This window comes from Pigmentiphaga sp. MLSB6-MA01 (assembly GCF_058793475.1).
This window is the reverse complement of sequence record NZ_JBXAFV010000017.1, coordinates 1-55,634: the sequence shown is the minus strand read 5'-3', so window position 1 is coordinate 55,634 and position 55,634 is coordinate 1. Positions and strand designations below refer to the sequence as shown.

At 66.8% G+C, this 55,634-nt stretch carries 53 protein-coding genes (1 of these 53 running past the window's edge); 32 read left to right on the top strand and 21 right to left on the bottom strand.

Annotated features, from left to right (window positions below):
* The 19 genes from AC1Q6E_RS23885 to AC1Q6E_RS23795 form a co-directional block, all read left to right on the top strand.
* A protein-coding gene (locus tag AC1Q6E_RS23885) for a LysR family transcriptional regulator (RefSeq protein WP_492573628.1) crosses the window boundary here: on the top strand, nucleotides 1-851 show its 3' portion. Its footprint begins 46 nt before the window's first position; the window shows 851 of its 897 coding nt (coding positions 47-897); its start codon lies beyond the left edge, outside the window; it ends in the stop codon at nucleotides 849-851.
* A 116-nt stretch (nucleotides 852-967) separates the two neighbouring features.
* Entirely contained in the window at nucleotides 968-2,422 is a 1,455-nt protein-coding gene (locus tag AC1Q6E_RS23880) for an aldehyde dehydrogenase family protein (protein ID WP_296557121.1), read from the top strand.
* Between the two features lie 36 nt (nucleotides 2,423-2,458).
* Entirely contained in the window at nucleotides 2,459-3,415 is a 957-nt protein-coding gene (locus AC1Q6E_RS23875) for a Bug family tripartite tricarboxylate transporter substrate binding protein (RefSeq protein ID WP_152796718.1), read from the top strand.
* Between the two features lie 27 nt (nucleotides 3,416-3,442).
* Entirely contained in the window at nucleotides 3,443-4,405 is a 963-nt protein-coding gene (locus AC1Q6E_RS23870) for a PhnD/SsuA/transferrin family substrate-binding protein (RefSeq protein ID WP_296557125.1), read from the top strand.
* A gap of 86 nt (nucleotides 4,406-4,491) precedes the next feature.
* Nucleotides 4,492-6,381: a glycoside hydrolase family 15 protein gene (locus tag AC1Q6E_RS23865; RefSeq protein WP_296557128.1), complete on the top strand. Its 1,890-nt coding sequence runs from the start codon at nucleotides 4,492-4,494 to the stop codon at nucleotides 6,379-6,381.
* A gap of 126 nt (nucleotides 6,382-6,507) precedes the next feature.
* Nucleotides 6,508-7,308 carry a citryl-CoA lyase gene (locus AC1Q6E_RS23860; protein WP_296557131.1) on the top strand — a complete coding sequence of 267 codons (801 nt, stop codon included), beginning with the start codon at nucleotides 6,508-6,510 and terminating at the stop codon, nucleotides 7,306-7,308.
* Between the two features lies 1 nt (nucleotide 7,309).
* Nucleotides 7,310-8,284, top strand: a complete 975-nt coding sequence (locus AC1Q6E_RS23855; RefSeq protein ID WP_296557134.1) for a Bug family tripartite tricarboxylate transporter substrate binding protein — start codon at nucleotides 7,310-7,312, stop codon at nucleotides 8,282-8,284.
* A 5-nt stretch (nucleotides 8,285-8,289) separates the two neighbouring features.
* The gene (locus AC1Q6E_RS23850) at nucleotides 8,290-9,432 is read left to right on the top strand and encodes an acyl-CoA dehydrogenase family protein (protein ID WP_152796708.1); all 1,143 of its coding nucleotides are present in this window, start codon (nucleotides 8,290-8,292) and stop codon (nucleotides 9,430-9,432) included.
* Between the two features lie 21 nt (nucleotides 9,433-9,453).
* Nucleotides 9,454-10,155 (top strand): dienelactone hydrolase family protein, encoded by a 702-nt coding sequence (locus tag AC1Q6E_RS23845; RefSeq protein WP_296557137.1) that lies wholly within the window; start codon nucleotides 9,454-9,456, stop codon nucleotides 10,153-10,155.
* A complete protein-coding gene (locus AC1Q6E_RS23840) occupies nucleotides 10,152-11,318 on the top strand; it encodes a CaiB/BaiF CoA transferase family protein (RefSeq protein WP_296557139.1) in 1,167 nt (388 codons plus the stop codon). Before AC1Q6E_RS23845 ends, AC1Q6E_RS23840 begins: the two co-directional genes overlap by 4 nt.
* An 86-nt stretch (nucleotides 11,319-11,404) precedes the next feature.
* Nucleotides 11,405-12,577 (top strand): acyl-CoA dehydrogenase family protein, encoded by a 1,173-nt coding sequence (locus AC1Q6E_RS23835; RefSeq protein WP_296557142.1) that lies wholly within the window; start codon nucleotides 11,405-11,407, stop codon nucleotides 12,575-12,577.
* A 49-nt stretch (nucleotides 12,578-12,626) separates the two neighbouring features.
* On the top strand, nucleotides 12,627-13,577 hold the full coding sequence (locus AC1Q6E_RS23830; RefSeq protein WP_152796701.1) for a LysR family transcriptional regulator: 951 nt from the start codon (nucleotides 12,627-12,629) through the stop codon (nucleotides 13,575-13,577).
* A gap of 128 nt (nucleotides 13,578-13,705) precedes the next feature.
* Complete coding sequence (locus AC1Q6E_RS23825) at nucleotides 13,706-14,314, top strand: amino acid synthesis family protein (RefSeq protein ID WP_152796700.1); 609 nt, start codon at nucleotides 13,706-13,708, stop codon at nucleotides 14,312-14,314.
* 66 nt (nucleotides 14,315-14,380) lie between these two features.
* A complete protein-coding gene (locus tag AC1Q6E_RS23820) occupies nucleotides 14,381-15,547 on the top strand; it encodes a branched-chain amino acid ABC transporter substrate-binding protein (RefSeq protein ID WP_152796698.1) in 1,167 nt (388 codons plus the stop codon).
* Nucleotides 15,548-15,585: 38 nt separating this feature from the next.
* Nucleotides 15,586-16,503 (top strand): branched-chain amino acid ABC transporter permease, encoded by a 918-nt coding sequence (locus AC1Q6E_RS23815; RefSeq protein WP_152796696.1) that lies wholly within the window; start codon nucleotides 15,586-15,588, stop codon nucleotides 16,501-16,503.
* Complete coding sequence (locus AC1Q6E_RS23810; protein ID WP_296557148.1) at nucleotides 16,500-17,723, top strand: branched-chain amino acid ABC transporter permease; 1,224 nt, start codon at nucleotides 16,500-16,502, stop codon at nucleotides 17,721-17,723. The genes AC1Q6E_RS23815 and AC1Q6E_RS23810 overlap by 4 nt, the downstream gene beginning before the upstream one ends.
* Nucleotides 17,720-18,499: an ABC transporter ATP-binding protein gene (locus AC1Q6E_RS23805; protein ID WP_492573627.1), complete on the top strand. Its 780-nt coding sequence runs from the start codon at nucleotides 17,720-17,722 to the stop codon at nucleotides 18,497-18,499. The genes AC1Q6E_RS23810 and AC1Q6E_RS23805 overlap by 4 nt, the downstream gene beginning before the upstream one ends.
* Nucleotides 18,496-19,227: an ABC transporter ATP-binding protein gene (locus AC1Q6E_RS23800; protein WP_152800319.1), complete on the top strand. Its 732-nt coding sequence runs from the start codon at nucleotides 18,496-18,498 to the stop codon at nucleotides 19,225-19,227. The genes AC1Q6E_RS23805 and AC1Q6E_RS23800 overlap by 4 nt, the downstream gene beginning before the upstream one ends.
* 144 nt (nucleotides 19,228-19,371) lie before the next feature.
* A complete protein-coding gene (locus tag AC1Q6E_RS23795; RefSeq protein ID WP_152800318.1) occupies nucleotides 19,372-20,298 on the top strand; it encodes a LysR family transcriptional regulator in 927 nt (308 codons plus the stop codon).
* Nucleotides 20,299-20,318: 20 nt separating this feature from the next.
* On the opposite strand, the gene AC1Q6E_RS23790 is transcribed toward AC1Q6E_RS23795, so the two are convergent.
* The 6 genes from AC1Q6E_RS23790 to AC1Q6E_RS23765 form a co-directional block, all read right to left on the bottom strand.
* Nucleotides 20,319-21,278, bottom strand: a complete 960-nt coding sequence (locus tag AC1Q6E_RS23790) for a LysR family transcriptional regulator (RefSeq protein WP_492573626.1) — start codon at nucleotides 21,276-21,278, stop codon at nucleotides 20,319-20,321.
* A gap of 18 nt (nucleotides 21,279-21,296) precedes the next feature.
* Nucleotides 21,297-22,751, bottom strand: a complete 1,455-nt coding sequence (locus AC1Q6E_RS23785; RefSeq protein WP_152800316.1) for an aldehyde dehydrogenase family protein — start codon at nucleotides 22,749-22,751, stop codon at nucleotides 21,297-21,299.
* Nucleotides 22,748-24,430, bottom strand: a complete 1,683-nt coding sequence (locus AC1Q6E_RS23780) for a GMC family oxidoreductase (RefSeq protein WP_492573625.1) — start codon at nucleotides 24,428-24,430, stop codon at nucleotides 22,748-22,750. Before AC1Q6E_RS23780 ends, AC1Q6E_RS23785 begins: the two co-directional genes overlap by 4 nt.
* Nucleotides 24,431-24,457: 27 nt before the next feature.
* The gene (locus tag AC1Q6E_RS23775) at nucleotides 24,458-25,441 is read right to left on the bottom strand and encodes a Bug family tripartite tricarboxylate transporter substrate binding protein (protein ID WP_152800314.1); all 984 of its coding nucleotides are present in this window, start codon (nucleotides 25,439-25,441) and stop codon (nucleotides 24,458-24,460) included.
* Between the two features lie 62 nt (nucleotides 25,442-25,503).
* On the bottom strand, nucleotides 25,504-26,367 hold the full coding sequence (locus AC1Q6E_RS23770; protein ID WP_492573624.1) for a fumarylacetoacetate hydrolase family protein: 864 nt from the start codon (nucleotides 26,365-26,367) through the stop codon (nucleotides 25,504-25,506).
* 44 nt (nucleotides 26,368-26,411) lie between these two features.
* Nucleotides 26,412-27,251, bottom strand: coding sequence for a hypothetical protein (locus AC1Q6E_RS23765; protein WP_152800312.1), 840 nt, complete (start codon nucleotides 27,249-27,251; stop codon nucleotides 26,412-26,414).
* A 234-nt stretch (nucleotides 27,252-27,485) separates the two neighbouring features.
* Here AC1Q6E_RS23765 and AC1Q6E_RS23760 point away from each other — a divergent pair, with 234 nt between their 5' ends.
* Both AC1Q6E_RS23760 and AC1Q6E_RS23755 read left to right on the top strand, forming a co-directional pair.
* Entirely contained in the window at nucleotides 27,486-28,304 is an 819-nt protein-coding gene (locus AC1Q6E_RS23760; protein WP_152800311.1) for an aldolase/citrate lyase family protein, read from the top strand.
* A gap of 12 nt (nucleotides 28,305-28,316) precedes the next feature.
* Entirely contained in the window at nucleotides 28,317-28,607 is a 291-nt protein-coding gene (locus tag AC1Q6E_RS23755) for a DUF1330 domain-containing protein (protein ID WP_152800310.1), read from the top strand.
* 7 nt (nucleotides 28,608-28,614) lie between these two features.
* On the opposite strand, the gene AC1Q6E_RS23750 is transcribed toward AC1Q6E_RS23755, so the two are convergent.
* Nucleotides 28,615-29,691, bottom strand: a complete 1,077-nt coding sequence (locus AC1Q6E_RS23750; protein ID WP_492573623.1) for a permease — start codon at nucleotides 29,689-29,691, stop codon at nucleotides 28,615-28,617.
* A gap of 78 nt (nucleotides 29,692-29,769) precedes the next feature.
* Complete coding sequence (locus tag AC1Q6E_RS23745; RefSeq protein ID WP_152794390.1) at nucleotides 29,770-29,982, bottom strand: hypothetical protein; 213 nt, start codon at nucleotides 29,980-29,982, stop codon at nucleotides 29,770-29,772.
* A gap of 280 nt (nucleotides 29,983-30,262) precedes the next feature.
* Between AC1Q6E_RS23745 and AC1Q6E_RS23740 the strand changes: the two genes are divergently transcribed.
* The 3 genes from AC1Q6E_RS23740 to AC1Q6E_RS23730 all read left to right on the top strand — a co-directional run bounded on the left by AC1Q6E_RS23740 (nucleotide 30,263) and on the right by AC1Q6E_RS23730 (nucleotide 34,034).
* A complete protein-coding gene (locus tag AC1Q6E_RS23740) occupies nucleotides 30,263-32,314 on the top strand; it encodes a bifunctional diguanylate cyclase/phosphodiesterase (protein WP_152794388.1) in 2,052 nt (683 codons plus the stop codon).
* Nucleotides 32,315-32,330: 16 nt separating this feature from the next.
* Nucleotides 32,331-32,666, top strand: coding sequence for a DMT family transporter (locus AC1Q6E_RS23735; protein WP_296557168.1), 336 nt, complete (start codon nucleotides 32,331-32,333; stop codon nucleotides 32,664-32,666).
* Between the two features lie 96 nt (nucleotides 32,667-32,762).
* Entirely contained in the window at nucleotides 32,763-34,034 is a 1,272-nt protein-coding gene (locus AC1Q6E_RS23730) for an MFS transporter (protein ID WP_296557170.1), read from the top strand.
* A 28-nt stretch (nucleotides 34,035-34,062) separates the two neighbouring features.
* Here AC1Q6E_RS23730 and AC1Q6E_RS23725 read toward each other — a convergent pair whose 3' ends face one another.
* From AC1Q6E_RS23725 to AC1Q6E_RS23705, 5 genes are read right to left on the bottom strand one after another with little or no spacing between them, the layout of a single operon-like run.
* Nucleotides 34,063-35,031, bottom strand: coding sequence for a tripartite tricarboxylate transporter substrate binding protein (locus AC1Q6E_RS23725; protein WP_152799164.1), 969 nt, complete (start codon nucleotides 35,029-35,031; stop codon nucleotides 34,063-34,065).
* Between the two features lie 32 nt (nucleotides 35,032-35,063).
* Complete coding sequence (locus tag AC1Q6E_RS23720) at nucleotides 35,064-35,909, bottom strand: alpha/beta fold hydrolase (RefSeq protein WP_492573622.1); 846 nt, start codon at nucleotides 35,907-35,909, stop codon at nucleotides 35,064-35,066.
* Nucleotides 35,910-35,913: 4 nt separating this feature from the next.
* Entirely contained in the window at nucleotides 35,914-36,942 is a 1,029-nt protein-coding gene (locus AC1Q6E_RS23715) for an LLM class flavin-dependent oxidoreductase (protein ID WP_296557175.1), read from the bottom strand.
* Nucleotides 36,943-36,990: 48 nt separating this feature from the next.
* Complete coding sequence (locus AC1Q6E_RS23710) at nucleotides 36,991-37,338, bottom strand: VOC family protein (protein WP_296557177.1); 348 nt, start codon at nucleotides 37,336-37,338, stop codon at nucleotides 36,991-36,993.
* 22 nt (nucleotides 37,339-37,360) lie between these two features.
* Entirely contained in the window at nucleotides 37,361-37,834 is a 474-nt protein-coding gene (locus AC1Q6E_RS23705; RefSeq protein WP_296557178.1) for a flavin reductase family protein, read from the bottom strand.
* A gap of 188 nt (nucleotides 37,835-38,022) precedes the next feature.
* Here AC1Q6E_RS23705 and AC1Q6E_RS23700 point away from each other — a divergent pair, with 188 nt between their 5' ends.
* Nucleotides 38,023-38,826 (top strand): IclR family transcriptional regulator, encoded by an 804-nt coding sequence (locus tag AC1Q6E_RS23700; RefSeq protein WP_296557179.1) that lies wholly within the window; start codon nucleotides 38,023-38,025, stop codon nucleotides 38,824-38,826.
* Between the two features lie 48 nt (nucleotides 38,827-38,874).
* Here AC1Q6E_RS23700 and AC1Q6E_RS23695 read toward each other — a convergent pair whose 3' ends face one another.
* The 8 genes from AC1Q6E_RS23695 to kdpF all read right to left on the bottom strand — a co-directional run bounded on the left by AC1Q6E_RS23695 (nucleotide 38,875) and on the right by kdpF (nucleotide 48,761).
* Nucleotides 38,875-39,198: a DUF4148 domain-containing protein gene (locus AC1Q6E_RS23695; RefSeq protein WP_152799152.1), complete on the bottom strand. Its 324-nt coding sequence runs from the start codon at nucleotides 39,196-39,198 to the stop codon at nucleotides 38,875-38,877.
* Between the two features lie 154 nt (nucleotides 39,199-39,352).
* Nucleotides 39,353-40,570: a GGDEF domain-containing protein gene (locus AC1Q6E_RS23690; protein ID WP_492573621.1), complete on the bottom strand. Its 1,218-nt coding sequence runs from the start codon at nucleotides 40,568-40,570 to the stop codon at nucleotides 39,353-39,355.
* A 143-nt stretch (nucleotides 40,571-40,713) separates the two neighbouring features.
* Nucleotides 40,714-41,406 (bottom strand): two-component system response regulator KdpE, encoded by a 693-nt coding sequence (gene kdpE, locus AC1Q6E_RS23685; protein WP_152799148.1) that lies wholly within the window; start codon nucleotides 41,404-41,406, stop codon nucleotides 40,714-40,716.
* Nucleotides 41,379-44,162: a DUF4118 domain-containing protein gene (locus tag AC1Q6E_RS23680; protein ID WP_492573620.1), complete on the bottom strand. Its 2,784-nt coding sequence runs from the start codon at nucleotides 44,160-44,162 to the stop codon at nucleotides 41,379-41,381. Before AC1Q6E_RS23680 ends, kdpE begins: the two co-directional genes overlap by 28 nt.
* A gap of 27 nt (nucleotides 44,163-44,189) precedes the next feature.
* Nucleotides 44,190-44,792: a potassium-transporting ATPase subunit KdpC gene (gene kdpC / locus AC1Q6E_RS23675; RefSeq protein WP_152799142.1), complete on the bottom strand. Its 603-nt coding sequence runs from the start codon at nucleotides 44,790-44,792 to the stop codon at nucleotides 44,190-44,192.
* Nucleotides 44,793-44,815: 23 nt separating this feature from the next.
* On the bottom strand, nucleotides 44,816-46,942 hold the full coding sequence (gene kdpB / locus AC1Q6E_RS23670; protein ID WP_152799139.1) for a potassium-transporting ATPase subunit KdpB: 2,127 nt from the start codon (nucleotides 46,940-46,942) through the stop codon (nucleotides 44,816-44,818).
* A gap of 20 nt (nucleotides 46,943-46,962) precedes the next feature.
* Nucleotides 46,963-48,672, bottom strand: a complete 1,710-nt coding sequence (gene kdpA, locus AC1Q6E_RS23665; RefSeq protein WP_492573619.1) for a potassium-transporting ATPase subunit KdpA — start codon at nucleotides 48,670-48,672, stop codon at nucleotides 46,963-46,965.
* Complete coding sequence (gene kdpF / locus AC1Q6E_RS23660) at nucleotides 48,672-48,761, bottom strand: K(+)-transporting ATPase subunit F (protein WP_132980717.1); 90 nt, start codon at nucleotides 48,759-48,761, stop codon at nucleotides 48,672-48,674. Before kdpF ends, kdpA begins: the two co-directional genes overlap by 1 nt.
* A 309-nt stretch (nucleotides 48,762-49,070) precedes the next feature.
* Here kdpF and AC1Q6E_RS23655 point away from each other — a divergent pair, with 309 nt between their 5' ends.
* The 7 genes from AC1Q6E_RS23655 (at nucleotide 49,071) to nadC (ending at nucleotide 55,478) form a co-directional block, all read left to right on the top strand.
* Nucleotides 49,071-49,775 (top strand): riboflavin synthase subunit alpha, encoded by a 705-nt coding sequence (locus tag AC1Q6E_RS23655; protein WP_296557186.1) that lies wholly within the window; start codon nucleotides 49,071-49,073, stop codon nucleotides 49,773-49,775.
* A 95-nt stretch (nucleotides 49,776-49,870) separates the two neighbouring features.
* Nucleotides 49,871-50,512 carry a TetR/AcrR family transcriptional regulator gene (locus tag AC1Q6E_RS23650; protein ID WP_152799134.1) on the top strand — a complete coding sequence of 214 codons (642 nt, stop codon included), beginning with the start codon at nucleotides 49,871-49,873 and terminating at the stop codon, nucleotides 50,510-50,512.
* A gap of 11 nt (nucleotides 50,513-50,523) precedes the next feature.
* Nucleotides 50,524-51,675, top strand: a complete 1,152-nt coding sequence (locus tag AC1Q6E_RS23645; RefSeq protein WP_152799131.1) for an acyl-CoA dehydrogenase family protein — start codon at nucleotides 50,524-50,526, stop codon at nucleotides 51,673-51,675.
* 23 nt (nucleotides 51,676-51,698) lie between these two features.
* Nucleotides 51,699-53,213, top strand: coding sequence for a 3-hydroxyacyl-CoA dehydrogenase (locus tag AC1Q6E_RS23640; protein ID WP_152799129.1), 1,515 nt, complete (start codon nucleotides 51,699-51,701; stop codon nucleotides 53,211-53,213).
* 94 nt (nucleotides 53,214-53,307) lie between these two features.
* Nucleotides 53,308-53,529 (top strand): hypothetical protein, encoded by a 222-nt coding sequence (locus AC1Q6E_RS23635; protein WP_152799126.1) that lies wholly within the window; start codon nucleotides 53,308-53,310, stop codon nucleotides 53,527-53,529.
* Between the two features lie 7 nt (nucleotides 53,530-53,536).
* Entirely contained in the window at nucleotides 53,537-54,466 is a 930-nt protein-coding gene (locus AC1Q6E_RS23630) for an NUDIX hydrolase (RefSeq protein WP_152799124.1), read from the top strand.
* 109 nt (nucleotides 54,467-54,575) lie between these two features.
* Nucleotides 54,576-55,478 carry a carboxylating nicotinate-nucleotide diphosphorylase gene (gene nadC / locus AC1Q6E_RS23625; protein WP_296557191.1) on the top strand — a complete coding sequence of 301 codons (903 nt, stop codon included), beginning with the start codon at nucleotides 54,576-54,578 and terminating at the stop codon, nucleotides 55,476-55,478.
* Nucleotides 55,479-55,634: the final 156 nt, after the last annotated feature.

Sequence of the window (55,634 nt, the reverse complement as noted above, 5' to 3'; positions counted from 1 at the left end):
CCGGCTCCCTGCGCCGGGCGTCCGAGCTCTTCTTCGTCGCCCCCAGCGCCATCAGCCGCCAGATCGTGAACCTGGAGCAGGAGCTGGGCGCGCCGCTGTTCGAGCGCTCGCCGCGCGGCATGCTGCCCACCGAGGCGGGGCGGATGCTGTTCGCGTTCGTCTGCGACAGCGACCACCGTATCGAGCGGATCCGCTCCGATCTCCACGATTTGACCGATCTGCGGCGCGGCACGGTCCGGCTGGCGGTGATCGAGGCCGTGACCGGGGATTTCCTGCCGGCGCTGATGACGCGCTTCAGCGCCTCGTACCCGGGCATCGATTTCCATGTGGAGGTCTGCGGCACGCACCAGATCGCCGACCGGGTGGTCGAGGAGTCGGCCGAGATCGGGCTGGCGTTCGACGTGTTGAGCCGGGAGGACCTGGTGCTCCAGGGCCGGCTGGCGCAGCCCTTGCAGGTGATCTGCCGTCCATCCCATCCGCTGGCGCGCCGCAAGTCGCTGCGCATGACGGATCTCGCCGGCGAGCGGATGGTGCTGCCCGATGAAACCTTTGGCACGCGCTATCTGATTGATCGCGCCGCCGCGCGCGCCGGGGTGATGCTGTCGGTTCACTGCGTGGCCAATTCGTTGCAACTGCTCAAGATGCTGGTGGCCGGCTCGGATGTGGTCTCGTGCATGCCGCCGCTCACGTTCGCGCACGAAGAGGCCGCCGGGCTGTTGGCGGCGGTGCCGGTTTCGGACAAGTCGTGCCGGCAGGCCAGCCTGGACATCATTACCGCGCGCCAGCATAAGCTCTCGGCCGCGGCGAGGGCTTTTCTCGATCCGCTCCTGGCGATGTGCAAGGCGCGTTGATCCGGTCGAGGGTGTTCTTTTTTTCAGAACGCTGCCATCACCTGTTCCTGGCTTCCGTGTGACAGTCCCCACGCGTTTAATGAACTCACTTTCATGGAACGCCTGGAGCCTGCCGCATGACTTTCGAGAAAATCCTGTCTCCCTATGACGGCAGCGTCGTGGGCGAAATGCCGGTTGCCGGCGCCGCCGACGTGGAGCAGGCCATCGGCCGGGCGCAGCGCGCCTTCGAGATCATGCGCAAGCTGCCTCGCTTCGCGCGCGCCGACATCCTGGCGAGGGCGGCCGAGTTGTTGAGGGAACGCCGCGATGAGTTCGTCCGCACCATCGCCGCCGAGGCCGGCAAGCCGCTCTACGACGCTCGCGGAGAGGTGTCGCGGGCGATTTTCAACCTGACCAATGCGGCGGCCGAGGCCCGGCTCCAGCATGGCGACGAGGTTCCGCTGGATGCCGATGCCGGCGTGTTCGAGTACCAGACCACGGGCGCGGATGGCCGTCCCGCGTCGCTCGCCAGCCTGGACCACGAAGCGCTGGCGTCGATGCGCCGCCGCGTGGGGATCGCGCGCCGTTTCCCGATCGGGACCATTCTCGCCATCGCGCCTTTCAATTTCCCGCTCAATCTGGTGATGCACAAGGTCGCCCCGGCGATCGCGGTGGGCAACAGCGTGGTGCTCAAGCCCGCGCCGCAGACGCCGCTGACCGCGCTGCTGCTGCAAAAGCTGTTGGCCGACGCGGGGCTGCCCGAAGGCGCGCTGGAGGTCGTGCACTGCCCGGTGGATCTGGCCGAGACCATGGTGCGCGACGAGCGCTTCGCGATGGTCACCTTCACGGGCAGCGCCAAGGTGGGCTGGCACATCAAGGCGATTGCCGGCCGCAAGAAGGTGGCGCTGGAACTGGGCGGCAACGGCGCGGTGATCGTGGCCGAGGATGCAGACCTGGACCTGGCCGCCGCGCGTTGCGTGCGGGGCGGGGTGGTGTACGGGGGCCAGTATTGCATAGGGGTGCAGCGCATCCTGGTGCAGGAGTCGGTGGCGGACGCCTTCATCGAGAAGCTGGTCGCGAAGGTCGAGGCCTGCCGCGTGGGCAATCCGATGGAAGAGGGCGTCGACGTCGGTCCGGTGATCGACGAGAACTCGGCCCGGCGCATCCAGTCGTGGGTGGACGAGGCCGTGGCGCAGGGCGCGCGCGTGCTGGCGGGCGGATCGCGCGAGCGCGCGGTGGTGATGCCGACGGTGTTGAGCGACACGCGGCCCGGCATGAAGGTGGAGGACGAGGAGATCTTCGGGCCCGTCGTCACCGTGAATCGCTACCAGGATTTCGACCAGGCGGTACAGCGTGCCGCCGATTCGAAGTACGGATTGCAGGGCGGCATCTTCACGCAGGATCTGCGCCGCGCCTTTCGCGCGCTGGAAGATTGGGAGGTCGGCGGCTTGATGATCAACGACGTGCCGATCTACCGCATCGACAACATGCCGTTCGGCGGGTGGAAGGAGTCGGGCACCGGCCGCGAAGGCACCCGCTATGCCATGGACGAGATGTCCGAGATCCGCCTGATGGTCATCAACTACGCCTGATTTTTCCCTTGCCGCACTGACGCCAGGAGCCTGTCCATGAAACGCTTGACCGTATTCTGCTGGATCGCCGCCTTTGCCGTGCTGTCGGGCGCCGCCCGCGCCGACACCTATCCTTCCAAGCCCATCAGGATGCTGGTGCCGTTCCCCGCGGGCGGTACGGTGGATTTCTTCGCCCGCACGGTGGGGCCGCGGCTGGCCGAGGCGCTGGGCCAGCCCGTGTTGATCGAGAACCGCTCGGGCGCGGGCGGCAACATCGCCGCCGAGGCCGTGGCCAGGTCGCCCGCCGACGGCTATACGCTGCTGATGGGGTCCGAGATCGTCTCGATCAACATCACGCTGTACGAGAAGCTGGGCTATGACCCGGTGAAGGACCTGGCGCCGGTGGTGCTGGTCGGCACCGTGCCGAACATCCTGCTGGTCAGTCCCTCGCTGCCGGTCAAGACCACGCAGGAACTGATCGCATATGCCAAGTCGGGCAAGAAGATGTCGTATGCGTCCACCGGCCTGGGTACCTCCAGCCAGTTGTCGTCCGAGCTGTTCAAGTCGGTGGCCGGCATCGACGTGCTGCATGTGCCGTACAAGGGCGGGGCGCCTGCCATCGTCGACCTGGCCGGCGGCCAGGTCGAGATGATGTTCGTGAACATGCCCACCGGGCTGCCCATGGTCAAGGGCGGCAAGGTGCGCATCCTCGCGGTCACCAGCGCGCAGCGCGCGCCGCAGGTGCCGGACGTTCCCACCATTGGCGAGACGCTGCCAGGCTTCGAAACCGCGGCCTGGTCCGCCATCTATGCGCCGGCAGGCACGCCCGGGACGGTGATCGACAAGCTGAACTCGGCCATGGTGAAGATCCTGCAGATGCCCGACGTGAAGGCGGCGCTGGCCGAGCAGGGCGCCGTCCCGGCCGGAGGCACGCCGCAAGCCCTGGGCGATTTCACGAAGTCCGAGATCGTCAAATGGGAAAAGATCATCAAGGCGTCCGGCGCCAAGATATAGTCCATCCATCCAGGCACGAGGCCCCGCATGTCCCAACCTTCCATCCGCATCGCCGTCGGCGACTATGACCGCACCCGCGCCCTGGTCGATGGCAGCGTCGGCGTCCAAGGCATCGAGACCCGCTTCGCGACCGGCGACCTCGAGGCCATCTTTTCGCAGGCTTTCCAGACCGCCGAATACGAGGTCACCGAGCTGTCATTCAGCAACTTCCTGATCGCCAGCGTGCGCGGCGGCTGCCCCTATCTGGCGCTGCCGATCTTCCCGTCGCGCTCGTTCCGCCACTCGGCCGTCTACGTGCGGGCCGGCAGCGGCATCGCCACGCCGGCCGACCTGGCCGGCAAGCGCATCGGCCTGCGCGAGTACTCCAACACCGTGGCGCTGGTCGCGCGCGGCATGCTGTCGGACGAGTACGGTTTCGATCCGGGCAGTTGCGAGTGGTTCGCCGGCGACGTGGATCATGTGGAGCGGGACGCGATAGACCCGCGCAACTGGCCCAAGGAAGTGAGCATCCGGGCCGTGCAGGGCCGCACGCTGTCCTCGATGATCGAAGCCGGCGAGCTCGATGCGCTGATCGCCTATACGCCTCCGGCCGCCTTCGGGCACGCCGGCGTGGGGCGGTTGTTTCCCGACTGGCGCGAGGTGGAAAAAGACTACTACGCGCGCACGCGGCGCTTTCCCATCATGCACGTGATCGCGCTGCGGCGCGACGTGGCCGAGGCCAACCCCAGCCTGCCCAAGGCGCTGCTGGCCGCGTTCGACCAGGCCAAGCAGGCGGCGCAGGACCGCCTGGCAATCCACCAGGCGCTGCCCATCATGCTGCCGTGGATGCAGGCCGAGGCCGAAGGCACGCAGGCGCTGATGGGGCGGGACTTCTGGCCCTACGGCTTCGAGGCCAACCGCGACATGATCGAGACGCAGATCCGCTGGTCGCACGAGCAGGGGCTGATCCCGCGCCGCCCAACTGCCGAGGAGCTGTTCCCGGGCTGCTGAGCCTGCGGCGGGTTTTCGAGAACGCCGGGAGGGTTCGTACTAGAATGGACTGACGTCCTCTTGACGAACGGCTGACGGCGATGGCCTTGAATCGTTCGACCTCGGAAGTGTCGGCAAATCCCGGCCGGCGGATCGCCGATTATGGCTTGATCGGCAACATGATCTCGGCCGCGCTGGTGGGCCGCGACGGCTCCATCGACTGGCTCTGCCTGCCGCGATTCGACTCGCCGGCATGTTTCGCGTCGCTTCTGGGAACCTCGGAAAACGGCCGCTGGCGCATCGCACCCGCGGGAACGCCGGTGCGAAGCAACCGGCGCTATCTTCCGGGAACGGCGGTCATCGAGACGACGTTCGAGACCGAAGACGGCGCGGTGGAGCTGATCGACTTCATGCCGCTTGCCGGCGACGAGGAGCGAAGCGATATCGTTCGCATCGTGCGCGGCAAGCGTGGGCGCGTGTCCGTGGAAATGGAACTGGTCCTGCGCTTCAACTATGGGCTGGTGGTGCCCTGGGTGCGGCGACGCGACTACGGCTTGAGCGCGGTGGCCGGTCCCGACGCGGTCGAGCTGCATACGCAGGTACCGCTGGAAGGACGGAACATGAAGACCGTCTCGCGGTTCGAAGTCGAAGAAGGGCAGAGCGTCCCGTTCACGCTGTCCTACCACCGGTCGCACCAGACGCCGCATTTCGTGCCCGACCGTGAAGAGGCGTTGAAATACACCGTGAGCTGGTGGCAGGAATGGTCGAAGCGTTGTGCCTTCGATCCGGCGCGCGAGGGTTGGCGGGACGCCGTGGTGCGTTCCCTCATCACGCTCAAGCTGCTGACGTTTCGACCCACCGGCGGGATCATCGCGGCACCGACCACGTCGCTGCCGGAGACACCCGGTGGCGGCAGAAATTGGGACTATCGCTACTGCTGGCTGCGCGACTCCGCGCTGACGCTCTATGCCCTCCTGAATGCGGGGTATCGCGAGGAAGCCGAAGCCTGGCGGCGGTGGCTGCTGCGCAGCATCGCCGGGCAGCCGGACCAGTTGCGGATCATGTACGGGCTTGCAGGCGAGCGGTGGCTGCCGGAATACGAGATCCCCTGGCTGGCCGGGTATGGTGGCAGCCGTCCCGTGCGCATCGGCAACGGCGCGGCCGAGCAGGTGCAGCTCGATATCTTCGGCGAAGTGCTGGACACGCTGCATACGGCGCGGGAGGGCGTCCTTGCCGCGGCGCCCGACGCCTGGCAACTGCAGAAGGTGATGCTCGAGCATCTGGTCGACATCTGGCGCAAGCCGGACCAGGGCATCTGGGAAATGCGGGGGCCGGCGCGGCATTTCACGCACTCGAAACTCATGTGCTGGGTGTCTTTCGATCGTGCCGTCAAGGCCGTGGAACGATACGGGCTGGACGGCCCCGTCGATCGATGGCGCAAGGAGCGGGACGCGATCCACGCCGAGATCTGTGCCAAGGGCTTCGACCCGCGGATCGGCAGCTTCGTCCAGTCCTACGGTTCGACGGTGCTCGATGCGAGCCTCCTGCTGTTCTCCCAGGTCGGCTTTCTTCCCGATGATCATCCGCATATCCTGGGGACAGTGGAAGCGGTCGAACGGGATCTGCTGCAGGATGGATTCGTGCTCCGCTATCACCCCGCGCGCACCGTCGATCCCTGCAAGCAGCCCGAAGGTACCTTCCTGGCCTGTTCGTTCTGGCTGGCCGATGCCTATGTCATGTCCAAGCGTATGGACAAGGCCCAGGCGCTGTTCGAGCGGCTGCTGTCGGTGCGCAACGATCTTGGCCTTCTGGCGGAGGAGTATGACCCGGCTTCAGGGGTGTTGCTCGGTAATTTCCCTCAGGCTTTTTCGCACGTCGGCCTCGTCAATACCGCTTTCAATCTGGTGCGGGCCGCCGGTCCGGCGCGGCAGCGGGCTGCACGTACCGGGCCGGGTTTTTCGCCGCCAACCCCTGGCTCTCCCGCGTACCACTATTAGTCTCTCGCATACAGGGAATGACCGCCTTCTATTGGACGCCGGCCAATAGGAGCGCCTATCTTTCGTCTCCAACAGGCGGCGCATGCCGCCCCCAAAAGAATCCACCGAAGTGGAGCAGGAGACGACATGAGCCGGAACCGGCGACCGATACGCAGCGGCATGGGCCGCAGCACCCCCGAACGTATTTTCGTCCAGGGCCTGGACCTGGCCCGAGACATCATCGGTACCCTCAACTTCGGCGACATGGCGTACCTGGAGCTGACCGGACGCCTGCCGGATTCGCGGCAGTCCCGGGTGTTCAACGCCATTCTCGTCACGCTGGTCGAGCACGGCATGACGCCCATGGCCATCGTCGCGCGGCTGACCTATCTGGGGGCCCCGGAGTCCTTGCAGTCCGCGGTGGCCGCGGGGCTGTGCGGGATGGGAACCACTTTTGCGGGTACGGCGGAAGGCGCGGCCCGGATGCTGGAGTCCGCGGTGGCTGCCACGCCGGAGGGGGCGCCGCGGGAGCTGGCACGCGAAGTGGTTGCGGATTTCCGGAGTCGCAAGCAATCCGTCCCGGGTATCGGCCACAACCTGCACAAACCCGTTGATCCGCGCACGGTCCGGTTGTTCGAGATCGCGGCCGAAGAGGGCCATGCCGGACGCTATGTCGATTTGATGCGCGCCATCGGCGAAGAAGCCGAAGCGGCCTACGGCAAGCGCCTGCCCGTCAATGCCACCGGCGCCATCGGCGCACTGTGCTGCGAGCTGGGGATCTCCTGGCGCGCGGCGCGCGGCATCGCGGTCATGGGCCGGGCAGTGGGCCTGGTCGGCCACCTGGTCGAGGAGCAGGCGTGCCCGGTCGCCACCGAGATCTGGCTGCGCACCGAGGAAGAAGCTGGCGAACATGACATGCCGCCCGCGGGCGGACGACAAGGAGGATGACATGCGGCGACTATCGATGCAGTTCTTGGCGGTTGCGGTGGCAGGACTGGCCTGGGGGACGTCCACGGCGCAAGAGCAGTGGCCCGACAAGCCCGTCCGCTTCATCGTGCCTTATCCGGCGGGAGGCGGTACGGACATCGTGGCGCGCGCCGTCGGCAAGAGGATGGCGGAGAACCTGGGCCAGCCCGTCATTATCGAGAACCGGCCGGGGGCCAGCACCATCATCGGGACCGAGGCGGTGGCCCGGGCCGGGGGGGACGGCTACACAATCGGCCTGGTGACGGATTCTCACGCATTGAATCCGATCTTCTTCGGGCAGAAGCTGTCCTACGACTCGGTCAAGGATTTCGCGCCGGTCAGCCAACTGGTCTTCGTGCCGTTCATCCTGGTGGCGAATCCCAAGGCGCGGGTCTCCACCGTGCAGGAGTTGATCGCCGCCGCCAAGGCCCGGCCGGGGAAGATCACCTATGCCTCCATCGGGAACGGCACGCCGCACTATCTGGCCATGGAGTGGGTAAAGGCGCTGGCGGACATCGATTTGACCCATGTTCCCTACAAGGGTGTCGCTCCGGCCTTGGCCGATGTGGTGGGCGGGCAGGTGGACGTGATGTTCACGGGCATGTCCTCGGGGATGCCGCACGTGCGTTCGGGCCGGCTCAAGGGGCTGGCCGTCTCGGGCAAGGAGCGGTCGGCGATCGCGTCGGACATTCCCACGGTGGCCGAGTCGGGCCTGAAGGAGTTCTCCTTCATGACGTGGTACGGAGTGGTGGCGCCGGCATCCACGCCGCCGGGGATCGTGGGGCGCCTGAGCAAAGAGATTCGCAAGGCGCTGGAGAGCCCCGAGGTCAAGGACCAGTTCGTGAAGCTGGGCGTGGAGGGGGCGCCGTCCACGCCGGAGGAGTTCGGTGCCTTCCTGCAAAGGGAATCGGCGCACTACCAGCACATCATCAAGTTGACCGGCGCAAAGGGCGAATAGTGGAATTGACTCAGGAACAACGGCTGATCCGGGACACCGTCCATGCACTGGCAAGCGAACGGTTCGCGCCGGGCGCGGCGGCGGCCGACCGGCAGTATCGGCCTCCGCTCGACAATCTGAAGGTGCTGGCCGGCCACGGTTATACCGGCATCTTCTTGCCCGAGTGCCATGGCGGGACAGGACTGGGGCTGCTCGAGACGGTGCTGGTGGTGGAGCAACTGGCGCGTTCTTGCGCCAATACGGCCATGCTGTATTCCTGTACCGACGGCGCGACGCCGCGGGCCATCCTGCACATCGGATCCGAACTGCTCAGGCAGCGCTATCTGCCTGCCTTCGCCAAGGCGGAGCGGTATGCGGCCTGGAGCATGTCGGAGGCGAATGCGGGCTCCGATGTTGGCAATGTCCAGACCCGCGCCGTCAGCGACGGCCAGCATTACGTGATCAATGGCAGCAAGCTCTGGTGCACCGCGGCCCAGGTGGCCGACGTGTTCCTCGTGCTGGTGCGGCTGAGTGACGAGCCCGGCATGAAGGGCGTGGGAGCGGTGCTGGTCGAGCGTGGCACGCCGGGATTCTTGGTGGGCAAGCATCTGGATCTGCTGGGCCTGCGTGGGACGGGCATGGCCGAACTGGTCTTCCAGGACTGCCGCGTGCCGGCCGAGAACCTGCTCCTGCCGGCGGGACGGATGAAGGACCTGTTGCAGGTGCTGGACGCCGATCGCATCACCGGCAACCCCCCCATCTGCCTGGGGTTGGCGCAGGCGGCGCTGGGCCATGCCGTCCAGCATCTGAAGGACCGTACCCAGTTCGGCCGCCCCCTCGCGCAGAACCAGGGATTGCAGTGGAAGCTGGCCGACATGGCGATGGATATCGAGGCGGCGCGCGCGCTGGTGTACGGGGCCGCGCAAGCCATCGACCAGGGGCGGCAGTCGGTGGCGCAGGTCTCCATCGCCAAGACCTTTGCGAATGAGATGGCGGTGCGTGTGACCAACCAGGCCATGCAGCTTGCCGGCGCATACGGGCTGTCCGAGGAATATCCCTTCGAGCGCTACTTCCGCGACGCGCGCGGCATGTCCATTGGCTACGGAACGACCGAGATACATAGAAATTCCATCGCGCGGGAGTTGCTCAAGGGCAGCTACCTCGTCTGACGCCTGATGCGCAGGAGGACCATGATGTCAGAAGGAAAGACCACTATCGACGCCGGCGACGGGCGCGGTTTCGCCGCCTATGTCAGCCAGCCCGGGAAGCCGAACGGCCACGCCGTGATCGTCCTGCAGGAGATATTCGGCGTGACCGATGCGATACGCGGCGTGGCCGATCGCTATGCGGCCGAAGGCTATCTCGCGCTGGCTCCCGACCTGTACTGGCGCATCGAGCCTGGAGTCCAGCTGAGCCATTCCAAGGCCGACATCGAGCGTGCGTTCCAGTATCTGGAGCGGTTTGACGAGGAGGCAGGCCTGGCCGATATCGGCAGGGTTGCCGCACACGTCCGATCCATGCTGGGCTTTCGGGGGCGCGTGGCGGTGGTGGGGCTGTGCCTGGGAGGGAAGCTGGCATTCCGCTGCGCCGCCAGGCTGGAGGTGGATGCGGCGGCCGTGTTCTATGGCGTGGGGGTGGAGGATCATCTGGACGAGGCAACTGCCTTGCGCTGCCCGGTGGTGTTGCACTATGGCGACCAGGACCGCTACGCGTCCGCCGAGGCGCAGGCCAGGATCGAGGCTGCGCTGCCGGCCACGGCAGGCGGAGGCTTTCACCGCTATCCCGGAGTCGGCCACGGTTTCTACACACGCGGCGAGCTGGAGGCGGCGGCGCTGGCCCATGAGCGGACCACGGCGTTCCTGCGGACTGCGTTGGGGGCAGGCAATCGATGAAAGTCCTTCAAGGGGTCCGGGTGCTCGACCTGGGGAATTTCATTACCGCGCCACTGGCCGGCATGTCGCTGGCCGAACTGGGAGCGGATGTCGTCAAGGTCGAGCGGCCGGGCGTCGGCGATCCGTTTCGCGCGTTCAAAGGGGGGCTCTACAGTCCCCAGTTCCAGGCGCACAACAGGAACAAGCGCAGCCTGGCGCTGGACTACACCCGCTCCGAGGGGCGTGCCGTGCTGGACAAGCTGATCGAGAGGGCGGATGTGCTGCTCCTGAACATGCGTCCGGGGGTGGAGGAGCGGCTGGGCCTGGGCGCCGAGCGTCTGCGGCGGCTCAATCCCCGCCTTGTCCATTGCGCCATCACGGGCTTCGGGGCCAGTGGTCCCTATGCCGGCCGACCGGCCTACGACAACGTGGGGCAGGCCGTCTCGGGATGGTTGTCCATGTTCCATCGCGGCGAAGATCCGCGGGTGGCCGGTCCCGCGGTGTCCGATGCCGTGACAGGCATCTACGCCTGCCTCGGGATCCTGGGCGCGCTGGTGGAGCGCGCATCGACCGGAAAGGGGCGCAAGGTCGAGGTCAACATGCTCGAAGCGATGATCGCCATGGCTTGCGAGCCGCTGGGTTCGATGCTTGCAACCGGCCAGCCGCCCACGCTGTATGGGCGGGCAGCCATGTCGCAGTCGTACATCCTGACCTGCCGGGACGGGCGCCGCATTGCCCTGCATCTTTCGTCGCCCGACAAGTTCTGGCGCGGCCTGGTCCAGGCGATCGATCGTCCGGACCTGCTCGCGGCCTATCCGGCGCGCCACGACCGCGTGGCGGGCTACGACGAGCTGGCGCGTACGCTGGCCGAGGTGTTCGCAGAGCGGGAGCGGGAGTACTGGCTGCCCCGTCTCGAGGCGCATGACGTCCCGTTCACGCCGGAACGGACGCTGGATGAACTGGACCAGGATCCGCAGGTGCGCCACCTGGACGTCTTCTATACCCAGCAGCACCCGCGCCATGGTACGTTGCGCGCCGCGCATCGCGCGGTCCGCTACGACGGTGACCACGACAGCAATTTCCTGCCTCCGCCCGACCTGGGCGAGCACTCGGAAGAGGTCTTGCGGGAGGCCGGATTTTCCGAGGCCGCCGTCGGCGAGTTGAAGCAGGCCCGCATCATCTGAGGCGGGCTTTTCCACAGCGGGAGATGGCGACCCGGACGTCGCAATGCCAGGGTGAAACTGGACTAGGGCTTGGCTGGAGAAGAACGATGGATTTCGAGCTGGAACCGGAACTGCGCATGCTGCGCGACGCCGTGCGCCGTTTCGTGGAAAAGGAGTTGTTGCCGCTGGAAGGCCGCTACGCCAACGACCATGACATTCCCGACGACGTTCGGCAGCGGCTGCAGGACAAGGCCAAGGACCTGGGCTTCTGGGCCTTCGACCTGCCGGAAGAGGTGGGCGGGAGCGGGGTCGGCGTGGTCGGCATGTGTGTCGTGTTCGAGGAACTGGCCCGATGCAACGTGCCGTCGTTCCGCGCCCCCACGGTGCTGACGCCTTATCTGGGGCCGGTGTTGTTCCATGGCAGCCAGGAACAGAAGGAGGCGTATTTGCTGCCTGTCGCCCGGGGAGAGAAACGCACCTGCTTCGCGCTGACAGAACCAGGGGCCGGTTCCGATCCTTCGGGCATGCGGACGACCGCGGTCGCCGACGGCGATCATTTCGTCATCAACGGTGCCAAGATTTTCATCACCGGCGCCGACAAGGCGGATTTCGCGCAGGTATTCGCGCGTACCGCCAAGGACGGGCAGGAACTGGGCATCAGTTGTTTTCTGATCGATCGGGACACGCCGGGAATGCGGCTGGGCCAGAGCTTCGAGCTGATGTCGCCGGACCGGCCATGGGAACTGCTGTTCGACAACGTGAGGGTGCCGGCGGACCGGATGGTAGGTGCGGCGGGACAGGGTTGGGACCTGGCGCGCGAGTTTCTCGACATGGGCCGCCTCATCCATGGCCCGAAGGCGCTGGGCCGCGCCCAGCGAGCCCTGGACATGGCGATTGCCTATGCCAATGACCGCCGCACGTTCGGGCAGCCGTTGGCAAAGCGCCAGGCGATCCAGTGGATGATCGCCGATTCCGTGGTGGAGCTGCATGCGGCCCGGTCCATGGTCATGCATGCGGCATGGAAGGCCGATCGAGGACTGGACTATCATCTCGAGGCATCCGCGGTGAAGCTCTACGCGGACGAAATGTTGATACGCGTCGTCGACCGGGCCATCCAGATCCACGGCGGCCTGGGATTGTCCCGCGAATTGCCGCTGGAACTCATGTATCGAGATGCGCGCAGCCGCACCATTACCGAGGGTTCTTCCGAAATGCAGCGGATGATCATTGCATCGGGAGCGCTGTCCGGCCGGTACGGAACGAATCGCTTCGAAACCTGAATCGGCTGCGTTGCCGCCAGTGGCTGATCGCATTCCACGGAGGGCGGCAATGAACATCGAGAGCATCGATCTGAATCTGTTGGTGGCTTTCGACGCGATGATGCAGGAGCGCAACGTTACCCGGGCCGGACTGCGGGTAGGCTTGTCCCAGCCGTCGATGAGCCATGCCCTGACCCGCCTGCGGAGCTTTTGCGGCGACCCGTTGTTCGTCCGCGTCAAGACCGGAATGGAGCCCACGCCTTTCGCGCAGCGCATCGCTCCCAGCGTGCGTGCGGGGCTGGCCATCATGCGCGCGGGGCTGGAGGAGGCCGTGGCATTCGATCCGGCGCGGTCCGAGCGGATTTTCCAGATACTGTTGAGCGACATCGGCGAAGTGGTCTACCTGCCGCGCTTGATGCAGCATCTGAAGAAGGTGGCTCCGGGTGTCGGGCTGCGCGTACTGCAACTGCCGCGCGAAAGCTATCGTGAAGCGCTCGAATCCGGGGATGCCGACCTCGCGGTGGGATTTCTGCCCGGATTGAATGCGGGTTTCTACCAGCAACGCCTGTTCAGCGATCGCCATGTCTGTCTGTTGAGATCGGATCACCCGCGCATCGGGGCATCGCTCAGCCTCCAGGGCTTCAGCGATGAATCGCACATCATGATCGAACCGGCGGGGACGCGGTATAGCCGTGCCTCGCTGCATTCCTCGACCACGACGCTGATCGAGCAGTATCTGGAGAAGAACGGGCTGCGCCGCCATATCGCCCTGCGTGTGCCGCATTTCACCATCGTGCCCGAGATCCTGGCCGCCACGGAATTGCTGGTGGTCATCCCCGGTACCGTGGCGCGCCTCATGATGCCCTGGCGTCACGTCAAGATGTTGCCGCTGCCTTTCGAGGTGCCGGAGTTCGAGGTCAAGCAGTTCTGGCATGAGCGCAGCCACCAGGACGCCGGCACCCGCTGGGTGCGCGGCGTTTTCGCGGACTTGTTCCTGGAGCACGGGCCGAGCTCGCCGTGACGGCCCGTGCGCCTGCGCGGAAAAGTGCAAGCTTCCTTGCATCTATGCAGCGTGACGCCCCGCCGCTCCAGGCATAAGGTTCTGTCCAGCCTTCCCGGCCATGACCAGAACCTGAATTGGAGAGACACATGGGGCACCCCTCCGCCTTGCCGACCATCCGGCAATTGCACGTATTCGAACGAGAAATCCTGAGCGAGGCCGGGCAGGGCGCCAGCCGGCCATCCCGCCACGTGGTCGCGGCGGCGGTCTTCAAGAACCCCTATGCCGGACGAGGTGCGGCCTCGAAGGAAGACCTGGATCACCTGGTGGATATCTCGACGGAGATCGGCGCGCTGCTGACCGAGCGCGTGCTGGCGCGCTTTGCCGGCCAGGAACGTCCGCGCGCCTATGGCAAGGCCATCATCGTCGGCATGAGCGGCGAGTCCGAACATGGCGCCGCCATGATCCACCCGAGGCTCGGGCTGTCGATGCGCAAGGGCCTGGGCGCGGGCCCGGCGCTGATTCCCGGCAACGCCAAGGTCGCCTCCGCCGGGGCGTCGATCGACGTGGTGTTCGGCGGCGCCGAGGATGCCTGGGACTATGACGCCATGGACGGGATCGTGGTATCTGTTCCTGGTGCGCCCCTGCCCGACGAACTGGTGCTTTTCGTCGGCTTCGGAACGGTCCGGATCAATGCCCGGGTCAGGGGGGCCAGCGCCGAACAGGTCGCCAGGCTCGTCGCCGACATCAGGAAGTAAAGGAGCGTATTCCACCGGTGCAGCCCGCGCAGACGGGCCAGGCACCGAGCCACCAAAGGAGACAACATGAATCGCGAGGAATCCGGCTTCACCGCCAGGCTGGCGCGTTGCGTCCTGGCCGCGCTGTTCGTCCTGGGCACGGGGCACGCCCTGGCCAAGGACACCGTCAAGATCGCTTTCATCGGGCCGCTGACCGGCGGTGTGTCGTCCACCGGCCTGGGCGGCAGGAACTCCGCCCAACTGGCGGTGGATCAGCACAACGCGGATCCGTCCAGGAAATATCGGGTGGAACTGGTCAAGCTGGACGACGAATGCAAGCCGAACGTGGGCGTGCAGGTGGTCACCCGGGCGGCCACCGATCGTTCCATCATCGGCGCCGTCGCCCACTATTGCTCGGCGGTCGCCATCGTGACCGTCGATACCTTCCATCGCTTTGGCCTGCCCATGGTGGTGTGGGGCGCCGTCCTGCCCGAGATCACCTACGGCAACAACCACAAGGAAATCCACCGCGTCAACGGGACGATGATCAACGAGGGCAAGCTCGCGGCCGAATACGTGCACAAGTCCGGCTTCAAGCGGGTGGCGGTCATCTACGACACGACCGACTACGGCAAGGGCCAGAGCGTGCACTTCACGGAGTTCCTGAAGCAGTACCCGGACGTGACGGTGACCGGGTCTTATGGCGTGGACGTGACCCAGCAGGATTTCTCGGCGGAACTCACGGCGGCCGGCAGCGGCAAGCCGGACGTCATCTGGTTCGGCGGGCTTACGCCGCAGGGCGTGGCGATCCGGGCGCAGATGCAGCGCATCGGCATCTCCACGCCTTTCATCGGCGTGTCGGGCATCCTGAACGAAGGGTTCATCGCCGGCGTGGGGCCCAAGGTCGCCGAAGGCGTCGTCTCCTTCCACAACGGGGCGCCGATCGACAAGTATGCGAGGGGCAAGGAGTTCCTGGCGGCCTATCGCGCCGCGGGGTTCAAGGAGGAGCCGGATGCCTACGGCCCCTTCGCCTACAGCGCGGCCCAGTTGCTGATGGACGCGATCGAGAAGGTGGGGCCGAACCGCGCGAAGGTTCGCGACACGCTGAACGCCACCCGCAACTACGACAGCCTGGTCGGCATCATCAACTTCGACGACCACCGCCAGAACATCACCAACGCCCACCAGTACGTGGTGCAGGACGGGAAGTGGGTGTACTGGCCCGACAGCAAGTACGCCAAGGAGGCGAAGTAGCGCGTCCCCCGATCAACCGGAACAGGCAGGCGCAAGACATGGAAATCTCGTTCGCTTTCCAGCATCTCGTCAATTTCCTGATGCTGGGTTTGATCTACTCGATCGTTGCCGTGGGTTTCTCGCTTTACTTCGGGGTGGTCGACGTCGTCCAGTTCGCGCACGGAGACGTGGTGGCATTGGGCGGGTACGCCGGCCTGGCCGGCATCCTGCTGGCCGTTGCCGCGGGGGCCACGGGCGTGGGGCCGGTCGTGGGCATGATCGTGCTCGCGCTGCTGGCCACCGGTGCGGCCGGCGCGCTGATCGGACGCTACCTGGTCATGCCGCTGCGGCAGGCGTCCCCGATCAACGTCTTGCTCATCACCCTGATGACGGGCACGGCGATCCGCGAGGCGCTGCGCCTGTTCGTGCCCGGAGGCTCCAACCCCAGCCCGTTTCCCATGGTACTGCCCGACCAGTTGATGACCTTCGCCGGCGTCAGCATGCGGGTCAGCAGCCTGATCATCATGGCCGCGGGCGTGCTGGCCATCTTCGGCACGCATTTCCTGCTGAGCCGAACGCGGCTGGGACTGGCCGTGCGCGGTGTCGCGCAGGACGAGGAGACCGCGCGCTTCATGGGCATCGACTTCAAGCGGGTGGTGATCCTGACCTTCGTGCTGGGGGCGTGCCTGGGTGCGCTGGCCGGCATCATGTCGGGCCTCTACTACCGCCAGGTCATGTTCAACATGGGGCTGATGCTGGGTGTGATCGGTTTCTGCGCCGCGGTGGTCGGCGGGCTGGGCAGCCTGATGGGCGCGGTGGTCGGCGGCTTCCTGTTTTCCGGCCTGCAGATCTTCGCGACGGTGGCGCTGCCCATTCCCAGCGCCTACAAGGACGTCTTCGCCTTCACCATGATGATCTGCATCATCGCCGTCCGCCCGACAGGGTTGTTGCGGGAACGCTTCGAGGAGCGTGTATGAGCCACCAGCTTTCGGCCCGGAAAGTCGGAAAAACCGACTGGCCCCTGCCGGGTTCCCAGGCGCTCGCCTCGCGGTTCGACCGCCGGGCCGAGGCGTTCTTCCTGATGGCCGTCGCGGGCATGCTCGTGCTGGCCTGCATCCTGGCGCTGGAGTCGGAGCTGGCCCTGGCGGGTACGCTGGCGGCGGCCGGGGGGCTATGGTGGTGGGGCGTGCGCGCCGGGGTCGTCGCCCAGGCGGGGGCGTTCTCGGACCGCCGCCCATGGGCCGCGCGGTTGGTCGTCGCCGCCGCCGCGACGGTGCTCCTGATCGCCTTCCACGGCGAACACTATGCGCTGCTGATGATCTCCACCGTGCTGCTGTTCGCGGCGGCCTGCGCCGGCATCAACATCCAGACCGGCCTGGCCGGCCTGGCCAATTTCGCGGGCGCGGCCTTTTTCGCCTGCGGTGGCTATACGCTGGCGGTGCTGGCCAAGAGCACGGCGCTGCCGCATTTCCTGGCCATCCTGGCAGGCGGCGTGGCGGCCGCCGCGATCGGCGCGGTCCTGCTGCTGCCGGTGCTTCGCACACGCGGCTACTACTCGGCCCTGGTCACGATCGCCTTCGGCATCCTGTGCAGCTCCTTCCTGCAGGTCAACGAGCAACTGGGCGGTGCGCAGGGCCTGCAGGTTCCGCCCTTGACGATACTGGGCTGGGACATGGGCAGCGGCTTCGAGGTGGCGGGGCGAGAGGTGTCCTTCTACTTCGCCTATGGCGTGCTCGCGCTGGCGGTCTTCCTGTTGTCGTCGCTGGTGGCCCATGCGATCGAGTGGTCGGCGATAGGCGTGAACCTGGACGCCACGCGCAGCGACGAACTGGTCGGCTCGAGTTTCGGCATCAATCCGCAGCGCTGGAAGATCACGGCCTTTCTGCTGGGCAATTTCCTGATCGGCATCGCGGGCGCGGTGTATGCGGGGCTGACCAATTTCGTCAGCCCGGCCGGCGCGACCTTCGAGCAGTCGCTGCTGCTGATCTCGATCGTGATCCTGGGCGGCATCGGCAACAGTTGGGGGGCGCTGATCGCCGCCGTGCTCGTGATCCTGTTGCCCGAGAAGCTGCACTCGCTCCAGGAGTATCGCGTGCTGATTTTCTCGGTGTTCGTCGTCGCCGTCCTGCTGTTCCGCCCCAAGGGCCTGGTGCCACGCCGGATGCGCGATTTCTCGGTGATGGAGAAGCGATCATGAACGACCGCACTCTGGTTTGCAGCGACCTGACCATGCGCTTCGGTGGGCTGGTGGCCCTGGATGCCTTCAGCCTGGAAGTGCGCCCGGGGGAGGTGGTGGGGCTGCTCGGGCCGAACGGATCCGGCAAGACGACGTTCTTCAACGTCGTGACCGGCCTGTACAAGCCCGTGTCGGGCGCCATCCGTTTCGGCGACAAGGACTTGTTCCGCAAGGCGCCCAGCGAGATCAACCACGCCGGGATCGCTCGCAGCTTCCAGCGCTGCCGGCTGATGCTGGAGTTGTCGGTGTTCGACAACCTGTTGGTGGGTGCGCACAACCGGCTGCCCAACGGCTTGTTCCGCACCTTGTTCGGGCGCAAGGCGGCGCAGCGGTCCATCGCCGCCTTCATGGGCGCGGCGCGGGACTTGTGCGCCCGCTTCAATCCTCACATCGCTGACCGCTTGTTCGAGCCCGCGGGCAGCTTCAACATGATCGACAGGCGGCGCATCGAGCTGTGCCGCGCGCTGCTGGGCGGGCCCAGGCTCCTGCTGCTGGACGAACCCTCGGCGGGGATGACGCACGACGAGACCTTCCGGCTGATGGACGACGTCACCGGTTTCCAGCGAGAGTCGCCGGAGCTGTCCATCGTGCTGATCGAGCACGAGATGCAGGTCATCGAGCGGGTCAGCCAGCGGTGCGTGGTCCTGAACTTCGGGAAGAAGATCTGCGAGGGCAGCTATCGCACCGTGGTCGCCGACCCCCAGGTCCGCAAGGCGTATCTTGGAGAGGATGCATGAACAGCCCGCTCCTGGAGGTGGAAGACCTCGTCGTGGGATACGGCAGCGCGAACGTGCTGGACGGCGTTTCGGTCCGGGCCGGGGAAGGCCGGATCACCTGCCTGCTCGGAGCCAATGGCGTGGGCAAGAGCACGCTGATCAAGTCCATCTTCGGACTCGTCCCGGTCCGCCGGGGCCGGGTTCGGTTCGGCGGGCACGACATCACGGGATGGGACACCCACCGCATCGTCGCCCAGGGGCTGGCGGCCATTCCGGAAGGCAACCGCGTTTTTCCGCGCATGTCCGTGCTCGACAACCTGATGGCCGGCGCCTACCTGGAGCGGTCTTCCGCGAAAATCGCCACCCGCCTGGAGCGGGTCACGGCCTTGTTCCCCCGGCTGGCCGAACGGCGCAATCAGTTCGCCGGCACCTTGTCGGGGGGCGAACGCTCGATGCTGTCGATAGGGCGGGGCCTGATGAGCAACCCACGGCTGCTGGTCATCGACGAACCGTCGCTGGGTTTGTCGCCCTTGTTCGTCAAGGAGAACTTCAGGCTGATCCGCGAGCTGTGCTGCGACGACTGCGCGATCCTGCTGGTGGAGCAGAACGTGAAGCAGACGCTGGAGGTTTCGCACTATGGCTACGTGATCTCCCAGGGCGTCGTCGCCGTCGAGGGAACGGGCGAGCGCCTGCGCGGCAGCGCCGAGGTCGGCAACGCCTACTTCGGGGCCGAGGCCGCGGTGCATTGACCGAAGGTCCGCAGGGCGTCTGATAACATGAGGCCGCTACTTCCTGTCGTGCCTTGTGCTTGCAGCCGCCTCCATCGAGCGCAAGGCACACGAGCCGGTTTGCCTGGTGGCTGCCAGGCATCCGGGAATGCTATGCATGAGACCATGGCCACCAAGTCTTTCTCATTCGAGCAGCTCGGCTGGGATCAACTGCGCGCCCTGCTCGAGGTCGCCCGGGGCGGTTCGCTGGAGTCGGCCGCCAGGCGCCTGGGCGTGGACCAGTCCACGGTCAGCCGCCGGCTGGCGCAGGTCGAGTACAGCGCCGGCTCCGCGCTGTTCAAGCGCGATCGCAAGGGCTTGCAGCTCACCCCCATGGGGCGCGACGTGCTGGTCCGGCTGGAACGCATGGAAGCCATGCTCCACGAGATCCAGGGCATCACCGCGCAGGGGCAGTCGGTCAGCGGACGCGTCCTGATCGCCTCGATGGAAGGCGTGGGCGCGCTGCTCATCGCGCGCGCCGCGAAGGCTCTGCTGGACAGGCACCCGGGGCTCGAGGTCCATCTCGTGACCACGTCCAATTTCGTCGATGTCGCCCGGCGCGAAGCCGACATCTTCGTCAGTTTCTTCGAACCGCCTTCCGCGTCCCTGACCACGCACGGGGTGGCCCAGGTGCCGTTCCATCTCTACGCCAGCCCAGCCTACCTGGGGGAGCGCGTGATTGCCGGTCCCGAGGACCTGGCCGACGATCTTTTCATCGGCTACATCGACGACCCGATGTACCTGCCCGCGGCGCGCTGGCTGGAGAGCATCATCGAGAAGCCCAGGATAGGCTTTCGCGCGACCAGCATGTTCTCGCAGATGTTCGCCGCGCAGGAGGGGCTGGGCATCGTGATGCTGCCTTCCTACGCCAATGCGGAGTCGCTGGGGCTGGTCAAGATCATCGAGGACCGGTATTCCGAGGTGCCGCTGTTCGCCAGCGTGCAGCGCGACATGCAGTATTTGCCGCATATTCGGGTGGTGTTCGAGACGATCGCGGCATATCTGCAGGAGAAGATAGGGACGGTGAGTTCCAGGAGCGCCGGGCCTGGCTGAAGCTATTGATCCGGTGTCGATCAGACGCAGGAAAGTTCGTTGCCCACTTCCTGCACGTGCGTGAGCAGGGAGCGGCTTTCTTCGGTGAGGGGTGCGCGCTCTCGAAAAATTACCGCGATGTCGCGCTTCAATGCGGGCACGGTGATTGGCAGTGCCTTGATCGTTCCTTCTTTCACCTTGTCCAGGGCGGAATGCGCGGGCAGCAGGGCGAGGTGATCGCTGGAGCCGATCAGGGTCTTCATGAAATCGATGGAGCCGCATTCCACGACGTGCCGGGGGTGATCGATGACCTCCGAGGCAAGGAGCTTTTCCAGCATCCCCCTGTGAGGACCCCCGACCATGGAGCAGACCCACGGATACTGGGCGAGATTGGCCCAGGAAAGCTCGGATTGGTGGAACAGTTCGTGGTCCGATCGGGCGAAGATGCACAATCGATCTCGAAAAAGCACGCGTTGCTTGAGCCCATCGAGGAAGAAGTCATAGAACTCGGTCTGGGCCAGGACGAAATCGAATTCGCAGCGCAGCAGCCCCAGCAACAGCTCCACCTGGACTTTATCGACGACTCGCAGCAGCACGTCCGGATGTTCGGCTTTCCACCGCGCGACGGCGTGGGGAACCACCGTGCTTGCAAGGCTGGGCAGCACGCCTATGACGATCATGCGAGACTGCGGCTTGCCGCCTTTCAACCGGGTCGAAGCCAGATCCATTTCGTCCCGGATGTGCCGGGCGTGGGAGTAGACGAGTTCGCCGAACATGGTGGGCTCGATCCCCGACGGGCTCCTGACCAGGAGCTTCATCCCCAGTTCATCCTCCAGCCGGTTCATGGACTTCGAAAGAGCGGGCTGTGAGATGGCAAGCTGCCTGGCGGCCTTGGCGAGGCTGCCCTGCTCGATGATGGTGGCGAGGTACAGCAGCTTGCGGGGGTCCATACTGTCTCTGGCGTTCAGGGCGAGCGTCGGGAAATACGCCGGTTTGTCCATCTTACGCTGCCCCTGCGCCTACAGGAAAATCTGCAAGGACTTCTCCTCTGTGTAGGAATACAGCTCTTCCAGTCCCCGTTCGCGCCCTGTGCCGCTATTCTTGTAGCCGCCGAACGGAACGGCCCGGACCTGGGTATTGACCCCGTTGATCCAGATATAGCCGGCCTCGATGCGCCGGGCCGTATTCAGGGCGTTCCTGATGTCGGATGTCCACACCGCGGCGGTCAGTCCGTATTCGACGGAGTTGGCCATCGCGACGGCATGGTCGATGTCCGACCAGCGGAGAATCGACAGGATGGGGCCGAAGATTTCCTCGCGCGCGATGCGCATGTCCTGTTCGACATTTGCGAAAACCGTTGGGCGATACCAGAATCCGCGATCGAAGGGCGAGCCGGTGGGACGCGTTCCCCCTGTCAGCAGGCGCGCACCCTCGGCCTTGCCGATTTCCACGTAGTCCTCGATTCTGGCCAGGTGGGCCCGGGAGTTGATCGCTCCCATCCGGGTCGCCCGGTCGAAGGGGTCGCCGATGCGGATCGCTTCGGTTCTGGCCACGACGTGGCGCACGACTTCATCGTAGATCGCGTCGTGGACGAACAGGCGGCTGGTCGAACTGCACGATTGCCCCTGCCAGATGAAGTTCATGCCGTCCACCGCGGCCTGGGCTACTTTTTCGACGGGGGCGTCGGGAAAGACGATGAACGGGTTTTTTCCACCTAGTTCGAGCGAGATGGACTTGACGGCGGTCTCCGCCGCCGATCGTTGAATAGCGAGGCCGGTGCGGACCGATCCGACGAACGACAACCGCTTGACCCGCGGGTGCCGGACCAAGGCGTTGCCGACCATGCCGTCGCCCGTCACGATGTTCAGCACGCCGGGGGGAAGTACCTCGTTGGCGATTTCGCCAAGCAAGGTTGCCGACAGCGGGCATTGTTCGGAAGGTTTCAGGACGACGGCGTTGCCGGCCATCAAGGGCGAGGCCATGCCATGGGCCGCCATGGCCAATGGATGGTTGAACGCGACGATCCTGCCCACGACGCCGTAGGGTTCGCGTACGGTGATGTTGAGCTTGTCCGATTTTTCCGGAATCGTGTTGCCCTGGAGCTCGTGCCCCAGGCCAGCAAAGTAGCGTAGCCTGTCGATGCAGCCGGAGATGTCGCCTTCCATCCCCGTAATGGAGTTGCCCGTATCGGCCACCTCTATTTCGAGCAGCTCGCCCGCCCGGGCCGTCATGGCGTCGGCAAGTTTCCGCAGATAGCCGGATCGTTCCGCCACGGATAGCGCCGCCCAGGCGGGTTGTGCGGCCGCGGCGGCATCGACGGCATCGTGGACGTCGCGTTCACTTCCCCGGGGCACGCGGCCCGCGCAGCCTTCGGTGGCCGGGTTGATCGATTCGAGCCAGCCGTCGTTGCCTTCGACCAACCGGCCACCGATCAACATGCGGCCCATAAGCGAGTTGTCCTGGGTAGTACTCATGCTTTTTCCTGAATCCTCGTTGCGGTGAATGACATCTCTACGCGCGATGAACGCGCGGGCTCCGGTGCGATGGGAGATCGCCCCCGGATGACGTCCGAAGCCCATTCGGCAATGGCCAGCACCGCCGCGTTGATGTTGCAGCTCAGCACTTCCGGCATGACGGAGGCATCGACCACACGCAGGCGTTCGACGCCGCGCACGCGCAGTTGCTGGTCCACGACGGATGACTCGTCCAGGCCTGCTCGGCATGTGCCGCATCCATGCTGGACCGTGGTGGCGGTCATGCGGATGTGTGCGTCGATCTCGTCGTCGGATTCGCATCGGGTGCCGGGGGAGAGCTCTTTTCCCCGATAGGGATCCAGGGCGTCCTGGCGGACGACGTCCCGGACGATGCGAAACCCTTCACGAAGGACGCGTATGTCGTCCGGATCGGAAAGGTAGCGGGGGTCGATGCGGGGAGCTTCCCGCGGGTCGGGAGATGCCAGTTGCACGTACCCCCGGCTCTTTGGGTGGGAGCCGACGGGACGCAGATAGAACACATCTTCCCAGTCGTTGAACCCAGGCAGCCAGGGCCGGGCTTCGAGCGCCCCGGCGCCGAAGATGATCTGGATGTCCGGGGCGTCGAGCCCGGCGCGCGAGCGCAGGATCGAATTGATCCCGCTCGGCAGGATGGTCGCGGGCCCTGTGCCGCAGGCGATGGCTCGTACCAGGGTGAACAGTAGCCGGTCCACGCGCAGCATCCGGTGCAGGGGGCTTTCTTCCCCTGTCCGGCGATGGATGAGGGGGATGGAAAGGTGGTCCTGCAGATTGGTGCCTACGCCGGGGAGATGTTGTACCGGGTCGATGCCGACTCCGCGCAAGGCGTCCGCATCGCCGACGCCGGAGAGCATGAGTAGCTGGGGCGAGTTGAAGACGCCGCTCGTGACGATGATTTCACGGCGAGCCCGGACCTCCCGGGAAGCGTCGCGCCACAGATATCGCACGCCGACCGCCCTCTTGCCCTCGAACACGATGCGAGTCGCCTGGCTGCGGGTTCTTACCACCAGGTTGGGCCGATTGCGGATCGGGCGCAGATAGGAGCGCGAGGCGCTGGCCCGCCTGCCTCGGTGGATGGCCGACTGGGCCAATCCAAAGCCGTTCGGCTCGGGGCCGTTGATGTCGTCGAAGGTCGGATAGCCCGCAGCGGTAGCGGCATCCAGTACGGCCCAGCCCAGCGGATCGCTACGGCACGTGTAGGAGACGCCTACCGGCCCGTCGTGCCCACGGTGCCCGGCCTGTTCCCCCTGCCAGGCCTCGAGCCGCTTGAAGTAGGGCAGGAGCTTTTCATAGGACCATGCAGGCATGCCCAGTCGGGTCCAGCGCTCGAAGTCGCTGCGGTTGCCCCGGTTGTGTGCCATGAAGTTGATCGAGGATGAACCGCCCAGTACCTTCCCCCGCTTCAGCTCGATCCGGCGTCCTTGCAGGTGGGGCTGGGGCTCGCTTGCATATCCCCAGTCGAACAGCCCCGCCTGGCGGATCCGGCCCACGCCCAGCGGCATGCTGATGTAGGGATGCCAGTCCTTCCCTCCGGCTTCGAGCAGCAGCACGCGGGCGTCTTCCTCTTCGCTCAGGCGCGAGGCGAGGACGCAGCCCGCGGAGCCTCCTCCCACGATGACGTAGTCGAACTCTTCGGTACTCATGATTCCCTGTGGATGTGGCATGTCCGCTTATTGACTGGCCTGGATGTTGTTGTCCTTGATGACCTTGCCCCAGCGCTCCGCCTCGCTTTTCATGAATGCCGTCACCGCCGCGGGATCCTTGAGATCCGCGGCGAATCCGAGTTCCGAGAACCGCTGCTGGACCGACTTGTCCATGACGGCCTTGGCGAAGGCGTCATGCAGCCTGGCGACGGTCTCGGGGGGCGTATTCGCCGGGGCCAGGAAGGCGTACCACAGGCGGGGATTGAAGTTTCCGAACCCCAGTTCGCTCATCGTTGGCACGTCAGGCAACGAGGTCAGCCGTTTGTCCGAGGTGATGGCGAGCAGCCGCACCTTGCCCGTGGCCGCAAGGGAAATCGCTTCGGCCGAGGAAGGGAAAAAGAGCTGGACCTGGTTGCCTAGCAAGGCCTGGGTGGCATCGGCGTTCCCTCGATAGGGAACGTGCAACCCCGTGCCGCTCCAGTCATTGATCAGGCGGGCCGCCGACAGATGGGCCAACGTGCCCACGCCGCCGGAGGCGTAGACGAGTCCTTGCGAGGATTTCGCCGCTTTTTCCAGGTCGGCGAAGGACTGGATCTTCGATCCCGCCGAGACCGTCGCGACCATCGGAAAGGAGCCGATGCCGAGAATCGGCACGAAGTCCCGTTGCAGGTCGTAGGGCAGTTTCGGCAGCAGGGTCGATGCGACGACGCCGGATGCGGTCAAGCTGAGGATGGTGCAGCCGTCGGCCGGGGCCTTGGCCACCATATCCGTGCCTATGGTGGTCGTCGCTCCCGCCCGGTTCTCGATCACCACGGGTTTGCCGAGGTAGGCGCTGGCTTTCTCTCCCAGCGCGCGGCCGATGATATCTCCCACCCCGCCCGCGGGATTGGGGATGATCATCTTGATGTAAGGCGCGGCGCAGCCTTCCGCGGCATGGGCACTCGTGCCGGCCGCGCAGCCGGCGGTGATGAGCAATGCCAGGCGGGCAGCGATCTTCCCGGGGGTGTGCATGGTTGTCTCCGATCGTATTGAAATGTTGGGGGGGGGGCGTGCCGGAATCCGTATTCGTGGACTTATCGGAACGTGTTCTTCAGTGTGCCGATGCCGCTGATGGATATTTCCACTTCGTCGCCCGGATTGAGGAACCGGGGAGGGGCGAAGCCGATGCCGACGCCCGCGGGCGTGCCTGTGGCGATGACATCTCCGGGCAGCAGTTCCAGGCCCGAGGAAATCGACGCGATCAGCGTGGGGATGTCGAAAATGAGTTCTCCGGTATTGGCCCGTTGGCGCAGTTCTCCGTTCACATGGCAGGTCACGTCCAGGTTTTCGGGATCGAGCGAATCCGCCGTCGCCACCCAGGGGCCCATGGGACAGAAGGTATCCAGCGACTTGCCCAGGAACCATTGCTTATGGTTACGCTGCCGGTCGCGTGCCGTCACATCGTTGACGATGGTGTAGCCCCAGACATGCTGGTAGGCGCGCTCCCGCGGAATGTTGCTTCCGGGCTTGCCGATCACCACCGCGAGTTCCGCCTCGTAGTCGACGGCGGACGTGACGCAGGCATGCAGCGAGACGGGATCCCCATGGCCGACGATGGTGCTGGGAGGCTTGGAGAACACGGCGGGGTATTCATCGATCTCCGCGCCTTTGACCGCGCCGGCCTCATACCCGCTGCCGGAGAACTCCTTCGCGTGTTCGCGGTAGTTCTTGCCCACGCAGAAGATGTTGCGGGTCGGTACCAGCGGTGCCAGCAGCCTTGCCTGGCGGAGCGGAACCGCGGGTGCTTGTTCCAGGCTGGCCGCATCCACGTCTTTCCCTCGCAGGATGACGTCCAGCACGGTTCGGAAGGACGGGTGCAGGGAACGCAGGCAGTGGGCCTCTTCGTCAACCAGGCCGACTCTCCGATCGTCTCCCTGGGCAAAGCTTGCGAATTTCATTTTCTTTTCCTGTCGAAAGTGCTCGGTCGCCGGATCCGCCGGGATCAGAATTTCGGCAGCTTGATGCGGAAGACCTCGGTTTCCTCACGCGCGGCGAAGCGCACGCAACCGTCCTCGGGGGTTAGTTCAAAAGCGGAGTGGGGGCCATATTCCTGGCCGCCGACCTCGACGCGGCCCTGGCTGATGAAAAGCAGTTCGATCGAATCACGGCTTCTGTCGTGATAAGTCGCGTCTGCTTCCAGGCGGATGAAGCCGACGCCGGTATTCCGTTCCGTAAACGAGCCCAGGTCTTTCCTGAAAACCCCGGTGTCTTCGGTCGATATCCATTCGTAGTTGGATGGATTCATCATGATCAAATCATCGTAGCGGGGCCGGGAATAAGTCGGTTTTCGGCCCATGGCCTTTTCGAAACAGGCCTCGGACCCGTCCTGGTTGTGGCGTTTTCCGCTCTCGTCGTAATAGGTGAAAATGCCGTTCTTGAATTCCCCGATTTTGGCTAGCTCGATATTCGCGGCTTCGCGCTCTTCCACGCTCAGAAAACCATGCCCGCTTGCGCCGCCAAACTGGCAGACGACCATTTCCAGTCCTTCCGGCCGATCCTGCGGGCCGTAATGAACGCTTTCGGGAAAATAACCGACCCAGCCTTCCGGCATGCTCCTGCCTTTGGCATAAGGGTAATTTCCCCTCAGGACATAACGGATCTGATCGAAATTGTGCCGGTGGCGCGGCGCCGTCCATCCTCCTGCTCCGGTGCGCCCGACATTCAAGAGATAATTGTTCGGCGAGCCATTCTTTCCCGTGAGAAGAAATTTCTGCGCCAGAACGCCTTCCCTCATGGTTCCGACGATTCCCGATTCCGCCGTGGCTTTTTCCGAGATTTTCATAAGTCCTCCTGCATGGTTTCTGGAGTGGTCTTCGATAATGTGCGGAAAGTCTAGAGAGGCGATCGGCCGATAACAAGCGCGCACGCCACACGGATATAACTCGGGGTTATTGGGTGCGATTCGATGTGCTTCAATATCCTTGACGCTGCGGGGGCTCCAAACGACCATTGCATCGTGCGGCCGTGGCTCGTTTATTTGGCCGGCCGCGGATGCTGGATAAATCGTGGAATGCATATGGAAGAATCTCCTCGTGACCTGGTGCGCAACGGCGTCAAGGAAAAGTTGGCAAGGAACGAGCTCGTCCTGTCCATGACGGTGCGGCTCGTCAGATCGATCGAAATCGTCAGCATCGCGCAGAGCGCCGGCTTCGACTCCTTCTACGTGGACCTGGAGCACAGCAGCTTTTCGCTGGATGCCACGGCGCAATTGTGTGTCGCGGGCCTGAGCCTGGGAGTGACGCCATTCGTCCGGGTGCCGTCGCTCGCCCCCGATTGCATCGCCAGGGTCCTGGATGGCGGGGCGCTGGGCGTCATTGCGCCGCATGTCCAGGGCGCGGACGAAGCGGCCCGGGTGGTGCGCGCCGCGAAATATCCCCCCTACGGCGCCCGTTCATTCACGGCGGCGCTGCCCCATCTGAAATTCCGGAGTTTTCCCAGTGCCGAAGCCGGGGCGGCGATCGATGCCGCCACCATGGTGGTCATCATGATCGAATCGGCCGCGGCGCTGGATGCCGTGGAGGCCATCGCCGCCGTCGACGGGGTGGACATGCTGTTCATCGGCACCAATGATCTGTGTGCGGAACTGGGCATTCCCGGGCAACTGGATCATCCGATGATTCGCCAGGCCTATGCCGCATGCATGCGTGCCTGCGAGTCGCACGGAAAGCATCTGGGCATAGGCGGACTGAACGCGAATCCCGCGCTCGCGGCTGAATTCGTCGAACTCGGCGCCCGCTACGTGTCGACCGGTACGGACCTGTCGTTCCTGTCCACCGGGGCGGCATCGAAGGCCCGGCAGATGCGCGAACGTTTTTCTCCACGTTCCTTCAATTGAGGAAGCATGAACATGGCAAAAGCCTATTGGGTTGCGACGTATCGCTCGATCAACGATCCCGCCGCATTGGCGGAGTATGGCAAGCTTGCCGGCCCCGCGCTTCAGGCGGCCGGCGGGCGTTTCGTTGCCCGTGGCCTGCCTGCCGTCGCCTACGAGGCCGGGGTCAACGAGCGTGTCGTCCTGATCGAGTTCGACAGTGCGCAGCAGGCGATCGCCGCCCATGACGGCCCGGCGTACCAGGAAGCCCTCAAAGCCCTGGGTAGCGGAGCGGAGCGCGACGTTCGCATCGTCGAAGGTTTGTAGGCGCGGCCTAGAACCCCAGCGCCACCGCCAGCCCCCCGCCCACCACCCCGATCCCCACCACGCCCGCCACCAGCACGGCCAGTTCCACCGGCCTGAACGACTTCGCCACCATCGCGAGCGAGGGCAGGCTGATGGGCGGCAAGGTCATGATCAACGCGGCGGCGGGGCCGGCGGCCATGCCCAGCGACAGCATCGCCTGCACGATGGGGACTTCGCCGGCGGTGGGAATGACGAACAGCGTGCCGGCCACGGCCAGGCCGACGATCCACAGCACGCTGTTGTCCACGCCGGCGCCGATTTCCGGGAACAGCCAGGCGCGCGCGGCGCCCAGCAGCAGGACCAGCACGATGTATTCGGGCAGCAGGCGCAGCGTCATGCGGGCCAGGATGCGCATCCAGCGGCGGAAGACATGAGCGTCCTCCGGGACGTCGCCGTCCGCAGCCTGCATGGCCTGCATCTGCGCGCGGTCAAAGGTGCCGGCGCGGCCCCGGCTCATGCGGTTGAGCAGCCAGCCCAGGCCGAACACCATCACCAGGCCCAGCCCCAGTCGCAGGCCCATCCAGTGCCAGCCCAGCACGAAGCCCATGAAGATCAGCGTGGCGGGGTTGAGCACGGTATTGCCCAGCCAGAATGCGGCCGCGCTGCCGGGCGCGGCCTGGCACTTGCGCAGTCCGGCCACGACCGGCGCGGCGCAGCAGGTGCACATCATGCCGGGCAGGGAAAGCAGGCCGCCGGCCACGACGCTGCCCAGGCCGGTCCCGCCCAGCATGCGCAGTATCCACGCGCGCGGCAGCAGGGCCTGTACGCCCGATCCCAGCAGCAGGCCCAGCACCATGGCCTTCCAGATGGCCAGGCCGTAGGCCACCGCATAGTCGAGCGCCGCCTGCATCGACGGCGCGGGCGGGGCGGACTGCGTGCCCATCAGGATGGACTGGCCGATGGAATGCGTGTCGGCCGCCACGAAGGCGCGGTCGTAATAGGGCGACCACTTCACGTAGAAGAGGCCGGCGATCGCGATCAGTGCGAAGACCGCGATGGCCCAGGCGGGGTGGGGAGCGGGGCGTGTGGAGGCGTGGGTGCTCATTGGGGGGGAACTGCGCAAGGTGCCGTCGTTGGCGAAGGGGCACCATTTTAGTGGCAGGGCGGGGCCCGGGCCATTGCTTCAGTTCGACGGCACCACGATTCCCAATTGATTCGGCGATCGCTGGAGGATGGCTTCGGATCCCAGCGGCGCGCGATGGGAGGCCGCCGGTTGACGTTTGTCGTTGATGCAGTCCGCCGCGCAGGCGCGCGCCGGGGAGGCGTCGTGGGACGGCGTCGCGCAGGCGGACAGGGCCAGGGTCAGTGCTGCGGCGGCGCAAGGCAGATGGTGCATGTCGAAGTCGCTCCAGGGCAGGGAGGGCGCGGTGCGCCCTTGTCATGAAGACGAATCCAGAAGGTCGGATCTGCCATTTTTTACAAACTGTTATATGAAGTGCAACTATTGACATGTGACGCGAACCGATGCAGTACGGCAGACAAAATCACATACAATCGCCGATCATGCGAGCCCGGGAAGCCCCGCCAATCCTTGCGCCGCAACGTCGTTCCAGCCCGTGATCGCATGGGCTTTTTTATTGGGCGCGGTCATCGCCGCGCAGGAAACGCGACCCGCCATGATGACTGTCTTGGGATGTATCGTTCACAGCCACAATCCCTGGCTGGTGCTCGTCGCTGTCCTGATCTGCTGCGCGGGCTCCTGGGTGACCGTCCGGCTGTTCCAGCGCGCGGCGGGCACGTCGGGCGTGCAGCGCCTTGGATGGCATGTCCTGACGGCGGTGGCGGCCGGCGCTGCCATCTGGTGCACGCATTTCATTGCCATGATCGGTTTCGAGCCCGGGGTGCCGATCGCCTTCGATCCCGTGCTGACCGTGCTGTCCCTGCTGGTGGCCGTCGTCGGTGCCGCGCCGGGTTTCGCTCTCGCCTGCAGCCGGCGCCTGAAGTTCGCGCCCGCCCTGGGCGGCGCGGTGGTAGGCGTCGCGATCGTGATCATGCACTACACCGGCATGATGGCGTACCGGGTGCAGGGCCTCGTGTCGTGGGACATGGGCTACCTGGTGGCGTCCATCGTGATCTCCGTTGTATTCGCGGCGCTGGCGTTGCACGCCGCGGCGCGTCTCGATCGTCCCGGCATGCGGTATGCCGCCGGCGGATTGCTGGGGCTGGCCATTGCCGGCCTGCACTTCACCGGCATGACGGCTTTCCAGGTTTCGCCCATGCTGGTCGACGGCACGTTCTCGCAGCCGCAGGCGATGCAGGCGCTGGGCCTGGCGGTGGCCGGCGTGGCGCTGGTGATCGTGGGCGCCGGCCTGGCCAGCTATCTGATCGATGACAGCGTGCGCTCGGAATCGCTGGAGCGATTGCGCCACATGGCGCTGACAGACAGCTTGACGGAGCTGCCCAACCGGACGAGCTTCAACGAGCATCTGGACAAGGAAATCTATCTGGCCGACCAGACGGGCGGCCGGGTTGCGCTGGTCGGCATCGATCTGAATCGCTTCAAGGAAATCAACGACGTGCACGGCCATGCGGCGGGAGACCGGGTGTTGGTCGTGCTGGCCCAGCGAATGAGGAGCCTGTTGCGGGAAGGCGAGTTCGTCGCGCGGCTGGGGGGCGACGAGTTCGTCGCCATTCACCGCATGCGCGAGGGCACGCTGCTGGATTTCCTGTCTCGGCTGGAAACCTCGCTGTTCGCCCCGATCCAGGTCGAGGACTGGGAGGCCGTGCCGGGCGCCAGCCTGGGGGTGGCGATTTACCCCGACGACGCCAGCGACAAGGGGATGCTGATCGGCAATACCGACCTGGCGATGTACCGCGCGAAGTCGGACATGCTGAAGAACGTCTGTTTCTACGAACCGTCGATGGACCAGGCGATCCGGGCCCGGCGCACCCTGGCCAGCGAACTGCGCGAGGCGCTCGAAGGCGGCCAGCTCGACATCCACTATCAGGTCCAGACCGCCGTCGAGACCCGCGAGATCCGGGGCTATGAGGCATTGCTGCGATGGCTGCATCCGCGTCGCGGCTACGTCCCGCCCGCCGAGTTCATCCCGCTGGCCGAGGAAAACGGCCTGATCCTGCAATTGGGCGAATGGGTGCTCAGGAACGCGTGTGCCCGGGCGGTTTCGTGGGATCCGCCCTACAAGGTGGCCGTCAATCTGTCCCGTGTGCAGTTCGCCCACGCCGATCTGCCGGCGTTGATCCAGGACGTGCTGGCCGATACCGGGCTGCCGCCGGAACGGTTGGAACTCGAATTGACGGAGTCCACGCTGTTCGCCGACCGGGGCCGCTCGCTGCGCATGCTGCGCGAGATCAAGGCGTTGGGCGTCAGCATCGCGCTGGATGATTTCGGCACCGGTTATTCTTCGCTCGAAACGCTGCGCACTTTCCCGTTCGACAAGATCAAGCTGGACTGCTCGTTCGTGAGCGAGGTCGAGTCCAGCCCGCAGGCCCGCGCCATCGTGCGCGCGGTCCTGGCGCTGGGCAAGAGCCTGGACATTCCCGTGCTGGCCGAGGGCATCGAGACGCAGGGCCAGTTGTTGCTGCTGCGCAAGGAGGGCTGCGACGAAGCGCAGGGCTTTCTGCTCGGCCGTCCGGTGCCGCTGAGCCAGATCGTCGACAGCGGCCAGCTATCCCTGGCCACCGAGGCCGATAAGCTGGTGCATCCTTAGGAAAGAACGGTTCCCCATGCTTGCCACCTATGCCTACCTGGGTATCGCGATCGTCGCCGAGGTCTGCGCGACCTCGGCGCTCAAGGCCTCGGAGAACTTCACCCGCCTCGGTCCCAGCATCGTGACCGTGCTGGGCTACGTCATCGCTTTTTATTTCCTGTCGCTGACCCTGCGCACCATGCCTACGGGCATCGCCTACGCGATCTGGTCGGGCGTGGGCATCGTGCTGATCTCGGCGGTCAGCTGGGTGTGGTTCAAGCAGGCGCTGGACCTGCCCGCGCTGATCGGCCTGGGTCTCATCATCGCCGGGGTGATCGTGGTGAACGTGTTTTCCAAGTCCGTGGGACATTGACCGGACAGCGGACGGCAATGCCCGGCGGTTGAGGGTATCCTTGCGGCAGGCCAGGCAGCGCGCCGTGGCGGCTCGAATCAAGGCAAGGGGACACAATTGGCTGGGCAACGCATCGGCAACTGGTATTTCGGCTGGACCATCGTGGCGGCGGCCACGGGGCTGACGCTGCTGACCGTCGGCATGCGCATGGGCATCGGCCCGTTCTTCCTTCCCATCATCGAGGACCTGGGCTTCAGCCGCAGCATGCTGGCCGGCATGGTCGCGATCGGCATGCTCTGCTATGGCCTGGCCATGCCGCTGGCCGGTTATCTCGTCGCCGCGCGCGGCACGCGCTTCGTGCTGCTGACGGGCATGGTGGTGGTGGTGGTTTCATCCATCGCCACGGTGCTGGCGCGCCATCCGCTGGCGTTCTTCCTGGCATTCGGGGTGGGGCAGTCGGTGGGGCTGGGGCTGACCAGCCCGGTGGCGCTCACGCCCATCCTGACCCGCTGGTTCACGCGGCAGCGCGGCATGGCGCTGTTCTTTCTTTCCACCGGGTCGATGGCGGGCATCGCGCTGATGACGCCGGTGTTCACGTCGTTCATCGCCTGGCTGGGCTGGCGCACGACCATGCTGGTCTTCGCGGCGGCCTTCGCCCTGTTCACGGTGCCCGCCGCGCTGCTGATCTTCCGTGACAATGCCCCGCCCGAGTCCGACCTGCGGCCCGAGGACCTGGCGGCACGCGCCGCCGCCAAGGCCGCGCAGCCCGGACCGGCCGCGGCCAGCCTGCGCGTGGGCGACGCGCTGCGCTCCGCGCCTTTCTGGCAGATCGCGCTGGGGCTTTTCGCCTGTGGCTTCAGCATGAACCTGCTGGGGTCGCACGGTGTGCCCATGCTGATGGACCACGGTTTCGACGCGATGACCAGCGCGCTCGGCATCGGCCTGATCGGCGCGGTGGCCGTGTTCAGCACGTTGGTGCTGGGGCGCCTGGCCGACGTGCTGCCCCGGCGCGACATCCTGGCCACCATCTATCTCGTGCGCGGCCTGGGGTTCTTCGCGCTGGTCGTGGTCGGCACGCATTGGGAGCTGTACACCGCGGCCACGCTGGGCGGCATCGTCTGGTCGGGCAGCATTGCCCTGTCGTCGGCCTTGCTGGCCGATGTCTACGGCGTGAAGCTGGTGGGCATCCTGTACGGCTGGGCCTATCTGGGGCACCAGTTCGGCGGCATGATCAGCTCGTGGCTGGGCGGCTGGGGCTACGAGACCTTCGGCACGCACTGGGTGTCGTTCGGCGCGGCCGGCACGCTGCTGGTGGCGGCCGCGCTGCTGTCCATGCGCCTGCCCCGGCGCGCGACGCTGATGGTGCCGCGCGCCGCGCCGGCGGGCTGAGGAAGCAGGCCGCCGGCGGCTTCGGGCTTCAGTTCACCGAGACGTTGAACTCCTTGATCAGTTTTGCCCATTCGCCGGCCTCGCGCTGCATCGATTGCCCGAAGGCATCCGCGCTGACGAAGGCCGGTTCCAGCCCCTGGTTGCGCAGCCATGCCGTTACCTCGGGATCGCGCAGGACCGTCTGGATGTCGGCGTGCAGCTTGTCGATCACCGGCCGCGGCGTGCCGGCCGGCGCCAGGATGCCGAACCAGCCGCCTTCGCGCAGGCGGGGGAAGCCCAGCTCGGTGAAGGTCGGGACCTCGGGCAGGACCTTCGAACGCTTGGGCGCCAGCAGCGCCAGCGCGCGTACCTTGCCTTCGCGGATATGCGGCAGGGCGGTGCCGACCGAATTGAAGCTCGACTCCACGTGTCCGCCCAGCAGGTCGCCCAGCGACAGCGCTTCGCCCTTGTAGGGAACCGGCAGCACTTCCATGCCGGCTCCCTGGCCGAGGATCAGGCTGTAGAAATGAAAACTCGAGCCGTTGCCGAAGTTGCCCACGCCCAGCGGCTTTCCGCGCGTCTTCACGCCTTCGACCAGTTGCGCGAGCGTCTTGTAGGGAGAGTCGGCGCGCACCACGAAGACGGTTTCCGTGTCGACCAGTTGCGCGACGGGGGTGAAGTCCTTGATGGGGTCGTAGGGCGTTTCGGGATAGAGCAGCTTGACCATCCCGTGCGAGACGAAGGTCGACAGCAGGGTATAGCCGTCCGGGGTGGCGCGGGCGACCATTTCCGCGCCTATCCGCGTCGTGCCGCCGGGGCGGTTCTCGACCACCACGGGTTGTTTCCATTTCTTGTTCAGGTGATCCGCAAGCAGCCGGGTGATCCGGTCAGGGCTGCTGCCCGGCGGTCCGGGCAAGACGATGCGGACCGCCTTGTCCGGCCAGGACTGGGCCTGGGCGGGAGCGGCGACGACGGCCAGGGCGCATGCCCAGGTCAGGTGGAACCAGCGATGCTTCATGGGGTGTCTCCTCTGTGGTGTTCGTCGTGCAATCAATAGTGGCGCAGGAAGTCATGGACGCTGCGGTTGAATCGGTCCGGGGCTTCGAGTTTGAGCAGGTGGCCGCAATCCGCGAATGTTTCGAGCGCCGCGCCGTCCAGGGCGCCACGCAGGCGCTCGGCATGTTCGCCGGGCGGTGCGACGCGGTCTTCCCCGCCCGCCAGGATCAACGTGGGGACATGGACGGCGCTCGCCAGGGCAAGCGCGTCGCAGTCGAACAGCATATGCGTGGCCTGTGCCAGTCCCGCCGGATGCACCGCCGCCTGCAGTTCGCCAAAGCGCCGGACCACCAGCGTGTCCGGAGCGGGGCCCAGGAAGCGGGGGGCGCGTTCCTCCGGGGCCTGGGCCCGGGCTCCGGGCGAAAGCCTTTCGGCCATGCGCCGGGCGCGCTCGTCCGGGGGGAGGTGGGCGTAGCCCCGGGTGGGTACCGACAGGACGATTGCCCGCGTCCGCTCCGGATATCGCCCGGCGAAGGCCTGGGCGATCAAGGTGCCCCAGGAGCTGGCGACCAGATGCACGCGGTCCAGGGACAAGGCGTCCAGCAGTTCGGCAAGCGCCGCGGCGTAGGCGTGTACGTCCGGCGCCGGGGACGCGAGCGGGGTGCTGGCGCCGAAGCCGGGGGCATTCCACGCGAGTAGCCGCCACTGCGCGGACAGGCCCGCCAGTTGCGCGCGATAGCCGGCCGAGCTCGACCCGATACCGTGCAGCAGCAGGACGGCGTCGGCGCCGTGGCCCGTGTCGCGGTATTCCAGGGTGCTTCCGGAAGACAGAAGCGCGTGCCGGAGCGGGGGCAGGTCCGACTCGAGCAAGCGCCGGTCCACGGCTGACAGGGCGGGCATCGGATCAGGCCTCCGTGGCGAGAGAGGTGGCCAGCGCGGGCAGGACGGATTCGGCCATCAGTGCCGTCGAACGCAAGGATTCGGCAAGGGTGAGGTCGCCGAAGGCGAGACGGCAGACGAAATAGTTGATGCCGGCCTGGTCCGCCGCCTCGGCGATCCAGTCCCGGACCGTGGCGGGCGAGCCCGCGATGCCCAGGCCGGCGCGTTGCGCGTCGTCGAAGTTGTCGGGGAAGGACAGTGTCCGGGGCAGGGTCCCGTGTTTGACCCACAGATGCATCAGGTGGGTGTACCAGCGCCGGTAAGCGCGCCGGGCGGCGTCCATCGCCTGAGCGTCGGTGTCGGCCACGACCACGTGCCGGCTCATGCCCAGGCTGGGCACGGCATCGGCGGCATGGCCCAGTTCCTGCCAGTGGAGGCGATATTGGTCGGTGATGGCGCGGACCTGCGCCGCGGGGCCGTTGCAGACGATGTTGATGGCGTTGGCCGCGGTCCACTGCGTGGCGGCCGGCGTGCCGGCGCCATACCAGATGGGGGGCGTGGGCCGTTGCAGGCACTGCATTTCCACCGGGACGTCGCGCAGGTCGAAGTGCCGGCCCTGGAAATTCACGACAGGCTGGGTCAGTCCCTGCATGATGATCTGGTAGGACTCGTGGTAGATGCCCTGCGATTGCTCGGGGTCGACGCCGTAGTAGCCCAGTTCGTAGGGCGAGATGCCGCGTCCGAAGCCGACTTCGAGCCGGCCGCGGCTCAACTGGTCCAGCATGCAGATTTCTTCCATGACCCGCAGGGGGTGGTGCATGCCCAGGGTGTAGACCAGCGGGCCGAAGCGCAGCCTGCGGGTGCGCTGGGCGACGGCGGACAAATAGACGCTGGGCGATGGCGCGATGCCCAGGGGCGTCGAGTGGTGCTCGGCGACGTGGTAAGCGTGGAAGCCGCCCCGGTCGTAGGCTTCGGTCAGGATCAGTCGTTCTTCGTACTGCTGGGCGAGGGGGACGGTACCGCGGTCCATATGATCGAAAACGGCGAACTTCATGGGATTTCCCTTGCAGGCGTTGAAAGCGGGGCCGGCTGGAACCGGCGACTAGCGGGCGAACAGTTGGAACACGGTGCCCGCGGGATCCGCGGCGGTGACGATGCGGCCATGGTTGCCCATGTCGCGTTGATCGAGGACCCGGCCGCCATGGGCCAGGACCTGGGCGCGGACGCCGTCCAGGTCGTCGCAGGCGAATACGAGCACCGCGCCGCGGGTATCGCGCGGGGCTTCCTGCGGCGCGGCCAGGGCGAAGCGGGATGTGCCCGCCTGGAACTCTGCCCAGCGGGAGCCGTCGGCGAATCGGGGAACCAGCCCCAATGCATCGCGGTAGAAGGCGCTCAGGGCGGCCATGTCGCGCGCGACGTGGTAGCCCATGCGTATCGAAGAAACGGTCATCGGTCTTGTCTCCAGATGGATGTCAGGCGGCGCTGAATAGACCGCTCTTGTAGAGCAGGGACAGATCGTCCCTGTCGGTCATGCCGACGATTTCGCCGATATAGAGCGTGTGCGTGCCGCCGTCGACGGCCTGGACCACCCTGCATTCGAACGTGGCCAGCGCATTGCGCAGCAGCGGCGCGCCGGTCTCGCCCTCGACCCAGTCGCCGGTCTCGAAGCGCGCGCCCGGGGCGCCCGACGGCGAGGAGAAGGCGTGCGCGACGTCGGCCTGGCCATGGCTGAGGTAATTGACGCCGAAGTACCCCGCCAGTCCGATGGCGTCATGCGCCCGGACCCGTTTGTTCACGCATACCAGCAATTGTGGAGGCTCGGCGCTGACGCTGCAGACGGCGGTGGCGGTCAGGCCCCGGCGTTCGCCCCGGTGGGCGGCGCTGATGACCGTGACTGGCGCGGGAACACGCCGCATGGCCGTCTTGAAGGCAACTGAGTCGGACATACCCATCAGGGTGTCTCCTATATTCAATATTATTGAATAATTTGATATTGTTAAATTTATCGTAAATGGCGCGGCGGTATCCTGTCAATAGGGGGGCCGGAGGCAGAGGGGGCGGCAGGTACAATCGCGCCACGCTCGGCCCCCCGCGGCGCGCGTTTCCTGATCGGTCTATCGGATCCATGACACCCATGAAGGCAGGCACCGTCCCGGCACCCGGCCCAGGGCCTCGGGGCATCCAATCCCTGGAAATCGGCTATCGCATCCTGGTGGCGATCCAGATGGGCCCCGGCGCGGTGGCCTTGAAAGACATCGCGGCGCGCGCCGACATCACCGCCAGCGCGGCCCACAACTATCTCGCCAGCTTCGTTCGTGTCGGCATGGTCAAGAGCGACGGCCGGGGGCTGTACCGGCTGGGGCCCAGCCTGGCGGCGCTCGGCATGACCGCCGCCCGCGACGTCGACCATTTCGAACTGGTGCGCGAGGCCGCCGTCGCGCTGAGCGAGGAAACCGGCCTGGGTGTGGCGGTGGTCATCTGGAGCAACGGTCCGGTCATCCTGGTCAACCAGTCGGCGGTGCGCGGCCGGGTCTTCGAACTGCGCAACGGTCCGGTGGAGATGCTGCACACGGCGGCCGGCCACGTGTTCGCGGCGTATCTGTCCGCCGACGCGGTGCTACCGGTGCTCGAGCGGGAGCTGGAGGCGGATGGGCTGGCGCCCACGGCGCAGGAAGCCGAGGCCAGGCTGACGGCCATACGCGAGGCGGTGTTGCAGCGCGGGTATTCGGTGGTGGAGTTGCGGGCCTTGCCCACGTATCTGGCCGTCAGCGTTCCGATCTGGAACGTGCACGGCGGGGTGGCCTACGGCCTGACGATCACGTCGCCGATGGCCTTGCTGGATACGAGCGAGGACAGCGCACAGGTTCGGGCGCTCAGGGAAAAGGGGAGGGCCTTGTCGCGCCTCCTGGGCGCGCCGGCCAGTCTCTGGGCCGGGTGAATGTGTGTGCCGGGGGCATGCCCCCGGCACGGTCCAGAGGGCGGTTGCTTACAGATTGGCGGGATATTCGCCCGGGCCGCCGGCGCGGCTGGAGGCTTCGTAGTGCCTGGTTTCCCGCCGGACCTGCGCGCGGTCGGCCGGCTTGCTGGCTTGCTGGACGGTCTGGTCGGGGAAACCTTCCTGATCGTAGACGATGCCGCCGTTGGCCTTGGCTTGCGCCAGTTCTGCCAGGACCTGGGCGCGCGTCAGCCCCGACGTGGTCGAGATGGCGGGGGGCGGGAAATCGTTGCCGTAATTGTTGCCCTGGTCCGCATGGGCGGCGGCGCCGAACAGCGTGGCGGCGATCACGGCGGTATAAGCGATGGCTTTCATGGCATATCTCCAAAGTATGGGGTGTCGGGCGGCTGGACGTCGTGTCAACCGCCGTGCCTTGAAGATGGGCGCGCAAGCATCCTTTTAAATACCGGGAATCTGGAAATGACTTTTCCGGATCCGCCAACAATCGGATGGTCCGAAGGCTGGCCGGCTAGAGCGACAGCATTTCTTCGCCCTTGCCCGGCGCCGCGGCGTCGCGGGCATCCACCCGGTCCTGCCCGGAGGCACAGGTGATCCGATCGCGTCCCTGCCGCTTGGCCGCGTACAGGAGGATGTCGGTGCGGGCGAACAGCTCGTAGAGCGGCTCGTCCACCCAGGACTGCGCGATGCCGAAGCTTGCCGTCACCGCGAAGTCGCCCAGCGGCATTTCCAGCCGCGTCACGGCCAACTGCGCGCGTATGCGTTCGGCTACCTGGGCGGCCCCGGCCGCCGGCGTGCCGGGCATCAGTATCGCGAACTCATCGCCGCCCAGCCGCCAGGCCATGTCGCCGCTGCGGATGCAGTCGCGGATGATCCGGCCCGTTTCGGCCAGCGTCGCGTCGCCCGCGGCATGGCCATAGGTATCGTTGATGGACTTGAAGGTGTCCAGGTCCAGCAGGATCAGGCTGAACGGATACGCCGGATGCCGTTGCAGGCGGCCGTGGCTCAGGTCTTCGAAATTGCGGCGGTTCTTCAGCTGGGTGAGCGGGTCGGTGACGCGTTCGTGCTTGAGCGGCGTGATGAGGTCGGATAGCGCGCTGGCAAAGAGTGAACCGCCCAGTGCCAGGGCGAGGCCGATGGGCGGGAGGGCCTGCAGCCAGATGTCGGGCTGCACGAATTCGCCGGCCGAGTGCGGGGTCGAGCCCGCCACCCAGGAAATGCCCAGGAACAGGCCGGCGGAGACGAACGGAAGCACCCAGTACAGTACCTGGTCGGCCGCGGCTCCCCGGCGCAGCTTGCCCAGCCGCATCCATGCCAGGAGCAGCAGCGCGCCCATGCCGACGCCCAGCGTATAGGCGAACGCCGGGACATCGTTCTGCATGATGTGGAAATGCAGCAGCAGGACCAGGAGGGCGATGCCCAGGGCGCCCAGCGGCGACCCGTCGGCATCGATGCCGCAGCGGGCGAACAGGCCGCGGGCGAGCAGCAGCGCGCTGCCCACGTAGAGTACGGCGGCGGCGAGGTCGTCCCCGGTCGCGTCGGGGCGATCGAAGATCCGCAGCAGGGTTCCGGCGGCGTAGACGGCGAAGGCGGCGGCATACAGCAGCAGATAGGTGCGCGGCCGCTCGTGGGCCCAGATGCATGCGAAGCCCAGCGCGAACAGCAGGCACATCGCCGGATTGCCGAGCGCCAGGGCCTGACTGGCGGTAAGCGGCAGGGATGGGTCCACTTTGGTGCTCCTGAACGACCCGGACAATGAAATCCTGCCGGGACTGGTAGGCGTATCTTAGGAAGGAGCGCCCAGGAATGAAACCGCTTGTAAAGAATCGTTCACGTTTGCGGCCGCGCGGCGCCCTTGGTCCGCCGCGACGTTCAGCCCGTGAAACGGTAGCCGACGCCGACTTCCGTCAGCAGGTAGGCGGGCTGGGCCGGATCGGCTTCGAGCTTCTGCCTCAGGTGGCCCATGTAGATGCGCAGATAGTGATTGTTGCCGACGTAGGCCGGCCCCCAGACTTCGCGCAGGAGTTCGCGGTGCGTCATGACCTTGCCGCGGTGCGCCGCCAGGGTGGCGAGCAGGCGGTATTCGCGGTTGGTCAGGTGCACCGCCTCGCCGCCACGGGTCACGGTGCGCCGGGAGAAGTCCAGCGTGATATCGCCGAAGCGGATTTCCGCGGGTTGGCCGGCGCCCCCGCGCCCGTGCCGGCGGAGCAGGACGCGCACGCGCGCCAGGAGTTCGCCCACGCCGAAGGGTTTGCTCAGATAGTCGTCGGCGCCGGCGTCCAGGGCGCCGATCTTGTCGCTTTCGGCATCGCGGGCCGACAGCACCAGCACCGGCACTTCCGTCCAGCCGCGAAGTTCGCGGATCAGGGTCATGCCGTCGGCGTCGGGCAGGCCCAGGTCGAGGACCACCAGATCGGGGTGCCGGGTCCCGGCCTCGATCAGTCCGCGCTGCACGGTCTCGGCCTCGAAGATCGTGGCGCCTTCGCCTTCCAGGGCTGTGCGCACGAAGCGGCGGATGGCCGCATCGTCTTCGATGATCAGGATGTTGGGGCGGTAGTCGAACATGGAGCGTCCGGTTCGGGATAGATTTCCGGTGGCGTGCCCAGGGGCAGGGTGAAGGCGAAGCGCGCGCCGCGCCCGCCCGGAGGGGCTTCCAGCCGGATGTCGCCGCCATGGGCGCGGACGATGGCCTGGCACACCGCCAGTCCCAAGCCTACGCCCGACGTCGATGATTCCCTCTCGCCGCGGGCGAATTTGTCGAATATGCGGTCCGCGGCGTCCGGCGGCACGCCGGGACCGTCGTCGGTTACCAGGGTGGCAAGCACGCCGCCCCGGATTTCCGCGTCGATGTGGATCGCGCTGCGCTCGGGGGTGTATTTGATCGCGTTCTCCAGCAGGTTGCAGAGCACGCGCTCGACCAGGACTCCATCGCATTCCACCAGGGGCAGGCCGGACAGGCGGCCCACCGTGACTTGCCGTTGACCGAGGGCGTCGCGCATGTAGGCCAGCGCCGAGCCGACCAGTTCCTCGATGGATTGCCATTCGCGGTGCAGGGGAGCATCCCCGCTCTGCAGCCTGGCCATGTCCAGGATGTTGTCCACCATGGCGTGCATGCGCCGGGCCTGCACCGCCAGTCCTTGCAGGGCGTCGCGCGCGGAGCGGGGCAAGTCCGGATGCTGCCGCAGCAGCGTCTCGGAGGTGCCTACCAGGCTGGTCAGCGGCGTGCGCAGATCGTGCGAGACGGCCGCCAGCAACGAGTTGCGCAGTTTCTCGGATTCGACGCTGAGCAGCGCGTGCTGGGCGACTTCCACGTAGTGCAGCCGTTCCAGCGCGATGGCCACCAGCGTGCCGTAGGCCGCCATCTGCCGGCGGCTCTCGGCGTCGTTCAGGTCGGGGCGGCCGCCGCAGGCGATCGCCAGCACGCCGCGCGTGCGCATCGATGCCTGCAAGGGCAGGTAGTAGAAAGCGCTGGTCGACAGCGTGGCCGTGCCGGCACCGGCGGGCTGCCCGTGGTCGTAGGCCCATTGCGCCAGGGCCGGCTCCAGCCCCGTGGAGGCATCGGCCGGGGCCGCGGGCAGCAGGCGGTCGGCCGTGTCGAGGACATACAGCGCGCAGCGGGTGTCGAAGGCCGCCCGGAGATACGAGGACGTGGCTTCGACGATCTGTTCCGGTTGCAGCGCCGATGACAGTTCGCGCGCGAACTCGTACAGCCCGTGCGCCTCGGCCTCGCGGCGTACCGAGGTTTCGGCCTGCAGGCGCAGCCCCGCGGTCAACTGCCCGACCACGAGTCCCGCCGACAGCAGGACGAGGAAGGTCAGGGCGTACTGGATGTCGGAGATCGCGAAGGACCACAGGGGCTGGACGAACAGGAAGTCGAACAGGGCGACGCTGACCAGCGAGGCGAGCGCGGCCGGCCCGCGGCCGTGGCGCAGCGCCACCCCGATCACCGCCAGCAGGAAGAGCATGACGATGTTGGTCTGGTGCAGCACGGGGAAGGCCAGCGAGGACAATGCGGCCGCGGCGCCGCAATACACCAGTGCCCAGAGGTAGGCCGGCAGGCGGGAGGCGTCGCGCGGCTCCCGCGGGTCCGCTACCGCCGCCGCGCGCGCCGGCGGCGGTAGCGGCGGCGCCGCGATGCGGATCACGTCGATTTCCGGGCAGGTGGCCGCCAGCAGGTCCGCGAAGCTGTGGCGGTGCCAGATCCAGCCCGGCGCCAGCAGGCGCGACAACAGGCCCGACAGCGACAGGCGCAGGCGCCGCAGGCCGCCCGGCGCGGTGCGGCCCAGGACGACCTTGGTGATGTTGTGGCGCCGGGCGTAGCGGACGACGGCCTCCACCAGGTCGGTGCCGCCCAGGACCTCGGTCCGCGCGCCCAGTGACTCGGCGTGCGCCAGCACCCGCCGCAGGGTGTCGTGGCGGGCTGCCGGTTGGGGCTGGACGCGCAGGCTTTCGATGGTGACCACGTGCAGCTCGCAGTCCAGTTGCTGGGCGAGGCGATGCGCGTTGCGCACCACGTGGGCGGCATCGTCGGCCGCGACGCAGGCCAGGACGGCTTCCCGCGTGCGCCAGATGTCCGTGATGGCCCGATCCAGCCGGTAGGCCTGCACGTCGTCGTCCACGTGTTCCGCGGTGCGCCGCAAGGCCAGTTCGCGCAGCGCGATCAGGTTGCCTTTGCGGAAAAAATGGCCGGCCGCGTGCCGGGCCTGATCGGGCAGGTACACCTTGCCCTGGCGCAGCCGGCGCAACAGTTCGTCGGCCGAGGTGTCGACCAGGATGACCTCGTCGGCGTCGTCGAACACGGCGTCGGGCACGGTCTCCCGTATCCGCACGCCGGTGATGCCGCCCACCGCCTCGTTCAGGCTGTCCAGGTGCTGCACGTTCAGCGTGGTCCAGACATCGATGCCGGCCGCGAGCAGTTCGTGCACGTCCTGCCACCGCTTGTCGTGGCGCGATCCCGGAACGTTCGAGTGAGCCAGTTCGTCCACCAGCACCAGGGCGGGCCGCCTTGCCAGGGCGCCGTCCAGGTCGAATTCCTTCAACACCCGTTCGCGGTACCGGATCCCGGCCGGCGGCAGCGCGGGAATGCCGGCCAGCAGGGCCATCGTTTCCTTGCGCCCATGCGTTTCGACGACGCCGGCCACCACGTCCGCGCCTTGCTCCATCCGGTGGCGCGCGGCCTCCAGCATGGCGTAGGTCTTGCCGACACCGGCCGAAGCGCCGAAATAGATGCGCAGCCGGCCGCGCGCGGCCGGCTGCGCCGCGGCATCGAGGGTCCGGAGCAGGGTATCGGGATCGGGACGGCCAGGAGGGGCGGATGCCATGGATCGGGTCTGGACTCGGGCGGCGGGTCAGGGGCGGGGTAGCCGGTCCAGCGCGAGGTTGAGCTGGAGTACGTTTACCACGGGTTCGCCCAGTATGCCGATGAACGGCCGCTCCGTATGGGTGGCGATCAGTTTTTCCACCTCGGCCGTGGGCAGTCCGCGCTCGCGCGCCACCCGTGGCGCCTGGTAGCGGGCGCCCGCCACGCTGATGTGGGGGTCCAGGCCGCTGCCCGAGGCGGCGACCAGGTCCACCGGAATGGGGGCCGTGTTGCCGGGGTCCGCCTGGCGCAGCGCCTGGGCGCGTTCGCCCGCCAGGCGCGCCAGGTCGTGGTTGCGGGGTCCCAGGTTGGAGCCGCCGGAGGCCAGCGCGTTGTACGGCCGGTCGGCGGTGGCCGAAGGGCGTCCCCAGAAATAGCGCGGCGAAGTGAACGATTGGCCGATCAATGCCGAGCCGGTCGTCGTCTCCTGTGACTGGATGAGCGATCCGGCCGCCTGGTGCGGAAAGGCCAGCCGGGCGAGGATCGTGGTGGCCAGCGGGTAGAGCAGGCCGGTGATGATGGCGAGCGCGGCGAACACGGCCAGGGCGGGCCGAAGCACGCGTGGCCGGACGGGAGAGGAAGCGGGGGTCATGAGAGTCTCCGGAACGGAACGGTTCAAGCGAGTCCGGCCGCGGCCAGGACCATGTCGATCAGCTTGATGCCGGCGAACGGCACCAGCAGGCCGCCCAGCCCGTAGATCACCAGATTGCGGCGCAGCAGCGCGGCCGCGCCCAGCGGCCGGTAGCGCACGCCCTTCAGGGCCAGCGGGATCAGCACGATGATGATGAGCGCATTGAAGATCACGGCCGACAGGATGGCCGACGACGGCGAGGCCAGCCGCATGACGTTCAGCGTGGCGAGCTGCGGGTAGACGCCGGCGAAGGCGGCGGGAATGATCGCGAAATACTTGGCCACGTCGTTGGCGATGCTGAAGGTGGTCAGCGCGCCGCGCGTCATCAGCATCTGCTTGCCGGTCTCGACGACCTCGATCAGCTTGGTCGGATCCGAATCCAGGTCAACCATGTTGCCGGCCTCCTTGGCGGCCTGGGTGCCGGAATTCATCGCCACCGCCACGTCGGCCTGCGCCAGCGCGGGGGCGTCGTTGGTGCCGTCCCCGGTCATCGCCACCAGCCGGCCGTCGGCCTGGTAGCGGCGGATCAACGCCAGCTTGGCCTCGGGCGTGGCTTGCGCCAGGAAGTCGTCCACGCCCGCCTCGGCGGCGATGGCGGCGGCCGTGAGCTTGTTGTCGCCGGTGATCATCACCGTCTTGATGCCCATGCGGCGCAGTTCTCCGAACCGCTCCCGCATGCCGGGCTTGACGATGTCCTTGAGTTCCACGACGCCCAGCGCGGCGCGGCCGTCGCAGACCACCAGCGGCGTGCTGCCGCGCCGGCCCGCATCGTCCGCCGCCCGCGCGACGGCTTCGGGCAGCGTGGCGCCTTGCCCGGCCAGCCAGGCCTGCATCGCGTCCACCGCGCCCTTGCGTATGCGGCGGTCCGCCAGGTCCACGCCGCTCATGCGGGTATGGGCCGAGAAGGGGACGAAGACCGCCCCGGCGGCCGCCTCGGGCGCGCGGCCCGATTGGCGGGCCGCCAGCGCGACGATGCTGCGGCCTTCGGGGGTCTCGTCGGCCAGCGAGGCCAGGCAGGCGGCGCGCGCCAGGCCGTCGGCCGCCACGCCGGGCGCCGGGTGGAAGGCGCTGGCCTGGCGGTTGCCGAAGGTGATGGTGCCGGTCTTGTCCAGCAGCAGCACGTCCACGTCGCCGGCCGCCTCCACCGCCCGGCCCGAGGTGGCGATCACATTGGCGCGCATCATGCGGCTCATGCCGGCCACGCCTATCGCCGAAAGCAGGCCGCCGATGGTGGTGGGGATCAGGCAGACCAGCAGCGCCACCAGGGCGGTGATCGCGATGGCGGTTCCCTGGCCGGCGGCGGAAATGGCGAAGAACGAGAACGGCAGCAGGGTCGCGACCACCAGCAGGAAGACCAGCGTCAGGCCCACCAGCAGGATGTTCAGCGCGATTTCGTTCGGGGTCTTCTGGCGCCGCGCGCTTTCCACCATCGCGATCATGCGGTCCAGGAAGCTTTCGCCGGGGTTGGCCGCGACCTGCACGATGATCCAGTCCGACAGTACGCGCGTGCCGCCCGTCACCGACGAGAAGTCGCCGCCGGCCTCGCGTATGACGGGGGCCGACTCCCCGGTGATGGCGCTTTCGTCCACCGAGGCGATGCCGGCGATGACTTCGCCGTCGCCAGGGATGGTGCCGCCCGCCTCGACCAGCACGACGTCGCCCTTGCGCAGGCTGCCCGAGGGACGCTCCGCCACGTGGCCGCGGTAGCCTTCGGCCGTCGCGGGCGTGCCGGCCGGCACGCCCTGTACGACCCGGGCGAGCACGGTCGTGCGCAGTCCGCGCAGCGCGGCCGCCTGCTGCTTGCCGCGTCCTTCGGCCAGCGCCTCGGCGAAGTTGGCGAACAGCACGGTGAACCACAGCCAGGCGGAGACGGCGAACATGAATCCGGTGCTGGCATCCGCGTGGCCGAACAGCCCGGCGATCCACAGCAGGGTGGTCAGCACGCTGCCCACGTACACGGTGAACATCACCGGGTTGCGGACCTGGGTCGAAGGCCGCAGCTTGAGCAGGCTCTCTTTCAGGGCCGGGCCGAGCGGGCTGGACGGCAGGGTGCGCCGGGCCGGCGCCGCGGCGGCGGGGTGGGGAAGGGAAGGTTGCAGGTGCGAAGACATGATGAGGCCCGTCCAGGCGTTCAGGGTTGCAGGTGTTCCGCCACCGGCCCCAGGGCCAGCGCGGGGATGTAGGTCAGCGCGCCCACCATCAGCACGGCGCCTATCAGCAGCACGACGAACAGCGGTCCCGTGGTGGGCATGGTGCCCGGGCCGGCGGGAATCCGCCGCTTGGCGGCCAGCGATCCGGCCAGGGCCAGGACCGGGACGATGATCCCGAAACGGCCGCTCCACATCGCCAGGGCGAGCAGCACGTTGTAGAAAGGCGTGTTGGCGGACAGGCCGGCGAAGGCGCTGCCGTTGTTGTTGGCCGCCGAGGACAGCGCGTACAGGACTTCCGAGAAACCGTGGGCGCCCGGATTGAATATCCCGGCCCGCCCGTCGGCCAGCGAGACGGCCAGGGCCGTGCCCAGCAACACCAGCAGTGGCGTGGCCAGCAGCACGATGGCCACCATCTTCATGTCGTAGCTTTCGATTTTCTTGCCCAGGTACTCGGGCGTGCGGCCTATCATGAGACCGGCGATGAACACGCCGGTGATGGCGAAGACCAGCATGCCGTACAGGCCGGAGCCGACGCCGCCGAACACCACTTCGCCCAGTTGCATCAGCAGCAGGGGCGAGAAACCGCCCATCGCCGTGAGCGAGTCGTGCATGGCGTTGACCGCGCCGCACGAGGCCGCGGTGGTGACGACGGCGAACAGGGCGCTGGCGGCGATGCCGAACCGGCTTTCCTTGCCCTCCATGTTCCCGCCGGCCGACAGCGCGGAGGACGCGGCATCGATGCCGGGCTGCGCCAGCATGGGGTTGGCGTGTTGCTCGAAGTAGCCGGTCGCGAGCACGAACAGCACGAACAGCGCCGTCATCGCGGCCAGGATCGTGGCGCCCTGGGCACGGCTGCCCACCAGTTCCCCGAACGTCATGCACAGGGCGGCGGGGATCAGCAGGATCGCGAGCATTTCCAGGAAGTTGCTGGCTGCGGTGGGGTTCTCGAAGGGATGCGCCGAATTCGCGTTGAAGAAGCCGCCACCGTTCGTGCCCAGCAGCTTGATGGCCTCTTGCGAAGCCACCGGCCCCATGGGCAGGGTCTGCGAGGCGCCCTCCAGCGTATGCACGGTCTGGTAGGCATCGAAATTCTGGATCACGCCCTGGCTGACCAGGAACAGTGCGAACAGCAGCGACAGAGGCAGCAGCACGTATAGCGTCGAGCGCACCAGGTCGGCCCAGAAGTTACCGACCGTGCCCGCGCTGTGCCGCGCCAGCCCGCGCATGAGCGCGAACAGCACCGCGATGCCGGTGGCGGCGGAGACGAAGTTCTGCACGCCCAGGCCCAGCATCTGGGTCAGGTAGCTCATGGTCGTTTCGCCCGCGTAGCCTTGCCAATTCGTGTTGGTGACGAAGCTCACCGCCGTGTTCAGGGCCGAGTCCGGCGCCACCGCTCCCAGCGCGGCGGGGTTCAGCGGCAGCCATCCCTGCACGCGTTGCAGTGCGTACAAGGCGACGAGGCCGACCAGGTTGAAGGCCACGACGGCCATGGCGTAGGCTTTCCAGCCGGTTTCGGCGGACGGGTCGACGCCGGCCAGCCGGTAGATGAGACGCTCGGCGGGCCGGCCCCAGGCGGTCCATCTCGATGGACCGCCGTCCAGGGCGAGGCGGATGTAGCGGCCCAGGAAGGGGGCGATCGCCAGGAGGACCGCGATATAAAGCGCCAGCAGAAGGAGCAGCTTGATATCCATCAGAATTTCTCCGCCTTGAACAGGGCGACGAGCAGATAGACGAACAGGGCCGCGGCCGCCACGGCGCCGGCCAGGTGCAGCCAGGTCATGGCGTTTCTCCTTGCGACAGCGCCGCGCAGAACTGAATCAGCCCGATGGTCGCGCGCGCGATGACGACCAGGCCCAACAGGTAGATGAGATCCATTTTTTCCCGCCGATGCGGACTCCTCGATGGGCGCGGACGGCCTTTTCGTCCCCATGCCCGACGCCTGTCAGCGTAAGGAGATGGGTATAAAAACGGGGTATAGCTTGGGCGGGCGGGTATAAAAATGGCGTAAAAATCGCCGCGGGCGGGGTCGCGTTAAGCTATCGCCCATGACCAATGCGGGGATCGCCATCCCCACGCGCCGAGGAATATCGTGTTTACCGGAATCATCCAGGGCACCGCCCAGATCGCCGCCATGAACGACCGCGAGGGCCTGCGCACCTTCACGCTCGAGTTCCCGCCGGGTTTCTGCCAGGACCTGGCCATAGGCGCCAGCGTCTCGGTGGACGGCGTCTGCCTGACGGTCACCGACATCGCCAGCCCCACCGCCGCCTCGTTCGACGTCATGCTGCAGAGCCTGAATATCACCACGCTGTCCGAGTACGGCGTGGGCTCGCGCATCAACGTCGAGCGCGCCGCCAAGGACGGGGCCGAGATCGGCGGCCATCCCCTGTCCGGCCATGTCGATTTCACCACCACCATCGCCGGCATCCGCAGTTCGGACACGAACCGCGTCATGCGCTTCACCATACCCGAGGCCTTTCGCCGATACGTCTTCGCCAAGGGCTACATTGCCATCAATGGCGCCAGCCTGACGGTCGCCGAGGTCAATCGGGCCGAGGGCTGGTTCGAGGTCTGGCTGATTCCCGAGACGCGGCGCATGACCACGTTCGAGGCAAAGCAGGTGGGCGACCGGCTCAACATCGAGATCGAGCGCGGGACGCAAGTGGTGGTCGATACCGTGCGCGAAACCGTGCAGGAAAGCCTGGGCAAGCTCCAGCCCTTGCTGGAGGCCGTGCTGAAAGAGCGCGGAATCGAGCTCGAGGACCTTTTTCCCGCGCCCAAGCCGCTGAAGTAACCGGGTTCCAGGACCGCCTCCGGGTTTGCGAGGGTTGCGGTCCCGTTCGCCGCTGGTATTATTTACCTACCGTTCGGTAAATAAATGCGATCGACATGTCCTCACCCGCTTCCCGTCCCGCTCCCCGGCGCCGCCAGGGCCGTCCGCCCGTGGTGGCCGACGCGCGCGAGCGCATCCTGCTGGAAGCCTCGAAGCTGTTCGCGCAAAGTGGCTACGAAAGCAGTTCCATCGGTGAGCTGGCCGCCGCCATCGGCGTCTCCAAGCCGGCCATCTATCACTACTTCGCCACCAAGCAGGACATCTACGACGCCATCATCCTCCAGGCGCTGCAAGGCCTGACCGACGCCGTCGTGCCCGCGGTGGACGCGCAGCCGGCCCCGCTGGACAAGCTGCGCGTCTTCATGACGGCGCATGCCGCCTACCTGGAACACAACTACTGGAGCTTTGTCGCCATGCTGGTGGGATTCAGCGGCATGAGCCCCAGTTACCGCGACGACGCCTCGCGGCTGCGCGACGCCTACGAACGGCTGCTGCGCCAGATCCTGGAGCAGGGGGCGCGCGAAGGCGTGTTCCGGCCGGGACAGATCGTGACCTCGGGCCGCGCCGTGCTGTCGCTGCTCAACTGGATGGCGCGCTGGTTCAAGCCCGGCCATGGCAGCACGGCCGAACAGATCGCGCTCGACTATTTCGAACTTCTATCCGCCGGCCTGTGCGTCAGGCCGGCTGCCACTTCCTAATGGGGACTCTCATGTCGTTGGATGCCGATACCTTGAAGTTGCTGATCGAGGCCACACGCACGTTCGTGGCCGAGCGCCTGGTTCCGCTCGAGGCCGAAGTGGCCGAAACCGGCGTGATTCCGCCGCAGGTGCGCGAGGAAATGCAGGCGCTGGGCCTGTTCGGCCTGTCCATCGCGCCGGAGTACGGCGGGTTGGGGCTGAACATGGAAGAAGAAGTGCTGATCGCGATGGAGCTGGGCCGCACGTCGCCAGCCTTCCGTTCCTTGGCGGGCACCAACATCGGCATCGGCTCGCAGGCCATCGTGCTGGCGGGTACCGAGGAACAGCGCGATCATTACCTGCCGCGCCTGGCCAGTGGCGAGCTGGTCGGCTCGTTCGCGCTGACCGAGCCGGACGCAGGGTCGGACGCCCTGTCGCTGCGGACCTCGGCGCGCCGCGACGGCGACCACTATGTGCTGAACGGCACCAAGCGTTTCATCACCAATGCTCCCATCGCGGGCCTCTATACCGTCATGGCCCGCACGGGCGAAGGGCGTGGGGCGGGCGCGATCTCGTGCTTCCTGGTCGAGGCCGGCACGCCCGGCATCACGCTGGGCAAGCCGGACCGCAAGATGGGCCAGGCCGGCTCCTTGACCTGCGACATCGTGTTCGACGACTGCCGCGTGCCCGCCAGCGCCTTGCTGGGCGGGGAAGAGGGCAACGGCTTTCGCACCGCCATGCGCGTGCTGGACAAGGGCCGCCTGCACATCTCGGCCGTCTGCGTCGGCATGGCCGAGCGGTTGATCGCCGAGTCCGTGCGCTATGCCACCGAGCGCAAGCAGTTCGGCCAGGCCATCGCCGACTTCCAGTTGATCCAGGCGATGATCGCCGATAGCCAGACCGAAGCCTACGCTGCCCGGACCATGGTGCTGGACGCGGCCCGCAAGCGCGACCGGGGTGAATCGACGACGCTGGAAGCCTCCTGCTGCAAGCTGTTCTCCACCGAGATGGTGGGGCGCGTGGCCGACCGCGCCGTGCAGATACACGGCGGATCGGGCTACATTGCCGAGTATGCGGTCGAACGCTTTTATCGCGACGTCCGCCTGTTCCGCCTGTACGAAGGAACCTCGCAAATACAGCAACTCGTCATCGCGCGCGAAACCATCAAGGCATACACGGCCTGAGGGCCGCCAAGGAGGCAGGGTAAATGGCACAGATCAATAGCGTGGGGATAGTCGGCGCGGGCGCGATGGGGCGAGGCATCGCCCAGATCGCGGCCCAGGCCGGACTGCGCGTCTACCTGTACGACACCGCCCAGGCGGCGCTCGCATCGGCGCGCGACAGCCTGCGCGACACCTGGGACAAGCTCGTGCAGAAGGGCCGGCTGGAAGCGCCCCGGGCCGAGGCTGCGCTCCAGGCGCTCACCCTGTGCGAAGACCTGGCGCAGCTGCGCGATTGCGATCTCGTGATCGAGGCCATCGTCGAGCGGCTGGACGCCAAGCAGGGGCTGTTCCGGCAGTTGGAGGACATCGTCGGCGAGCGGTGCATCCTGGCCTCGAATACCTCGTCCCTGTCCATCACCGCGATCGCCTCGGCCTGCCGCCTGCCCGCGCGCGTGGCGGGCTATCATTTCTTCAACCCCGTTCCGCTGATGAAGGTGGTGGAGGTCATCGACGGCCTGCGCAGTGATCCGGCGGTGGGCGATGCGTTGACGGAACTGACACGCCGCATGGGGCATACGCCCGTGCGCGCCAAGGACATGCCCGGCTTCATCGTGAACCACCTGGGCCGGGGCCTCAACACCGAAGGGTTGCGGATCGTGCAGGAAAGCGTGGCCGATTGTGCCCAGGTCGATGCCGTCATGACCGGCCAGGCCGGATTCCGGATGGGGCCCTTCGAACTGATGGACCTGACCGGCCTGGATGTCTCGCATCCCGTCATGGAGTCCATCTACCGCCAGTTCTTCGACGAGCCGCGTTTCCGCCCCTCGCCGCTGGGCACCGTGCGCGTGGCCGGGGGGCTGCTGGGCCGCAAGACGGGCCAGGGCTTCTACGCCTATGTCGATGGCAAGAAACAGACCGCGCCCGAGGCGCCGCCGCCTGCGGTGGCGCGGATGCCCGAGGTCTGGGTGTCGCCGGCCCGGCCCGAGGGCCGCGCGGTGGTGGTCGAGCTGCTGGAGCGCCTGGGCGCGAAGGTGCAGCAGGGCGATCGTCCCGGCGATGACGCCTTGATCGTGGTCACGCCCCTGGGCGAGGATGCCACCACGGCGGTCTGCGACCAGGGCCTGGACGCCCGCAGGACGGTGGCCGTGGACGTCCTGCACGGTCTGCCGGAAGGGCGCCGCCGCACGCTCATGGCTACGCCCCTGACCGCGGGCGAGTGGCGGGATGCCGCCGTGGCCCGTTTCTCCACCGACGGCGCGCCGGTGACGCTGGTGCAGGATTCGCCCGGCTTCGTTGCCCAGCGCATCGTCGCCACCATCGTCAACATCGCCTGCGAGATCGCCCAGCAGGGCATCGCCACGCCCGAGGACATCGAGCACGCCGTCACGTTGGGCCTGGGCTACCCCAAAGGGCCGCTGGCCATGGGCGACGCGCTGGGCACGGCACGGATCGTCGAGATCCTGCGCAACATCGTGCGCGTCACGGGCGACATGCGTTACCGGCCCAGCCTGTGGCTGCAGCGCCGGGCCCAACTGGGGATGTCGCTGCTCGACCGCTAGGATCCGGGCGCCGCGCGCGAGGGCGGCCATAAAAGAGATCGGCGGGGATGCCGCCATATCTTCTAAAATGCGCCGCTGTTTGATGGAGGATGTAATGGGACTCTTTATGGACCCTCGCCGGCAGCCCGACGACACGCGCAGCAGCTACGCCCGGCGCCGCGCGCCGTGGCTGGTGCTGGTGGCGATCGGCTGCAGTGCCTACGTGCTGTCCAGGGGCTACCCCAGCTATACCGGCTGGCTGGCGATGATGGTGACCTGGGTGGCGGCCGTGCTGGCCATCACCACCGCCGACTGGAGCGACTTGCGCAGGAAATGAGACACCCTTGACCGTCGCTAGCCAACACCCCCTGGCCGCTGAATTGGTGGCGGTGCTCGTCGCCGCCACCGATGCCGAGCCGCTGGTCCTGACCACGCACGATGGACGCATGCTGCCGTCCGGCCCCTTCGAGTCCGGCCACCGTTCGCTGCAGGCCGGCCTGCGCGCCTGGGTGGAGGAGCAGACGCACCACCCGCTGGGCTACGTCGAGCAGCTCTATACCTTCGCCGACCGCGACCGCACCGAACAGAAGTCCGAGCAGCGCGTCATTTCCATCAGCTACCTGGCCCTGACCCGGCAAGGGCCGGTTTCCGGCGCCGATGCCGCCTGGCACGGCTGGTATCGCTATTTCCCTTGGGAAGACCGGCGCGCGCCGTCGGCCGAACTGGGAGAACTGATCGACCATGCGCTACGCGAATGGTGCCGGGCGGGCGCCGATGCCGCCCAGCGCCGGACCCGGCAGCAGCGGGCCGAGGTCTGTTTCGGTCTGGACGGCCGAGCCTGGAACGAGGAACTGGTCCTGCAACGCTACGAACTCCTGTTCGAGGCGGGGCTGGTGCACGAAGCCATCCGCCGCGCCGGCCGGACCGGGCTGCCGCACCTGGGCCAGCCCATGCGGCATGACCACCGCCGCATCCTGGCCACCGGCATCGCGCGGCTGCGGGCCAAGATCAAGTACCGCCCCGTGGTGTTCGAGTTGATGCCGCCGGCCTTTACCCTGCTGCAACTGCAGCAGGCCGTCGAGGCGCTGGCCGGCCGGTCGCTGCACAAGCAGAATTTCCGCCGCTTCATCGAGCAGCAGCAACTGGTCGAGGAAACCGGCGCGCAATCCACCGAGACGCCGGGGCGCCCGGCCAAGCTCTTCCGGTTCCGCGGCGACGTGATGCTGGAGCGGGCCCTGAGCGGCAGCAAGCTCCCGCTGGTTCGCGGCAACTAAGCCACGGGCGCGTTTTTTCAGGTTTCCACGTATTGACAGCCCTTATGCTCATACTTAGCATAACGAAGACGGCTAGAGCCGCGATTTTTTTCAACGGAAAATACTCATAATGAGCATATATAAGTCCGGCGCCCACGGCAGAGGCGCCCAGGAGGCATGGGACGTCGCGCCGTTGCCTTCGGTCATGATCGAACCCCTGGTGCGCGCCACCTTGCTGGAAGATCTCGGCCGGGCGGGCGACCTGACCACGAACGCCATCGTTCCCGCCGGGCATCGCGGCCGGACCGCCATGGTGGCCCGCCAGCCCGGCGTGGTCGCCGGCATGGACGTGGCGCGCCTGGCGTTCGGCCTGATCGATCCGGACATCCGCGTCGACGTGCGCAAGCCCGACGGCAGCCGCATCCAGCCGGGAGACGTCATCGCGGTGGTAGAGGGCAATTCGCGCGCCATGTTGACGGCCGAACGTACCGCGCTCAATTTCATGTGCCATATGAGTGGCATTGCGTCGGCGACGGCCTCCGTGGTCGATGCCATCGGCGATGCGCGGTCGCGCGTGGTGTGTACGCGCAAGACCATGCCGGGGATGCGCATCGTGCAGAAGTACGCGGTCCGGGTGGGGGGCGGCTCGAATCATCGCTTCGGCCTGGACGACGCGGTGCTGATCAAGGACAACCACGTGGCGATCGCCGGCAGCGTGGCCGAGGCGGTGCGGCGCGCGCGTGCCGGCGTGGGGCATCTGGTGATGATAGAACTGGAAGTCGACACGCTGGAACAACTGGACGAGGCGCTGGAGCTGAAGGTGGACGCCATCCTGCTGGACAACATGAGTGTCGAGACCATGACCGAGGCGGTGCGCCGCGTCGACGGCCGCGCGGTGACCGAGGCGTCGGGACGCATCACGCCCCAGACCGCCCCGGCCGTGGCGCGTACCGGCGTGGACCTGATCTCCATCGGCTGGCTGACGCACAGCGTGGGCGTGCTGGATATCGGATTGGATCACGCGCCCGCGTAGTCGCTATATATAGGGGAGGGAAGCCGCAGGGCCGGCCTTCCTCCTTTTCCCGGGGCCGAGTTGCACACGCCAGAAAAATCGTGCTATAGTCTCTTTCTCGACGCAAACAACGCAACCGCAGCGGCAACAAGCGCAGCGCAGCGAGGGAAGCGAAGG

What these genes read in the sequence shown, in the direction of transcription:
- AC1Q6E_RS23880 (WP_296557121.1), top strand. Translation starts at nt 968, where the DNA reads ATGACTTTCGAGAAAATCCTGTCTCCCTATGACGGCAGCGTCGTGGGC.
- AC1Q6E_RS23875 (WP_152796718.1), top strand. Translation starts at nt 2,459, where the DNA reads ATGAAACGCTTGACCGTATTCTGCTGGATCGCCGCCTTTGCCGTGCTG.
- AC1Q6E_RS23870 (WP_296557125.1), top strand. Translation starts at nt 3,443, where the DNA reads ATGTCCCAACCTTCCATCCGCATCGCCGTCGGCGACTATGACCGCACC.
- AC1Q6E_RS23860 (WP_296557131.1), top strand. Translation starts at nt 6,508, where the DNA reads ATGAGCCGGAACCGGCGACCGATACGCAGCGGCATGGGCCGCAGCACC.
- AC1Q6E_RS23855 (WP_296557134.1), top strand. Translation starts at nt 7,310, where the DNA reads ATGCGGCGACTATCGATGCAGTTCTTGGCGGTTGCGGTGGCAGGACTG.
- AC1Q6E_RS23845 (WP_296557137.1), top strand. Translation starts at nt 9,454, where the DNA reads ATGATGTCAGAAGGAAAGACCACTATCGACGCCGGCGACGGGCGCGGT.
- AC1Q6E_RS23840 (WP_296557139.1), top strand. Translation starts at nt 10,152, where the DNA reads ATGAAAGTCCTTCAAGGGGTCCGGGTGCTCGACCTGGGGAATTTCATT.
- AC1Q6E_RS23835 (WP_296557142.1), top strand. Translation starts at nt 11,405, where the DNA reads ATGGATTTCGAGCTGGAACCGGAACTGCGCATGCTGCGCGACGCCGTG.
- AC1Q6E_RS23830 (WP_152796701.1), top strand. Translation starts at nt 12,627, where the DNA reads ATGAACATCGAGAGCATCGATCTGAATCTGTTGGTGGCTTTCGACGCG.
- AC1Q6E_RS23825 (WP_152796700.1), top strand. Translation starts at nt 13,706, where the DNA reads ATGGGGCACCCCTCCGCCTTGCCGACCATCCGGCAATTGCACGTATTC.
- AC1Q6E_RS23820 (WP_152796698.1), top strand. Translation starts at nt 14,381, where the DNA reads ATGAATCGCGAGGAATCCGGCTTCACCGCCAGGCTGGCGCGTTGCGTC.
- AC1Q6E_RS23815 (WP_152796696.1), top strand. Translation starts at nt 15,586, where the DNA reads ATGGAAATCTCGTTCGCTTTCCAGCATCTCGTCAATTTCCTGATGCTG.
- AC1Q6E_RS23810 (WP_296557148.1), top strand. Translation starts at nt 16,500, where the DNA reads ATGAGCCACCAGCTTTCGGCCCGGAAAGTCGGAAAAACCGACTGGCCC.
- AC1Q6E_RS23805 (WP_492573627.1), top strand. Translation starts at nt 17,720, where the DNA reads ATGAACGACCGCACTCTGGTTTGCAGCGACCTGACCATGCGCTTCGGT.
- AC1Q6E_RS23800 (WP_152800319.1), top strand. Translation starts at nt 18,496, where the DNA reads ATGAACAGCCCGCTCCTGGAGGTGGAAGACCTCGTCGTGGGATACGGC.
- AC1Q6E_RS23795 (WP_152800318.1), top strand. Translation starts at nt 19,372, where the DNA reads ATGGCCACCAAGTCTTTCTCATTCGAGCAGCTCGGCTGGGATCAACTG.
- AC1Q6E_RS23790 (WP_492573626.1), bottom strand. Translation starts at nt 21,278, where the DNA reads ATGGACAAACCGGCGTATTTCCCGACGCTCGCCCTGAACGCCAGAGAC.
- AC1Q6E_RS23785 (WP_152800316.1), bottom strand. Translation starts at nt 22,751, where the DNA reads ATGAGTACTACCCAGGACAACTCGCTTATGGGCCGCATGTTGATCGGT.
- AC1Q6E_RS23780 (WP_492573625.1), bottom strand. Translation starts at nt 24,430, where the DNA reads ATGAGTACCGAAGAGTTCGACTACGTCATCGTGGGAGGAGGCTCCGCG.
- AC1Q6E_RS23775 (WP_152800314.1), bottom strand. Translation starts at nt 25,441, where the DNA reads ATGCACACCCCCGGGAAGATCGCTGCCCGCCTGGCATTGCTCATCACC.
- AC1Q6E_RS23770 (WP_492573624.1), bottom strand. Translation starts at nt 26,367, where the DNA reads ATGAAATTCGCAAGCTTTGCCCAGGGAGACGATCGGAGAGTCGGCCTG.
- AC1Q6E_RS23765 (WP_152800312.1), bottom strand. Translation starts at nt 27,251, where the DNA reads ATGAAAATCTCGGAAAAAGCCACGGCGGAATCGGGAATCGTCGGAACC.
- AC1Q6E_RS23760 (WP_152800311.1), top strand. Translation starts at nt 27,486, where the DNA reads ATGGAAGAATCTCCTCGTGACCTGGTGCGCAACGGCGTCAAGGAAAAG.
- AC1Q6E_RS23755 (WP_152800310.1), top strand. Translation starts at nt 28,317, where the DNA reads ATGGCAAAAGCCTATTGGGTTGCGACGTATCGCTCGATCAACGATCCC.
- AC1Q6E_RS23750 (WP_492573623.1), bottom strand. Translation starts at nt 29,691, where the DNA reads ATGAGCACCCACGCCTCCACACGCCCCGCTCCCCACCCCGCCTGGGCC.
- AC1Q6E_RS23745 (WP_152794390.1), bottom strand. Translation starts at nt 29,982, where the DNA reads ATGCACCATCTGCCTTGCGCCGCCGCAGCACTGACCCTGGCCCTGTCC.
- AC1Q6E_RS23740 (WP_152794388.1), top strand. Translation starts at nt 30,263, where the DNA reads ATGATGACTGTCTTGGGATGTATCGTTCACAGCCACAATCCCTGGCTG.
- AC1Q6E_RS23735 (WP_296557168.1), top strand. Translation starts at nt 32,331, where the DNA reads ATGCTTGCCACCTATGCCTACCTGGGTATCGCGATCGTCGCCGAGGTC.
- AC1Q6E_RS23725 (WP_152799164.1), bottom strand. Translation starts at nt 35,031, where the DNA reads ATGAAGCATCGCTGGTTCCACCTGACCTGGGCATGCGCCCTGGCCGTC.
- AC1Q6E_RS23720 (WP_492573622.1), bottom strand. Translation starts at nt 35,909, where the DNA reads ATGCCCGCCCTGTCAGCCGTGGACCGGCGCTTGCTCGAGTCGGACCTG.
- AC1Q6E_RS23715 (WP_296557175.1), bottom strand. Translation starts at nt 36,942, where the DNA reads ATGAAGTTCGCCGTTTTCGATCATATGGACCGCGGTACCGTCCCCCTC.
- AC1Q6E_RS23710 (WP_296557177.1), bottom strand. Translation starts at nt 37,338, where the DNA reads ATGACCGTTTCTTCGATACGCATGGGCTACCACGTCGCGCGCGACATG.
- AC1Q6E_RS23705 (WP_296557178.1), bottom strand. Translation starts at nt 37,834, where the DNA reads ATGTCCGACTCAGTTGCCTTCAAGACGGCCATGCGGCGTGTTCCCGCG.
- AC1Q6E_RS23700 (WP_296557179.1), top strand. Translation starts at nt 38,023, where the DNA reads ATGAAGGCAGGCACCGTCCCGGCACCCGGCCCAGGGCCTCGGGGCATC.
- AC1Q6E_RS23695 (WP_152799152.1), bottom strand. Translation starts at nt 39,198, where the DNA reads ATGAAAGCCATCGCTTATACCGCCGTGATCGCCGCCACGCTGTTCGGC.
- kdpE (WP_152799148.1), bottom strand. Translation starts at nt 41,406, where the DNA reads ATGTTCGACTACCGCCCCAACATCCTGATCATCGAAGACGATGCGGCC.
- AC1Q6E_RS23680 (WP_492573620.1), bottom strand. Translation starts at nt 44,162, where the DNA reads ATGGCATCCGCCCCTCCTGGCCGTCCCGATCCCGATACCCTGCTCCGG.
- kdpC (WP_152799142.1), bottom strand. Translation starts at nt 44,792, where the DNA reads ATGACCCCCGCTTCCTCTCCCGTCCGGCCACGCGTGCTTCGGCCCGCC.
- kdpB (WP_152799139.1), bottom strand. Translation starts at nt 46,942, where the DNA reads ATGTCTTCGCACCTGCAACCTTCCCTTCCCCACCCCGCCGCCGCGGCG.
- kdpA (WP_492573619.1), bottom strand. Translation starts at nt 48,672, where the DNA reads ATGGATATCAAGCTGCTCCTTCTGCTGGCGCTTTATATCGCGGTCCTC.
- kdpF (WP_132980717.1), bottom strand. Translation starts at nt 48,761, where the DNA reads ATGACCTGGCTGCACCTGGCCGGCGCCGTGGCGGCCGCGGCCCTGTTC.
- AC1Q6E_RS23650 (WP_152799134.1), top strand. Translation starts at nt 49,871, where the DNA reads ATGTCCTCACCCGCTTCCCGTCCCGCTCCCCGGCGCCGCCAGGGCCGT.
- AC1Q6E_RS23645 (WP_152799131.1), top strand. Translation starts at nt 50,524, where the DNA reads ATGTCGTTGGATGCCGATACCTTGAAGTTGCTGATCGAGGCCACACGC.
- AC1Q6E_RS23640 (WP_152799129.1), top strand. Translation starts at nt 51,699, where the DNA reads ATGGCACAGATCAATAGCGTGGGGATAGTCGGCGCGGGCGCGATGGGG.
- AC1Q6E_RS23635 (WP_152799126.1), top strand. Translation starts at nt 53,308, where the DNA reads ATGGGACTCTTTATGGACCCTCGCCGGCAGCCCGACGACACGCGCAGC.
- nadC (WP_296557191.1), top strand. Translation starts at nt 54,576, where the DNA reads ATGAGCATATATAAGTCCGGCGCCCACGGCAGAGGCGCCCAGGAGGCA.